Origin of the sequence: Pseudomonas serbica (assembly GCF_028823535.1) — a bacterium.
Lineage (GTDB): Bacteria > Pseudomonadota > Gammaproteobacteria > Pseudomonadales > Pseudomonadaceae > Aquipseudomonas > Aquipseudomonas serbica.
In genome coordinates, this window is record NZ_JAQIYM010000019.1 from 56,349 (window position 1) to 111,458 (window position 55,110).

Below are 55,110 nucleotides of genomic sequence, written 5' to 3' on the forward strand. Positions count from 1 at the left end.
CTCGACCGCACCAACATCGCCCTGGCCAAGCATCACCTGGATATCGACCTGGGCATTTCAGCCGCCGCCTACGGGCTGGGTGCCGGGTTGTTCTTTCTCACCTACGCACTGTCGGAAGTGCCCAGCAACCTGATCATGCACAAGGTTGGCGCGCGGTTCTGGATTGCGCGAATCATGGTCACCTGGGGCTTGATCTCGGCGGCGATGGCATTTGTCCAGGGCGAAACCTCGTTCTACGTGTTGCGCTTGTTGCTGGGCATCGCCGAAGCGGGTCTGTTCCCGGGCGTCATGCTGTACCTGACGTACTGGTTCGGCCGGGAGCAACGAGCCCGGGCGACCGGCTATTTTCTGCTGGGCGTGTGTTTCGCCAACATCATTGGCGGGCCACTGGGTGCCGTGCTCATGCAACTGGACGGTGTCTGGGGCTGGCGTGGCTGGCAGTGGATGTTCATGCTCGAGGGCTTGCCGGCGGTGTTCTTCGCCATGGTGGTGTGGAAAAAACTGCCGGACCGTCCAAGCAAGGCGCCGTGGCTGAGCGCCACTGAAGCCCGGCAGATCGAGCAGCAGTTGGCCGCGGAATCGGAGGAGGGCGCCGGTGCCGGTGGTCACTCGCTCAAACAATGCCTGACCCCGCAGATCCTGTTGGCGATCCTGGTCTACTTCTGCCACCAGATCACGATCTACACGGTGATCTTTTTCCTGCCCGGCATCATCGGCAAATACGGCGACCTGAGTACTCTGCAGATCGGCTTGCTGACCTCCCTGCCTTGGCTGGCGGCAGCGGCGGGCGCCATTGCACTGCCTCGATTCGCCACCACACCGGCGCGTTCCCGGCAAATACTGGTCGCAGGTTTGCTGACCATGGCCGCGGGGCTGGGAATCGCTTCGCTGGCGGGACCGGTGATCAGTCTATTGGGCTTCTGTATCTCGGCGGTGATGTTCTTCGTCGTGCAGTCGATCATCTTTCTCTACCCGGCTTCGCGACTCAAGGGCGCCGCGCTCGCAGGCGGCCTGGGCTTCGTCAACTCGTGCGGCCTGCTGGGCGGTTTCGTCGGCCCCTCGGTGATGGGCTTGATCGAGCAAAGTACCGGCAACGCCATGAATGGCATGAAGGTCGTCGCGATTATCCTGGTGCTTGCGGCGCTTGCGGCCCTGCGGCTGCGCCAGGGGCATGAGCAGAAGGTGGATAAACAAGGGCTGCACGGTCGGCGCCAGGCTGCATGAGGGAGCGCTGAGAAATTGCTGTTCGCCCGGGGTGAGAGTGATGGTTTGCGCGACCTTTCAACCCGGCTCAGCGCCCTGTCTGTTGTAGAGTGTCGAGCAACGACCTGGCCGAACCGGAATGACCAATGTCTCAACGCCGCTCAACATGGATTGCCCTATTGGTAGCCGTCACGTTCTTCATGGAGAACCTCGACGCCACGGTGATCGCTACCGCGTTGCCTGACATGGCCAGGACGTTTGGCGTCGCGCCGGTGGACCTGAACATTGGCATGAGTGCCTACATGCTCGCGGTGGCGGTGTTCATCCCCATCAGCGGCTGGTTGGCCGATCGCTTCGGTACGCGCTGGGTATTCAGTTCGGCGATCGTGTTGTTCACCTTGTCTTCGTTGATGTGCGGGTTAAGTAATAGCCTGGAAACCTTTGTCGCCGCGCGCGTGCTGCAGGGCATCAGCGGCGCGATGATGGTCCCGGTGGGACGCCTGGCAGTGTTGCGCACCACCGAGAAAAAAGACCTGGTGCGCGCCATCTCATTCATTACCTGGCCGGGCCTGGTCGCGCCGGTACTCGGGCCTCCGGTGGGCGGTTTCATCGTCACCCACGCGTCCTGGCCGTGGATTTTCTACCTCAATCTGCCCCTGGGCGTGTTGGCCCTGATGGTCGCACTGGTCTTGCTGCCCAAACGCGACGACGCCAGTGCCAGGGCTTTCGATTTCAGTGGTTTCCTGTTGGTGGGCATCGCCAGCGCTGCCTTGTTGTATGGCGTGGAGATGCTCGGGCAAAGCCAGGACGATCTGGTGCAAGGGCTGGCGCTGAGTGGTGCCGGCGTGGTGCTCGGTGTTTTTGCCTGGCGCCATATGCGTCGGCATGCACACCCACTCCTGGCCTTGGGTGTGACAGGCATTCGTACATTCAACGTCTGCCTGTGCGGGGGCTCGATGTTCCGGATCGCCATCAGCACCTTGCCGTTTCTCCTGCCGCTGATGTTTCAACTGGCGTTCGGTCTTTCGGCGTTCGATGCGGGGCTGCTGGTATTGGCTGTATTTGCCGGCAACCTGGCGATGAAACCCTTCACCACAGGCGTGATGCAGCGCTGGGGATTTCGTCCGGTGCTGATGGTCAACGGCCTTCTGGGCGTACTGGCGATAGCGGCCTGTGCGTTGCTGGACGAGCGCATGAGCCCGGCGCTGATCCTGTTCATCCTGTTCGTCGGTGGCTTGTCACGGTCCATGCAGTTCACCGTGTTCAACACACTGGCCTTTGCCGAAATCCCCAAGGCGCAGATGAGCGACGCTTCAACCTTGTTCAGCATGTTTTTCCAGTTGAGCATGGCGATGGGGGTGGCCATCGGTGCGCTGCTGCTACGGTTGGCCATGAACATCCATGGCACTCCAGGGCACGCCGAGACGGGCGACTTTCAGCTGGCGTTCCTGTGTGTGGCGGTGATCGCGGCCATTGCCTTGCTGGATAACCTGCGACTGCCGGCTCAGGCGGGAGAGGCGGTGTTGCAGCGTGCGCGGGACAAGGATTAGACAGCGCTGGCCCTCCTGTCCAGAACCCTGAATCTCAAGTGCACGGATGTTCCCTGTTTTTTATGGGTTGTCAGACTCGCTTCGCCGCCGAAGCTTTGCATGATCTGCTTGACCATGACAAATCCTATGCCCAGCCTGCCTTGCCGGGTGGTGTAGAAAGACTTGAAGGCCATCATCTCCTGGTGTCGTGCAGATCCACCTCCGGTGTCGTCAATGGTCAGGCTCAGCCACTGACGGGTTTCATCCAGGCTCGCCCGGAGGGTCAGTATTCCGGTTGTCGGCATCGCCTCTATGGCATTGGCGATGACGCTGTTCAAAATCTGCGACAGCAAGAGTGGATGACTGAGTATCGCGGGCGAGGGTTCATGCTTGAACTCGACCTGGATTTTTGAATGACGCAATTGCGCGCTGTAGCTGTCGAGTGTGGCCTGCAGCATCTGTATCGGGTCCACCCGTTCTGCCTCGCCGCGGATCGGGCTCAGGCACAGTAGTAATTCCTGCACCCAGCGCGACATCCGATCCACCTGGCCGACAATATCTTCGATCTGCTTCTTTGCAGGCTGGCCCTCCATGTCGTTAGCCAGCTCTGCGCTTGAACGGATGCAGGCGAGGGGATTACGAAGGCTGTGGGCGACGGCCGTGGACATTTCGCCCAAGCCGACGTAGGTTTTATTGGCGACGACTTGAGCCTCTTCCGAGGCCAATTGAACCGATGTTCGTCGAGCCATCCAGTAGATCCCGAAGTAGAGCAGCAGGCCACCCATCGTGGTCAGCCAGATGATCCAGTGCCCGTGATTCAGGCGTTCGATCAGGTCGAATGGCTCCCGGTAGATTTCAACCACCGCCAGAATGTTCCCCTGGCTATCGGCAAGAGGGATGTAACTCTCGACGAAGAACTTTTGCGGCGAGTGGAGGAATTTCTGCTCGCTGCGGTCCGCATCAACCTGACTGTATCTAGTGGATATCCGTTCTTTGGAGCTGAATGCCTCTTCAAGCTCGTCATTCAAAAAAACCTGCCCCACTAAGTTCCGGTTGGTGGACCAAAGCACGGTTCCACGGGGAGAGTAGATGGAGATCAGGAGGGAATTGGGGAGATGCGCAAGATAATCCAGGAACTCGGAGCTGAAAGGCTGTTTGCGCTGCTTGTTTTCATCTGACGTTGCCTGATGTTGAACGAATGCCCCACCTTCCTCCATCTGCATGGCCGACAGCCCGTGATGACGTATCTCGCCTTTTGCAACGGTCTGGATGAACTGTGCCGACATCAGGGCATCGCGTTCAAGACTTTCCGCGACCAGGAATCTTGTCGACAAAGAACCCAGCCCAAACGCTATCACGCTGATGAGAAGGAAGCTGGTGATCGAAAACCACCGCAGGAGATTGAATTGTTCAGTGGGCGCGATCGAGTCAGCTGTCCTGCGGTGGAAACGTTTATGCAGTACGTCGATTGCCGGCATAGGGAGTACTCCTGGGCATGCTGTGAAGTTCCAGCAACTTCAACCACTCAACCAAGCCCTGCAGTCACAGCATTCTTTATGCCAAAGGTCTATTGCGGCTGACGCACAAGAGGTGTGCAAAGCGGCGCGTGGGGTGGTGCGCCTGGGAACTCATTCGCCGGGAAAACACCAGGCACCGGGCGGGTTTCACAGCCCATATATGGGGGGGATTTCCCCTGGGTGTGGGCGACATGGTCGGTGTCGGCGCGCCGCGCGTGGTGCGTAGGGTTCTGTGTAATGGCTTGTAAGAAATGGACGCGGGGACCATGGTCCCCGCTCCGGTGGCTGCAACTACTTCAATCAATCTCTGCGCCGGTCAAGGCACTCACGGCGCAAGACCAGATTGTTGATCTCCATGCAACGGACCGAGTAATCGTCATCGTAATCTTTGGCTTTAGCTTTGGCCTTGCCGCAATTGCCATTGTCATTGCAATTGCCTTTGCCTTTCTGATCGTTGTTGTTTTTCACACAGTTTCTGACGTCACTTGCACTTCCCGCATCATCACAGTTGGAAGCGGCAAAGGACAGCGCCGGCAATGCCAGGGATAACAGGAATGTGCACACAGTGGCCGTTACGATTCGCATGATCAAGCTCCTGAGTAGAATGCCTTTTGCCCGCAGCCATAACCTTGAGCCGCTCCGGCTGACTATAGCAGGCCCCGCGAAGGCGGCTCGCCAAGCGCCACTGAGGACAGGATCGAACCGGTGGAGCCCTTCGCAGGTCATCGCGTCCAAGCGTTCACGCCTGATCCATGGCCTCTGCCAGCCCCTGGTCCTCACCCAGGAAACCACCACTTTGATGCTGCCAGAGTCGCGCGTAGGTGCCGTTTCTTCCCAGCAACTCAGCGTGGGTACCTTGTTCGATGATGCGTCCCTCATCCATGACAATGAGCCGGTCCATGGCCGCAATCGTCGACAGCCGATGGGCGATGGCGATGACGGTCTTGCCCTGCATCATTTCATCGAGGCTTTCCTGGATGGCGACTTCGACTTCGGAATCCAGGGCACTGGTGGCTTCGTCCAGTAACAGGATCGGGGCGTTCTTGAGCATCACCCGAGCGATGGCGATACGTTGGCGCTGGCCGCCCGAGAGTTTGATGCCGCGCTCACCCACCAGGGTGTCATAGCCGCTATGGCCTTGGCGATCGCTCAGTTGGCTGATGAAACCGTCGGCCTGGGCACTGGCTGCGGCGCTGCGGACCTGCGCGTCGGTCGCGTCCGGGCGGCCGTAGGCGATGTTGTCGCGAATGGAGCGGTGCAACAGGGACGTATCCTGAGTGACCATGCCGATCGCGCTCCGCAGACTGTCCTGTGTCACCTGGGCGATGTTTTGCCCATCGATGCGAATCTCACCGCTGTCGACGTCGTAGAAGCGCAGCAGCAGATTGATCAGCGTCGATTTGCCCGCACCGGAACGGCCCACCAGGCCGATTTTTTCCCCCGGGCGGATGTTCAGGCTCAAGCCGTCGAGCACCTGGCGTTCACCGTTGTAGTTGAAGCACACCTTGTCAAAGGTTACCGCGCCGCCAGAGGGCGCCAGCACGCCGGCGTTCGGCGCATCCTGCACCTTGGGGCCACGGGTCAGGGTGGCCATGCCATCCTGCACGGTGCCGATGTTTTCGAACAGCGAAGTCATCTGCCACATGATCCAATGCGACATGCCATTGATGCGCAACGCCATGGCAGTAATGGCCGCCACGGCCCCCGCGCCAACTTCGCCCTGGTGCCACAGCCACAGGGCATAGCCGCCTGCGCCAAGGATCAGCCCGACCACCAGCGCCTGATTGACGATCTCGAACTGGCTGACCAGGCGCATCTGGCGAAAACCGGTGAGCTTGAAATCCTCCATCGCCGCGCGCGCGAAGTGCGCTTCACGGTTGGAATGCGAGAACAGTTTTACTGTGGTGATGTTGGTATAGGCATCTGAAATACGCCCCGTCATCGACGATCGCGCATGGGCCTGTTCCTGCCCGACTTGCCCCAGGCGTGGCACGAAGTACAGCATGGCCAGCCCGAACAACGCGACCCAGGCAATAAAGGGCAACATGAGCTTCAGGGCGAAGCCGCCAGCCAGGGCGATGATTGCAATGAAGTAAACGCCGATACCGGGCGCGATTTCGATGAGGGTGAACAGGACTTCGCGCACGGCCAATGCAGTCTGCATCACCTTGGTGGTTACCCGACCCGAGAATTCATCGGAAAAGAATGAAAGGCTTTGACGCAGCATCAGCCGATGGAAATCCCAGCGCAGCCGCAGCGGCAGATTGATCGCCAATACCTGGTGCTGGACCATGGTGCGCAGCGCCACCAGCCCGATGCTGGTGAGCAACACGATCGCGATACCCCACAGCACTCGACTTTCCTCGCCGTTGGCATTTCCACCGGCCTGCCATGTCGAGAGCAGGTCCACGACCTGCCCAAGAAAGGAAAACAACCAGGCTTCGTAGATCGACACACTGGCACTGAGCAGCGCAAGCGCCAGGACATAACCGCGGGCTCCGCGGGTGCAGGCCCACAGGAACCGCATCAGGCCGACAGGCGGTGGTGGCGCTTCGTCGGGGGGGAATGGGTCGAGCCTTCGTTCAAACACGCCAAGCATTGTGGTCTCCGAAATGATCAGGGTGAGTGGATTCTGCCATTTATCGGGTGTGTTTAGGGTTGCACGGTGTCACTCGCATTCACTGCATTGGCCAGAACTTCGCTCTGCACCCGAGTGTCCAGACCCTAACACGGTCCAACGCAATGCTTGGTCGGAAATGCTTGATGCACCGGTCGAAGGCGAGGCACGACATGACGACGACAGTTGGGGATTTTCTGATTGGGCGACTCAGCGAATGGGGGGTGACAAGGAACTTTGGTTATCCAGGGGATGGCATCAATGGCGTATTCGGAGCGCTGAGCCGGGCCAAGGGCAAGATTGAATTCGTTCAGGCCAGGCATGAAGAAATGGCAGCGTTCATGGCGTCGGCGCATGCCAAGTTCACCGGTGAATTGGGTGTCTGTATCGCCACCTCCGGCCCGGGCGCGTCGCACCTTATCACCGGCCTGTACGACGCGCGGATGGATCACATGCCCGTGTTGGCCATCGTCGGCCAGCAGGCGCGCACGGCGCTGGGCAGCCATTGATGATCCCGGCGAGAAAGAGGCGCTGGGATTTCTCATGACCCGCGAGATCGCGCACCAGCTGTCGTTCGAAAAAGCCCTGCACTCGATCCAGCCGAATTTCCCGCAAGGCAAGCTGCCCGGCATGCCTGAATTCACCCACGTGTATTTCAACCTATCCCAAGGTGAAGGCAGCACGCGTGGACCGTGGAACCAGGGTGACGACTGGGATTTTGTGGAAGATCCGAAGCCGGCGGTCGATGGCGGTGATGGCAATGCCAGCGTGGCGTTGAGCGCTGACGAAGACGCACTGCTGATGGGCATGAAAGCCCGCACAATGTCTGACCCCGAAAGCAATCCGATCACGGGTGCAGACCTGGGCGCGGGTGTGCAAGGACGTGAAGAAGCCTGATGGATGTCACCGCACGTCTCGATGGCGTGCGGTGTTCTCTTTTAATGGTTCGAAACAGGAGGTCTCATGTCCGAACCGTCCATACCCGTGAGAACATCCCAGGAAATCCTACTGGGTTTCGGGGTCATGATGTTCTCGATACAGCATTGGGCTGAACGCGATCTTCGTATCAACCGATCAGGGTGAATCCATCGTGCCGAAAATTTTGACCTCTCACCTCGACGAAACCGAGCTGAGCGAGCACAACGCAAAGTTGTTTGGATCGCCCAAAGAACGATTGGATTTTTACCGCAGGTAGATTCAATACGAGACCAGTATCCTGGCCAATCGAACGGATGCATATCTGGCCGCACAGTCCTTTTTGGTGGTCGCCTTTGCATCCTGCATGGCCAACCAGAATCCCGAGTGGGGCAAACTGTTCACCCTGGTGGTACCACCGTTTCTGGCCTTGTTTGGGGTACTCAGCTCCCTGAACGCCTGGCCCGGCATACGCGCGGCCTATGACATTATCGATCACTGGTATTTCCAACAGAGCGAGTTGCTGCGCAGTGAGCCGCTGATGGGATTGGCCTACGACGAATCACCTTTGTTTTCGGAACGAGAGTCCACGCACAAAGGCTACCGCAAAGCCTTGTTGTTTTCGGTGCGTACGCCATGGATTTTTACGACGTTCTGGGTACTGCTTGGGGCCTGGGCGATCTTCATTCAGGTTGCAAACCCGGGCGCCTAGGGGAGGGGACAGGCCGCACTTTTACAAACAGCTGCCGCCAAAAATAGAAAACCCCTGAAGCCATCAGCATTCAGGGGTTTGGAAGTCATGGTGCCCAGAGACGGAATCGAACCGCCGACACGGGGATTTTCAATCCCCTGCTCTACCGACTGAGCTATCTGGGCCGCGGCGCAATTAAACGTTTTTACGGCGGAGGCGTCAAGCACGAAATCAAAAAAACCTAATGAATACGTGCGCTTACGGCTGCGATTTCACTCGGGCAAGCCAGGACGGATATTGCGATGAGCTGGATCCTGACTACGATTGCGGTACGCCCGGCACATCCATGTTTATTTTGCGCCAGGCGGCTTCGGAAAAGCTGTAGGCGGAAAAGGCAAGCAGCCCCAAAGCCATCACCATTAAAATCAAGGCGCCGGCGGGCAGGTTCTGCAGGGCATCAAGGGCTTCCTTCATGCCCGGGGGATCCGTGGCTTGATACCGGGAACCGCTGATCGCCAGAAGCACCGCTATCTCGATAAACACTACGCCTCGGGCTATCAGTCCGAATCGAGACACCGGGCGTATGTAGCGCATCACATCTTCGTCAGCCTCGAAGTACTTCTCGAACGACGCCTTCCATCCCTTGATGATGTGAGCAATGCCTACACCGAGTGGGATGAGCGCCAGGAGGTAGACCAACAGGTTTGAGTGATCCCAGGACAAAAGATGGGCCAGTAGGTCCCTGGTCTCCCCCCCTGTGGAATTGCCTGAGCTTCTGACGCCGCTAATGAGCAGGCCCAATGCAAAAAATGCCAGAGCGCCGTTGATCAAGCCGCCGGCCAACAAACCTGCTCGAATCACCCATCCCTTGAGGTTCGTACCGTGATGATCGACATCGCGAATGGCTTGCAATATTCGCCACCCTGCGAAGGCAAGCAGACCCGCGACCACCAGCCCCACCAGGACATAACCAAAAGGCTGGCTCAACAACGCCTCCAGGCTTTTGTGACTGTCCTTGGGCTTCGTCGAGTCTTGAGCCGCCAGCAGAGCAAAGATGCCTATGATCAGATACAGAACGCCCCGAGCGGCATATCCGCCCCGAGCGAGTATGACAAGGGTGTGTTGAGCGGACATTGGCGTATTTCCGAGGAGTCATACAAGTGCAGACACGTCTCTTGCGCAGGGGTTCGATAAAGTCGACGCTCTTCAGGTGCTGATAGACCCGCACGCCAGGGATAGTCAACACCGTCGTTCTCAGCCTCACCTTTGTACCGATAAGTACAGGATGAAAAAATGAACAGCGAACGTCCGCGTACCAACGTCGAGCGGCTTCGTATTCCACGCACCATCTGGGCGCTAGGCTTTGTCAGCCTGTTCATGGATCTATCGTCCGAGTTGGTACACAGCTTATTGCCCGTGTTTCTGGTCACTACATTGGGGGCGAGTGCATTGACCGTCGGGGTGATCGAGGGAATAGCCGAGTCGACCGCGATGCTCGTCAAGGTATTCTCGGGTGCTATCAGCGACTATTTGGGGCGGCGCAAAGGATTGTTGCTGCTTGGATACGGTCTAGCGGCTTTGAGCAAACCACTTTTTCCTCTGGCACACTCGGTGGAAGTGGTCTTCACCGCACGCTTTCTGGATCGAATCGGCAAAGGCATCCGGGGGGCACCGCGAGATGCCCTGGTTGCCGATGTCGCGCCACCAGCCATCCGTGGCGCCTGCTTTGGGCTGCGCCAGTCGATGGATACGGTAGGGGCGGTTCTTGGCCCCGCGCTGGCCATCTTGTTGATGTCATGGCTCGCCGATATCCAGCTTGTGCTGTGGTTCGCAGTGATCCCGGCAATCATGGCGGTGGCGCTCATTTTCGTCGGAGTAAAGGAGCCCACGGCTACCTCTGGCGAGCGCGAATTCCGCTCTCCAATCAACTGGCGAGTCCTTCCCGACTTCTCCACTGGCTATTGGTGGGTCGTCATTATCGGAGGGGTCTTCACACTTGCCCGTTTCAGCGAGGCGTTCCTGGTTTTACGGGCGCAGCAGGCAGGTTTGTCGGTCACCTGGGTCCCGCTGGTGATGGTGGTGATGGCAGTTTTTTATACGCTGTCCGCTTACCCCGCCGGCTGGCTGTCCGATCGCATCAGTCGTACGAAGCTGCTGTGCATGGGGATGGGATTACTCATCCTGGCGGATCTGCTACTCGCAGAATCCAGCTCGGTCATCACGATGATGCTGGGTGTTGGGTTGTGGGGGCTTCATATGGGTTTTAGCCAAGGCATTCTTGCCTCGCTGGTAGCCGACACTGCGCCCATGGAACTGAAGGGAACCGCCTTCGGTATTTTCAACCTGGTCAGTGGCGCATGCATGCTGATCGCCAGCGTTCTGGCGGGCGGGATCTGGCAAACCATGGGGTCAGAGAATACGTTCCTCATGGGAGCATTGTTAGCCGCTACAGCACTGCTCTTGCTGTTTGGATCGCCCCGGATTCTCCAGACACCGAGCAAGGATTGCTGAAACTCAGTCGTTCCGACTGCATTATCAAGCGCAGATCGACGCACGCCGTGGCGCTCCAGCCCGATACAATCACCTCAGCAGCGGCCTGGGGATTCATTCAAAGATGCGCAAACGATCCCGAATTGTTGCACCAGAAAACGTTTGCCGCAGAAACGACAAAGCCCTGAATAATCAGGGCTTTGTCGTATAAAGATGGCGGAGGCGATGGGATTCGAACTCATGGACCTGTTACAGTCGACGGTTTTCAAGACCGTTGCCTTAAACCACTCGGCCACACCTCCGTTTGTGTTGCGGGCGCCATAATACCCGAATGAAACACACTGTCAAACTATCTGCATAGCTTGTTACAGGGCGTCTGTTATGATCTTTGCGACTGAACGTTTCAAACCAACAGGAGTGTCGCCATGCGCGAACAGGATTACGCAGTTAATAACAGCGTGCAGGCTGAGCAGCTAGAGGTTAGCCGCGTCCTGCGCAACACATACGGCTTGCTGGCTCTCACCCTCGCATTCAGCGGCGTGATGGCGTTCGTCGCCCAGCAGATGCGTGTCGGCTACCCGAACATTTTCGTGGTGCTGATCGGTTTCTACGGCCTTTTCTTCCTCACCAACAAGCTTCGTGATTCCGCCTGGGGCCTGGTGTCCGCCTTTGCCCTGACCGGTTTCATGGGCTTCCTGCTCGGCCCGATCCTCAACCGTTACCTGGGCATGCAGGGCGGTGCCGAGGTCGTGAGTTCGGCGTTCGCGATGACGGCCCTGGTGTTCGGCGGTCTTTCGGCCTATGTGCTGATCACCCGCAAGGACATGAGCTTCCTCGGCGGTTTCATCACAGCGGGCTTCTTTGTGCTGCTGGGTGCGACGCTGGCGAGCTTCTTCTTCCAGATCAGCGGCCTGCAACTGGCGATCAGCGCGGGCTTCGTGCTGTTCTCCTCGGTGTGCATCCTGTTCCAGACCAGCGCCATCATCCACGGCGGCGAGCGCAACTACATCATGGCTACCATCAGCCTGTATGTATCGATCTACAACCTGTTCATCAGCTTGTTGCAGCTGTTTGGCATCATGAGCCGCGATGATTGATCGCCAGCCATGATTGAAAAAAACCCGCTTCGGCGGGTTTTTTATGCACGGTCTCTTGACCGACGGGCTACGCCATGGGCGGCAGGCGCCGCTTTACCGGGGTTTTCTTGACGATGGCGGTGTTGGTTTCGGCAAGGGAGTTGAGGCGGTCGAGCAGGGTGTCCAGCTGTTCCATCGAGCGCACATGCAGGCGGGCGATGAAGCAGTCGTCGCCGGTGACCTTATCGCACTCGGTGAACTCGGGAATGGCCATGATCTGCCGTTCCACTTCCTGCAACTGGCCCGGTAGCGGGCGAATGCGCACGATGGCCTGCAACTGATAGCCGAAGCATTTCGGGTCGATTTCCACCGTGTAGCCCTTGAGTACGCCGCGTTCCTCGAGACGGCGCAGGCGTTCGGCGACGCTGGGCGAGGACAGGCCGCTGATCTGCGCCAGGGCCTTGAGCGAACGTCGCGAGTCTTCCATCAAGGCGGTGATCAGCACCTGGTCGATGTCGTCAGTCATGGCGAAAACCTCAATTAGGCAGTTTTGCAAAATTGCCTTCGCAAAAAAGGCAGATTCGAAGTTTAGCCTGTTTTTTGCGCTGGAGCAGCGTCCCGCTCGATTGGCATACTTTGTCCATCAATAACAGGAGCTTGATGATGGACAACTCAATACGTCGCGGCTCGTTCGAAATGACCGCCGCCATGCTGATCTCCGGGACCATCGGCTGGTTCGTGCTGGTGTCCGGGCAACCGGTGCAGGATGTGGTGTTCTGGCGCTGCCTGTTTGGCGCCGGCACTTTGCTGCTGATTTGCGCGGCCTTCGGCTTTTTGCGCCCGGGCATCCTGACTCGCACCACCTTCCTGCTGGCGGTGCTCAGCGGTGTAGCGATCGTCGGCAACTGGGTGCTGTTGTTCGCCTCCTATTCCCGGGCCTCGATTGCCATCGGGACGGCGGTCTACAACGTCCAGCCGTTCATGCTGGTGGGGCTGGCGGCGGTGTTTCTCAACGAGAAAATAACCCTGCAGAAACTGACCTGGCTGGGCGTTTCGTTTCTCGGGATGCTGGCGATCGTCAGCGCCCATGGCGGGCAGGGCGAAAGCGGCAGCCAGTACCTGATCGGGATTGTGCTGGCCTTGGGCGCAGCATTCCTTTATGCGATCGCTGCGTTGATCATCAAGCGCCTGACCGGGACGCCGCCGCATTTGATCGCACTGATTCAGGTCAGCACCGGCGTGCTGTTGCTCGCGCCATTCGCGCATTTTTCGGCGCTGCCGCAAGCGCCGGGCGAGTGGGCCAGCCTGGTGACGCTGGGCATCGTGCACACCGGCGTGATGTATGTGTTGTTGTATGGCGCGATCCAGAAACTGCCGACGGCGTTGACCGGCGCGCTGTCGTTCATCTACCCGATTGCGGCGATTTTCGTCGACTGGTTTGCCTTCGGCCATCGCCTGGAACCGCTGCAATGGATTGGGGTTGCCGCGATACTGCTGGCCGCTGCTGGCATGCAGCAGGGCTGGAGCCTGAAGTTTCGGCGGACAGTCACGCCGTAAGTCCCATCAGATGTTCCAGTGCGGCGCGGTCCTGGCCAGGCGCTGGCGCATCTCGCCGATGTTGGCGGCCAGTTGCTCGGTCAACAAACGGTAACCGTCCAGGGCGTTGTAGACCGGGGCATCGAGACTGACCACCGGCAACGCGGTGGGCCGGTTCAGCCGCTGGGTGACGCCAGACTTCAAAGCCCGGGCCATGCCGATCAGTTGCACGCGAATCAGCCGATGCTGCGCCTTCAAGGCCGTTTGCAAGTCACTGGCGTCCGGCCGCGCGTTGCCCAGTATCTCCAGAGTGCTGACACACAGACGCAGCTGACGCTGGATGGCATCGAGTTCGGTCATGGAAATCTTCACCTCCTTGGACACCGATGGCATGAGCGAACGCAGTTGCACCATGACGGTGTTCAGGCGACCCATCAACTTGAGGTGTTCGTCGGCCGTCACCGACTGGCCGTTGATGATCCGCCCGTAGATCGTCGCGCAATCACGCAGGGCGTCAGCCAGGTTGTAGCGCCAGGAATAGACCGCATAGAGCGGCAGGGCGAACGAAAACGCCAGGGCCAGGGCAATGCCGATCAAGATGTCGACCCCGCGCCACAGCCCGTCGGAGACTGGATTGTCGCCGTGGCCCGCGACGATGAACACGGTAATGCCCGCGAGCAGCGCGGTGTAGCCGCCTTTGCCGATGGCGTGGTACGAGAAAAATCCGCACACCACTGCCATGGCGAAATAGGTCAGCCATGGCAGGCCGAGCCAGGACTGTTGCACCACCAAGGCCAGGCCGACAGCCGCCCCGACCAGGGTGCCGATGGCCCGCTCGGCGGCTTTTTTGCCGATGTTGCCATGGTGCTGCAAGCCGCCGATCACCACCAGCATCGTCACCGACGCCCACTCGCCGTGGGGCAGGTGGATGCCGGTGGTCAGCAGGATCGACGCCAGTAACCCGAGCGATACGCGTACCGCATGGATCATCCGAGCATGGCGATAGCGCCGGTAAGGGTCCAGCAGCGGACGCAGTAACCGGCGCAGGAACGGTGGCAGGCGAAGGGCCCTGGAAGCGCTCAGGTTGACACTCCTCAGAAGATGTAGTCAGTGGTCAGGAAGCTCGAGCTGCGGCCGCTGATGATCTCGCTGATGAGATCCTTGTTGGTCTCCTGGAATTTGGTCGCCACCAGCGTGCGGATCGAAAACACCCGCAGGGCGTCGTGCACCGACAAAGTGCCCTCGGCGGAGTTTTTCCGCCCGTTGAACGGGTAAGTGTCCGGGCCACGCTGGCATTGGGCGTTGAGGTTGATGCGCCCGACCTGGTTGGCGAAGGTGTCGACCAGCCGGCCGACCGCCACCGGGTTGGTGCCGAAGATGCTCAGTTGCTGGCCGAAATCCGATTCGAGGACGTAATCGATTACCGTGTCCAGATGGCGGTAGGGCACGATCGGCACCACCGGGCCAAATTGTTCTTCCTGGTAGACCCGCATCTGCGGCGTCACCGGGTACAGCACGGCGGGATAAAAGAACGACGCGCGGGCCTCGCCGCCATGGGGGTTTACCACCCTGGCGCCCTTGCTCTCGGCGTCAGCCACCAGCGAGTGCAGGTAATCGACCTTGCCCGATTCCGGCAGCGGCGTCAGCGCCACGCCAGTGTCCCAGGGCATGCCGGGCTTGAGCGTGGCGAGTTTGGCGTTGAATTTCTCGATGAAGGACTCGACCACGTCTTCGTGGACAAACAGGATCTTCAACGCGGTGCAACGCTGGCCGTTGAATGACAGGGAACCGGTGACCGCTTCGTTGACCGCGTTGTCCAGGTCCACCTCCGGCAGGACGATGCCGGGGTTCTTCGCATCGAGCCCCAGCGCCGCACGCAGGCGATGCGGCCTTGGATGCAGCTTTTTAAGGTCGCTGGCGGCCTTGTTGGTGCCGATGAACGCAAAGATATCGATCTTGCCGCTGGCCATCAGCGCACTGACGGTCTCGCGCCCGCTGCCATAGATCACGTTGATCACCCCGGCCGGGAAGCTGTCGCGAAAGGCCTCCAGCAGCGGGCGAATCAACAGCACGCCAAGCTTGGCTGGCTTGAATACCACGGTGTTGCCCATGATCAGCGCCGGGATCAGCGTGGTGAAAGTTTCGTTCAGCGGGTAGTTGTAGGGCCCCATGCACAGCGCCACGCCGAGCGGTACGCGGCGGATCTGGCCGAGGGTGTCCTGTTCCAGCTCGAAGCGACTGGAACGACGGTCGAGTTCCTTGAGGGCATTGATGGTGTCGACGATGTAGTCGCAGGTGCGGTCGAATTCCTTCTCCGAGTCCTTGAGGTTCTTGCCGATCTCCCACATCAGCAGCTTGACCACCGCGTCGCGCTGTTGACGCATGTGCCCGAGGAAGGTTTCGACGTGCTGGATGCGCTCGGCCACGCGCATGGTCGGCCACAAACCCTGGCCGCGATCATAGGCGCGCACCGCGGCGTCGAGGGCGGTCAGGGCGGTGGCGGCATCCAGCAGCGGCGTGCTGCCGAGAATGACTTGTTCATCGCCGCCGGGGCCTGCCAAGTACACCGGGCTGCGGACCTGGGCGAGGGGACCGGGCCAGGTTTTCAGGACACCGTCGACCAGGTATTCCCGTTGTTCGGTCTGGCCGTCGAGGCGGTATTTTTCCGGGATGCTGCCGGCGTCGGGAAACAGGTTGCCGAGAATCTGTGTGGTCATGTCGCTACCCCGTGTGTAGTACAGCCGTGCGCTATGGCTAGCCGTTGAAGAATCCGTTTCAAGGGTTATACGCCTTGTTGATGCGGTTTATTAATTGCAATCGAGCGCTGATGGGCAGAATAGAGGGGTGAAGCTGTGGTTGTTGTGCTTCAAGCGTAGACCGCAAACGGCGTTGGGTGAAACGCGATCTTTTGACCTGGGAGCACACAATGGCCGATGTCGCGGTTAAACTTCGCGCTCTTTCATAAGGAGTTCACATGAGTCACTACCAGCCGGGCATCCTCGCCACCCCCGTTCCGCCTCTCGCTCGTCACATGTTTTTCGCCCTGGAATCGGTGGCTGCACTGCCGGCCGCGCTGGACAAGCTGATGCACCTGGTGGACGGCCAATCGGCGGTGGTCGGCTTCGGTGAATCCCTGGTCAAGGCCCTCGACGGGCACATCGAAGGCTTGCGGCCATTTCCGGCGCTGACCGGAGTCGGTGTCGATAACCCGTCCACGCAACAGGCGCTCTGGTGCTGGTTGCACGGTACCGACCGTGGCGAACTGCTTAACCGCAGCCATGCCCTCGAGGCGGCGTTGGCGCCCGCCCTGCGCCTGGTGCAAATGACCGAAGGTTTCCGCCACCGTGACGGCCATGACCTGACCGGCTACGAAGACGGCACCGAAAACCCCCGTGACGAAGCCGCCGCGGCCGCCGCGCTGGTGGGTGAGGGCGTCGAAGGCACGGTAGGCGGCAGCTTCGCCGCGCTCCAGCAGTGGCAGCATGACCTCAAGGGTTTTCGTGCGCTGGCGTCCCACGAGACGGATGACATCATGGGCCGTCGCCTGAGCGACAACGAAGAACTCGACGACGCCCCTCTCTCTGCCCATGTCAAACGCACCGCCCAGGAGAGCTTTGCTCCTGAGGCGTTCATCGTCCGTCGCTCGATGCCGTGGATCGAAGGCGACCGCGCCGGGCTGATGTTCCTGGCCTTCGGCTTCTCCCTCGACGCCTTCGAAGTCCAGCTGCGCCGCATGAGTGGCCTGGAAGACGGTATTACCGACGGTTTGTATCGCATCAGCCGACCGATCACCGGTGGTTATTACTGGTGCCCGCCGCTCAAGGATGGCCACCTCGATCTGCGCGCATTGCGCATCGGCTAAGACACTATCTGTAGGAGCCGGCTTGCCGGCGAAAAGGGCGATGCGGTGAGTCAGGCGGACCGCCTTCGCTGGCAAGCCAGCTCCTACAGTGAATCTATCGTTATGCTCTAACGGTATTTCTCAACCCTGTTCTTAGAACCCTAAGATCACGTCATAACTCGTTATGACAAGTGATCTTCATGGCCGATAACGTTCTATCTCTTGGCAGCGTCCCGCTGCACACCCAGCTACGCGACATCCTGCGTGCGCGCATCCTCGACGGTGAATACCCGCAGGACAGCCAGATGCCGTCCGAAAGCGAGCTCGGCGCGCTGTTCAAGGTCAGCCGCATTACCGTGCGCCAGGCCCTCGGCGATCTGCAGAAGGAAGGGCTGATCTTCAAGATCCACGGCAAGGGCACCTTCGTCGCCAAACCCAAGACCTTCCAGAACGTCAGCACCTTGCAAGGCCTGGCCGAATCCATGACCGGTCGTGGTTATGAGGTGATCAACCGCCTGCGCAGCTTCAAGTTCATCGCCGCCGACAAGCGGGTCGCCGAGCGCTTGCAGGTCGCCGAAGGCGAGGTCGTGGCGCAGATCAAACGCGTTCGCCTGATCAACCGCGAGCCGATTTCGCTGGAAATCACCTACCTGCCCAAAGCCGTCGGCGAGCGTTTGGAGAAGGCCGACCTGGTCACCCGCGACATTTTCCTGATCCTGGAAAACGACTGCGGCCTGGCCCTCGGTCACGCTGACCTCGCCATCGACGCGGTGCTGGCCGACAGCGACCTGACCCAGGCGCTGAACGTCGAGGCCGGCTCGCCGATCATGCGCATCGAGCGCCTGACCCACGACGCCCAAGGCCGGCCCCTGGATTTCGAACACCTTTACTACCGTGGCGATGCCTTCCAGTACCGCCTGCGGATCGATCGGCAAAAAGGGGCGCAGGCATGACCCGAACGACAGTGGAACAGGAATACGACATCGTGGTGATCGGCGGCGGCACTGCCGGACCCATGGCGGCGATCAAGGCCAAGGAGCGCAATCGCAATTTGCGCGTGCTGTTGATCGACAAGGCCAACGTCAAGCGTAGCGGCGCGATCAGCATGGGCATGGACGGCCTGAATAACGCAATCATCCCCGGCCACTCGACGCCGGAGCAGTACACCAAGGAAATCACCATTGCCAACGACGGCATCGTCAACCAGGCGGCGGTCTATGCCTATGCGACCCACAGCTTCGAAACCATCGAGCAACTGGATCGCTGGGGCGTCAAGTTCGAGAAGGACGAGACCGGCGACTATGCAGTGAAAAAGGTCCACCACATGGGCGCCTACGTGCTGCCGATGCCGGAAGGGCATGACATCAAGAAAGTGCTGTACCGGCAGTTGAAACGGGCGCGGGTGAGCATTACCAATCGCCTGGTCTGCACCCGTTTGCTCAAGGATGAAGAGGGCGCGGTCAACGGCGTGATGGGATTCGATTGCCGCACTGCCGACTTCCATGTGATCAAGGCCAAGGCAGTGATCCTCGCCTGCGGTGCCGCCGGGCGCCTGGGCCTGCCATCCTCGGGGTACCTGATGGGTACCTACGAAAACCCGACCAATGCCGGCGACGGTTACGCCATGGCCTATCACGCCGGGGCGGAACTGGCGAACCTGGAGTGCTTCCAGATCAACCCGCTGATCAAGGACTACAACGGCCCGGCCTGCGCCTACGTCACCGGCCCCCTGGGCGGCTACACCGCCAACAACAAGGGCGAGCGCTTCATCGAGTGCGACTACTGGAGCGGGCAAATGATGTGGGAGTTCCACCAGGAGCTGGAAAGCGGCAATGGCCCGGTGTTTCTCAAGCTCGATCACCTGGCCGAGGAAACCATCCAGAACATCGAAGAGATCCTGCACAGCAACGAGCGGCCGAGCCGCGCTCAGTTCCACGCCAACCGCGGCACCGATTACCGCACGCAGATGGTCGAGATGCACATCTCCGAAATCGGTTTTTGCAGCGGGCATTCGGCGTCGGGGGTGTGGGTCAACGAGAAGGCCGAAACGTCGGTCAAGGGCCTGTATTCGGCGGGTGATATGGCCGCGGTGCCGCACAACTACATGCTCGGTGCGTTCACCTATGGCTGGTTTGCCGGCAACAATGCGGCTGACTTTGTCGTCGGCCGCGAGTTTTCCGCACTGGATGCCAAGCAGATTGAAGTCGAAAAACAGCGGGTGTATGCGCCCCTGGACCGCGCACACGGACTGCCACCGGCCCAGGTCGAGTACAAGCTGCGCCGCTTCGTCAACGACTACCTGCAGCCGCCGAAAGTGACCAGGAAGATGCAGATCGGCCTGCAACGCTTCAGCGACATCCAGCGCGACCTCAATCAGATCAAGGCCCATAACGCCCATGAGCTGATGCGCGCCATGGAAGTCAGCATGATCCGCGACTGCGCCGAAATGGCGGCCCGCGCCTCGCTGTTTCGCGCCGAAAGTCGTTGGGGGCTCTACCACTACCGGGTCGATCATCCGCAACGCAACGACAGCGACTGGTTCTGCCACTGCCACCTGAAGAAGGATGAAAACGGCTTGATGAGCAGTTTCAAGAAAGCCGTCGAGCCTTACATCATCCCGCTCGATGCCGATGAAATGCAGGCCTACGACCGGCTGCGGGTCGGTGCCGACGCGGCTTGAAGCCGTCAACAATAGAGAGACCGAAAATGGCCTATCAACCCCAGGAAATCTTTTTCCGCTCCAACGCGCCGGTCACCGTCGATGAGGACCTGTGCATCGCCCACAAAGGCTGCACCGTGTGCGTCGATGTGTGCCCGATGGACTTGCTGGCGATCAATCCGGCCACGCAAAAGGCCTACATGGCCTTCGATGAATGCTGGTACTGCATGCCCTGTGAAAAGGACTGCCCGACGGGGGCGGTGAAAGTGGACATCCCTTATTTGCTGCGTTGAATGACAGGACGCCTTCGCGAGCAGGCTCGCTCCCACCTTTGGAATGCATTCACCTGTGGGAGCGAGCCTGCTCGCGAAGAGGCCCGTACAGACAACTCAAAACGCCATCCGGCCACCCCCGGACGCTTGCTTCAAAGACACCCCTCGTTTCCCACCACGCCCTGATCGTGGCGGAGACGAACATCCTATAAACGATTCGAGGGGATTCACCATGTTATTGCGTGCAGCATTGGCCGGTCTGGTACTGGCTTCGTTCACCTGGTCGGCACAGGCCGAAACCATCCGCATAGCCATCGGCACCCAGGACACCACGATCAACTGCGCCGCCGGCGGCCTGTTGATTCGCGAGCTCGGCCTGCTGGACAAATACCTGCCCCACGACGGCCAGTACAAGGACGCCCAGTACGACATCGAGTGGAAGAACTTCACCAGTGGCGCGCCGCTGACCAACGAGATGGTCGCCGGCAAGCTCGACTTCGGTGCCATGGCCGATTTCCCCGGTTCGTTCAACGGCGTGGCGTTTGAAACCGCCGGCAAGCACAGCCTGTTCATCAGCGTGCTGTCGGGCAGCACCCAGGGCAGTGGCAACGGCATCGTGGTGCCGAGTGCATCGGGCGTGCAGTCGCTGGCCGAGCTCAAGGGCAAGACCATTTCCGTGCCGTTCGCGTCCACCGCCCATGGCATGTTGCTGCGCGCGGTGGCGGCCCAGGGCTGGGACCCGCTCAAGGACGTGAACATCATCGCCCAGCCACCGGAAGTCGCCGGCTCCGCGTTGCAGGCCGGCAAGATCGACGCCCATGCCGACTTCGTGCCGTTCGCCGAACTGTTCCCGAGCCGGGGCTTTGCGCGCAAGATCTACGACGGTTCCCAGGCCGGCGCGCCGACCTTCCACGGTGCGCTCGTCGACCAGGCCTATGCGAAGAAATACCCGGAAATCGTCGTCGCCTACCTGCGCGCCAGTATTGAAGCCAACCAGCTGCTCGCCGCCGAGCCTGAGAAATACAGCGAGCTGATCGCCAAGGTCACCGGCGTCGACGCCGAGGTCAACTACCTGTTCCACGGCCCGCTCGGCGTACAGACCCGCGACCTGAGCTGGAAACCGGAGTATCGCCAGGCCGTCGGCACTGCCATCGACACCCTCAAGCTGCTGAAGAAAGCCGATCGCGGTCTCGACCTGAATACCTTCATCGACGACCAGTACATTCGCGCCGCGTTCAAGGCCTCGAACCTGGACTACAGCGCGCAGCTGGCCAATTACCAGCAGACGCCGCTCAAGGCCGTCGATGCCGCCAGTGGTGAAGCCATCACCGACTTCAGTCATGTGGCCGAGATCTGGGTGCGTGGCGAGCCGAAGGTCCGTCAGTACGCTTCGGCGCAAGCGGCATTCACAGCGTTGGCCGCGCTGCAGCAGGAAGGCAAGAACATTCGCGCGGTGTATGCCCAGGCCAGTGACAGCGGGATCAAGTTGCTGGCCGACCAGGCGTGGTTTGCCAGTGATGCGAAAGGGCGCCTCAGTGCGTTCCTGCTCAAGGGCCAGGCCCAGCAATTCGCCACGGCCCATGGCGGCAAGGTGTTCGATTTCACCGACGCCACCAACCAGGCCGTGGCCAGCCGCTGAGTCAGAGGTGAAACATGTTTGCACGCTGGATTCCAAGGGCTGCCTCACTGCTGCTCTGCCTGTTGTTCTGGCAACTCGCCGCCAGCCACCACTGGAACCTTGGCCTTGTGACCTTCGCCAACGTCCCGACCCCCCTGGCCGTTATTGAAGCGGCCCTAAGCCTCGGCGACTCCGGCAAGCTCGCCCGGCACCTGGGCAGCAGCCTTGGCCGGGTGTTCGCCGGTTACCTCGCCGCGCTGGTCATCGGCGTCGCCTTGGGCTTGGCCATCGGCCGTTCGAAGTGGGCCGAGGACTTGCTGCTGCCACCGCTGGAAGTGCTGCGCCCGATCCCCGCCGTGGCGTGGATTCCCCTGGCGATCCTGATGTTTCCCTCGTCCGAGCTGTCGATGGTCTTCATCACGTTTACAGGCGCCTTGTTCCCGATCCTGCTCAACACCGTGCATGGCGTCGAAGGCGTCGACCCACGCCTGATCGCTTCGGCGAAAAGCCTCGGGGCAGGGCGCCGGGCAATGTTGCTGGAAGTGATCGTGCCGGGCGCCGCCCCGAGCATCATCACCGGCCTTGCCATTGGCATGGGCACGTCTTGGTTTTGCCTGGTGACCGCCGAGATGATCTCCGGCCAATACGGCATCGGCTATTACACCTGGGAGTCCTACACCATCCAGAACTACCCCGACATCGTGGTCGGGATGCTGCTGATCGGCGTACTCGGGATGGGCAGCAGCCTGCTGATCAAACGCCTGGGCGGCCTGTTCACGCCCTGGCATCGACCACGAGGAAAAGCCTGATGAGTGTTTTTCAACAGCCTGAAGGGCGTATCGATATCCGCGGTTTGTCGATCAGCCTGGGCGAAGGCAGCGCCGCTTTTGAAGCCGTGCAGGGCCTCGATTGCCAGATAGAGCCGGGGCAGTTCGTGTGCATCCTCGGGCCGTCCGGTTGCGGCAAGTCCACCTTGCTCGGCGCCCTGGCCGGTCACCTGCAACCGCGCGCTGGCAGCCTCGAGGTCGATGGCGCGTCGGTGTCCGGCCCGTCGCCGCAACGGGGCATGGTGTTCCAGCATCACACGCTGTTCCCCTGGCGAACCGTGCGCGACAACGTGGCTTTCGGCCTGAAAATGCGCGGTGTCGGCAAATCAGAACGGCACCGGGCCGCCGAGGAAATCCTCGCCCTGGTGGGACTGCAAGACTTCGCCGAGCGTTGGCCGGATCAACTCTCCGGTGGCATGCAACAGCGGGTGGAAATCGCCCGAGTGCTGGTCAATCGGCCACGGCTGTTGCTGATGGACGAGCCCTTTGGCGCCCTCGATGCCTTGACCCGCCTGAACATGCAGGAGCTGTTGCTGGACATCTGGACGCGCATCCGCACCACCGTGGTGTTCGTCACCCATGACATCGACGAAGCGCTGTTCCTCGCTGACCGCCTGCTGGTCATGAGTTCGCGTCCCGGGCGGATCATCGAAGACCTGCGCCTGGATTTCCCGCGGCCACGCACCACCGAATTGATGACCAGCCATGAGTTCTCCCGCTTGAAGCGTCACTGCCTCGAATTACTGCGTCACGTAGACGGTCGGCAATTACCCCGCCTGAATCCTCTCGGACTGCCCCCTGAACACAAACTGCCGCGATTTGCCCTATGACCTCACTATTCGATGTAACCGACAACGACGACATCCTCGCCCTGCAACCGCGCCTGACCGATGACGATGCCGGCGTGCGCCGCATCGCCCTGATCGAACTGGCCGACCTGGAAGAACCGGACGGCCTGCTGTGGCTGGTCGATCGACTGGCCGAAGACCCGGCCGAAGAAGTCCGTGCCGAAGCCGCGCGCTTGCTGGAGGCCTGGGAAGATGAACCCGTGGTCGAGGCGCTGTGCCAGGCGCTGACCGATCCATCCGCCGCGGTGCAAGCCGCCGCTGCGCAAAGCCTCAGCCTGCTCAAGAGCGAAGCGGCGGGCCGGCTGATCCTGCCGTGGACCGGGCATGCCGAGATCGGCGTGCGCATCGCCGCGTTCAGGGCCCTGCGCGAATTGCGCTATCCCCAGGCGGCCTCGGCGGCGCTGTTGGCGCTGGGCGATCAGGACGCCAATGTGCGCCGTGAAGCGGTGGGTGTGCTGGGCTGGCTCAAGCAACTCGATGCCTTGCCGGACCTGGCGCGATTGGCCAGTGCCGACCCGGACACCGAGGTGCGCCGCGCCGCCACCGGTGCACTTGGCCTGGCATCCGACGCACAGGTGCTGCCGGCCCTGCGCCAGGCCTTGCAGGACCAGGCCTGGCAAGTGCGCGAAGAGGCCGCCACCACTCTTGGCAAGGTTGGGCACGTCGATGCCGGCCCGGCCCTGGTCGAAGCCTTGAGCGACGATTACTGGCAGGTGCGCCTGCGTGCCACCCGCAGTCTCGGCCGCTTGCGTTACGCCCTGGCCCTCGACGCGCTGATTGATACCCTCGGCCACCGCATCAGCAACCTGCGCAAGGAAGCCGCCCTGGCCTTGGGCGAACTGAACGAAAAAGGCGCCATCGCACCGTTGCTGGCCGCCCAGGATGACGGCGATCCGGAAGTGCGCAAGGCGGTGCGCATTGCCCTGAGTCAGCTGCAATGAACCCGGTGGCGGTGGGTAATTCCCGGAGCAAAAAACAACTGCGCTTGAACTGGCCCGATGGCCGCGAGCAGTGCCTCGATCATGCCGAGTTGCGCCGCCAGTGCCCGTGCTCGCAATGCCGGGCGTTTCGCTTGCGCGGGATGACACCGCTGGTGGACGACCGTGTTCGGCTGATCGAGGTGAATGCCCAGGGGTATGGGTTGCAGTTGGTGTTCAGTGATGGCCACGAACGCGGGATCTACCCGTGGGCCTATCTCGGCGGACTTGATCTGTGAATGGAATACCGCTTTCGCTGGCAAGCCAGCTCCTACAATTGATCGGGGACGACACCAATATTGTGGTCGCCTGGCCCCTGTAGGAGCTGGCTTGCCAGCGATGGCAATCTCAAATTCAGCACAAGATTCAAAGGCCAAATACAGAGTGGGAACTCAGAAGGATTTGCTGATGCTCGCCACAACCGTCGCGCTGCACACGTCGTCGAAGCCCCAGTTGCTGGTGCACTGGCTCTTCGACAAATCGGTGTCGATGTAGCTCAGGCCCAGCATCACACCCGCCAGTTCGTGGGTCAGCTTGACCTCCCATTCGTGATACGAGTCCTCGGCTTCACCCGAGCTCGAATACAGGTACGGATCCTTGAAGTCCATCAAGCCGTAACGCAGTTTCAGGCCGGTGTCGTAAGGCAACTCGGTCTCGTAACCGACATAGCTGTAGAGCGAGTTCTGCTCGCTGTCGATGCCCGGTGCATCGTCGGAATAGTAGGCGCCGAATTTCACCCCGTAGACACTGAGAATCCCGTAGACCTCACTCTGGTTGAACTGGCTTTCCTTCGGATACGAGTATTTGAGGTAGCCCAGGTCGAGGTTGATGGCGTCTGTGGCCTCCCAGAACCAACCGGCGTAGTAGTCGACCTCCTGCCGGGTCTTCAGGCCGCCGCCAAAATCGACGTTGGATGTCCACGCGCCCAGGTACAGGCCGCTGCTGTGCGCCAGGGTTGCACCGGCCTGCAATGCGGGGTCGTTCTGGGTTTGCGAGATGCCGCGGGTTCGGTAGTCGCTGGCCAGGGTGACATCCAGCAGCAAGGAGAAATCATCATTCAAGGGCACGGCCTGGCTGCACAACGGCAGCACACTCAAGGAACCGAGGGCGAGGAGGGTGAAAGCTTTCATGGGGTACGTCCCGCTATTGTGATTGTTATGGGCAGATTTCAAGCAAGGCTGCGCCGGGCCTCGTGCTGTAAAGCACGAGGTCGGGCAGTGGGGGTGTTGCAGTTTTTTGTCAGAGGGTTGCTGCGTAGACCTGCCGACCAGCGAACCAGGTCTGCAGCACTTGGGTGTCGTGCAGGGCTTTTTCGTCGACGCTGAACACATCGCGGTCGACCACGATGAAGTCGGCCTGTTTACCAGCGCTCAGCGAACCGATCTGTTTGTCCAGGCCGATGGTGCGGGCGGCATTGAGGGTGTAGGCGTAGAACATGGTTTCGCGGTCGATCCGCTCTTTGGCGTTGAGCACGCCCAATGGACCGACCCGGGTCATGGCCTGGGCCATGGCGTTGAAGGGGTTGGGCGAGGACACCGGCCAGTCGCTGGCCCCGGAAATGGTCGCGCCCTGTTTGAGCAGCGAGTGCGCCGGGTACTGGTAACGGAACGCGAGGGCACTGACGTAAGGCTTGATCATGTCCGTGGTGTAGTCGTCGGCGCTGGCCCAGAGCAGTTGCATCGAGGCGATGACGTCGAGGGGCTTGAAGCGGGCGAACTCTTTCGGGTTGACGATCTGCAAGTGCGTGATGGAGTGGGTCACGCCGCTCTGCCGGTCCTTGCGCGCCTGGGCGATACCGTTCAGCGATTCACGCACCGCGCGGTCGCCGATGGCGTGGATGTGCACCCGCCAGCCCCGTTGATCGATGGCGCTGACGAGCTCACCAAAGTGCTTCGGATCGATCAGCAATTCCCCCGGTTTGTGCGAGTTGGTGTAGGGGTCGATCATCGCTGCGCTCTGCGCCGGGTACTCGATCACGCCATCGGCGAAAATCTTGATGCCAGGCAACGTCAGGTTGGCAATGCCCTGGAATTGCTGGCGGACCTTGTCCAGGGTGTCGAGGTCGGCGGGAACGCTTTTGCCGTTGGCCACCAGCAGCGCCGCGATGTGGGCGGTCATGCCGCCGCTTTCGGACAGGGCCTTGTACACCGGCAGCACGCCGACGGTTTTCTCCGTGGGCTTGAGGGCGAAGATCGGCTCGCCGGGCGCGGCGTTGGCGGCAGGGTCCATCCATGCGGTGATACCGAGGCTGTTGTTGTAACTCACGGCGGTTTGCGCCGCTTTCAACATGTCGGCGGCACTCGGCGAGGGCATTTTCGACGCCACCCGGTCCCACCCGGCGTCCACCAGGAAGCCGTTGGGGCTGCCATCGGCCAGTGTGCCGATGGTGCCTTTCTCGGCGTCCGGCAGGGTTTTGAGCAGCGCCGAATCGACGCCGGCGCGCTTGAGCATCACGTTGTTGGCCCAGGCCGTGTGGTGGTCGCTGCCGGTAAACACCACCGGTACGTTGGCCCATTCGCCGCTGTTGAATTTCTTCGCCATGGCTTCGGCCTGGGCCCAGTAAGCCGAGCTCATGCCGGCCACGCTGAGGACATCGCCGTGCCTGGCCTTGCCGTCGTCACGCCAGGCGCGCAGGCGTTTTTCCAGTTCGTCGAGTTCGACCACTTCATCTTCCATATTGGCCGAAACCATTTCCAGGCCACCGAAAATCGCGTGGGAGTGGCTGTCGATCAGGCCGGGCATCAGGGTCTTGCCGCCCAGGTCGATAACCTGGGTTCCTGACTCGATCAACGCCTTGATCTGTGCGTCGCTACCTACTTGCAGCACTTTGCCGTCCTGTACCGCCAGCGCCTGGACCTTGGGCTGGTTGCGGTCGGCGGTGAAGATCTTGCCGTTGAACAGCACCAGGTCGGTCGCTGCCATGGCTTCCAGGGAGGCAAAACTGACTGCCACCATCAACAGATTCGGGATGAATCTTTTCATTGAATGTTTCCTTGTTATTGCGTCTGATGGCCAGATTAGTGGCTTGCCGTGCTCGGCAGAACGCCTCGCTGACGAAAAACGTTTTTGCCTGGATGGAAAAAGAATGGACAAGCTGGGTGCACTGAAAATGTTCGTGGTCACGGCGCAGCTGGGCAGTTTCAGCCGCGCCGCCGAGCAATTGGGCAAGACCCCGTCGGCCCTGACCAAAGCGGTCAATCACCTGGAGGCGGAACTCGGTGCGCGCTTGTTCGAGCGCAGTACCCGGCGGATTTCACTCACCGAATCCGGTCGGCTCTACCTGGAAACCGCGCGCCAGGTGTTGCAGCGACTGGACGAGGCCGGCGAGGAAATCGAGCAGCTGCAGCATGGTTTGCGCGGCAGCCTGAAAATCACCGCGCCGCTGGCCTATGGGCAGGCCTTTCTCGATCAGGTGTGTGGCGGTTTTCTTGAGCAGTACCCGCAAATCAACCTGCAGGTGGACTTGTGCGACGAGTTCGTCAATTTGCTGGAGAGCGGCTACGACCTGGCCTTGCGCGAAGGGCATGACGACCTGCCGGGGTTGATCGCACGGGTGGTCGGCAGCAATTGCCTGGCGCTGTGTGCCAGCCCGGCATACCTCGAACGCAAGGGGCGGGCGGTCAACCCGCAAACCCTCGACGAGCATGAATGGTTGCTGTATCGCCATCCGTTGCTCAGCCGCGAATTCTGGTGGGTCGAACGCGACGGCCAACGCCTGAGCCTGCCGCAGCCCCAGGCCCCGCGCCTGCGCAGCGACAACTACGACCTGCTGTTGGCCAATGCCCTGGCCGGGCGTGGTTTGTTGCACACACCGTTGTGGAGCGCGGCGCCGTACATCGCCGATGGGCGCCTGGTGCGGTTGATGGCCGACTACGACATCGACCCTGACAGCTTCGGCCCGCACATCCTGGCGGTGTACCCCAGCCATCGGCGCGCCACGGCCAAGGTGCTGGCGTTCATCGATTACATCGCAGGGTTTCTGGGGGACCGTGGCTTGGGCGATGGTCGTTAACGATAACGCGTGTTTTCTGGCTGAACAGCGGCGCTGTGAAGTACATCGCGAGCCAGCTTGCTCCTACAGGCGCTTGTCAGATAAATCCAACAGGAGTACAAATGTACTCCATGACGACTCTGACTCCCCGCCGTACCGCCATCCTGACCTTTATTCGCGAGCGCATCGCCGAACACGGTCAGTCCCCAAGCCTCGCTGAGATCAGCGAAGCGTTCGGTTTCGCCTCCCGCAGCGTGGCGCGCAAGCATGTGCTGGCGCTGACTGAAGCCGGGTTCATCGAGGTCAACCCGAATCAGGCCCGGGGCATACGCTTGCTCGGCCAGCCGCCGCGTCCCGAGTTGCTGGACATCCCGGTGCTCGGTCGGGTGGCGGCCGGTGCGCCCATTGGTGCCGATGCCGAGGTCCATAGCCGCTTGCTGTTCGATCCGTCGATGTTCTCGCGGGTGCCGGACTACATGCTGCGCGTGCGCGGCGACTCGATGATCGAAGACGGCATTCTCGACGGCGACCTGGTGGGCGTGCACCGCAGCCCCGAGGCCGTTAATGGCCAGATCGTCGTGGCGCGGCTCGACGGCGAAGTCACCATCAAGCGCTTCGAGCGGGTTGGCGACCGGGTTCGCCTGTTGCCACGCAACCCGGCCTATCAGCCGATCATCGTGGAAGCCGATCGGGACCTGGCCATCGAAGGGGTGTTCTGCGGACTGGTGAGGCAAGGCTGATGGGTGCCGTCGTAGCGCTTGATACGCTGTTCAATGGCGGCCAGGTCTGGAGAGGCCGACCTGCGCCGCCGGCGGCCAGCCCGCAACCCACCGGGCATGCCGCGCTGGATGCGGCGCTGCCCACGGGCGGCTGGCCGGAAGCGGCCCTGACGGAAATCCTCCTGGCCGGGCAGGGCGTCGGCGAGTTGCAACTGGTCTGGCCGGCGCTGGCGCGGTTGTCGGCGGCAGGCGAGCGCATCGTCCTGGTGGCGCCGCCCTATGTGCCATATCCCCAGGCCTGGCAGAACGCCGGGGTCGATCTGCGTCAGTTGTCGATCATCCAGGCCAGTGAGCGCGATGCGCTGTGGGCGGCGGAACAATGCCTGCGTTCGGGCAGCTGCGGCGCAGTGCTGTGCTGGCCGCACAAGGCCGACGACCGCGCCTTGCGCCGCCTGCAGGTAGCCGCGGAAACCGGCTCGACCCTGGCGTTCGCCTATCGCTCGCTCAGTGAATCGGTCAACCCGTCGCCCGCGGCCCTGCGCATCGCCATCGATGCCAAGCCTGCCCAATTGCGGGTGCTCAAGTGCCGTGGCGGTTTGGCTCGTTCGGCACCGATTGCCTTCGCCGTGGGGCATTGAGGTTGCCATGCGCTGGGTGTGTATTCTGTTCCCGCAATTGGCGCTGGATGCGGTACTGCGCCAGCGCGCCAACCCTGAAGAGCCGCTGGCGCTGCTGACCGGCCCGGCCCAGCGTCGGGTGCTGCAGGCGGTCAATGGCCCGGCACGGGCGCTGGGCTTGCGTCCCGGCCAGTCCATGAGTGCCGCCCAGGCCTTGAGCAAGGGCTTTGCCACCGCGGAGTACGACGTCGCCGACATCGAACACTGGCAGCAATTCCTCGCCGCCTGGGCCTATCGGTTCAGCTCCCAGGTCAGCGTGCATTACCCGCGGGCGCTAGTCTTCGAAATCGAGTCCAGCCTGGGCCTGTTCGGCGCCTGGCCGCAATTTGAGGCGCGCTTGCGCAGCGAACTCGGCGAGCTGGGGTTTCGTCACCGCATCGTTGCCGCGCCCAACCCAGTGGCGGCGCGGATGCTGGCCAACGCCCACGATGGCCTGGTGGTGCCCGACGAACAAGCCCTGCAGCATCACCTCGGGCAATTGCCGGTCGATCGCATTGGGCTTGCGGCCAGCGTCGCCACGGCGTTGTCGCGCATGGGCCTGCGCACCTTGAGCCAGGTGCAGGCGTTGCCCCGGCATAGCCTGGCCCGGCGTTTCGAGGCCCAGGTGCTCAAGCACCTGGATACCTTGCTGGGGACACGCCGTCTGGCCCTGGCGTTCTACCTGCCGCCGGACCGTTTCGATGTGCGCATCGAGCTCAATTTCGATGTGCATTCCCATCAGGCCTTGCTGTTTCCGCTTCGTCGATTGACCGGTGACCTGTCCGCCTTCCTTTGCGGTCGGGACAGCGGTGTGCAGCGTTTCGACCTGCACCTGGAACACGCCGGGCTGCCAGACACGCTGATCAAAGTTGGCCTGCTCAGCGCCGAACGCGATCCGGCCATGTTGTTCGAGCTGGCCCGGGGACGGCTGGAGCAAGTCCAGGTCGAGGCCCCGGTACGCGGTTTTCGTCTGCGTGCCGAAGACTTGCCAACCTTCGTTCCACAGTTTCAGGAGCTGTTCGACGATCGCCCACAGCAGACCTTGCCCTGGGAGCAACTGCGCGAGCGCCTGCGCGCACGGCTGGGGGATGATGCGGTGCATGGCCTGCGCTTTCAGGCCGATCACCGGCCCGAGTGCGCGTGGCAGGCCAGTGCCGACCACCAGCCCAGTGCGGCCTTGCCAACCGTGCAGCGACCGGGCTGGTTGCTGACCGAGCCGCTGGCGGTGCACGTAGGCTCTGCCCGCATCCTCATGGGCCCGGAACGGATCGAGTCCGGTTGGTGGGACGGCGACGACGTGCGCCGCGACTACTACCTGATCGAAATCCGCGCCGGCCAGCAGGGTTGGGCTTATCGCTCGGTGGGCGAGGATGGACCATTGTGGCTGCAGGGCTGGTTCGCATGAGCATCCAATACGCCGAGCTGCACTGCCTGTCGAACTTCAGTTTCCAGCGCGGTGCTTCCAGTGCCCTCGAGCTGTTCCAGCGGGCGAAAAAACAGGGCTATCAGGCCCTGGCGATTACCGACGAATGCACCCTGGCCGGCATCGTCCGCGCCTGGCAGGCAGCGAAGTCCGTGGAGCTGGCGTTGATCATCGGCAGTGAAATGCGCATCGAAAATGGTCCGAAACTGGTATTGCTGGTGGAAAATCTCGAGGGTTACCAGACGCTGTGCCGGCTGATCACCCGAGCCCGACGCCGTACGAAGAAAGGTCAGTATCAAGTGCTGCGCGAAGACTTCGGCGAACCCTTGCCAGGGCTGTTGGCACTGTGGGTGCCGGACGCGGTCGATGCTGTTGAACAGGGTCACTGGTTGCAGCAAGTCTTCGCCGACCGCCTGTGGCTGGCGGTCCAGTTGCATCGCGGCCAGGACGATGCCCGGCGACTGAACGATCTCCTGGCGTTGGCCAGGGAACTGCGCATCCCGGCGGTGGCCAGCGGCGATGTGCACATGCACGCGCGCGGCCGCCGTGCCCTGCAGGACACCATGACCGCGATTCGTCATCACCTGCCGGTGGCCGATGCCGGGCTGCGCCTGCACCCCAACGGCGAGCGGCACCTGCGCGATCTCGATGCACTGCGCGAGCTCTATCCGCCAGCCTTGCTCGACGAAACCCTGAACATTGCCCGGCGCTGCACCTTTGACCTTGGCCAGTTGCGTTATCAGTATCCGCGCGAGCTGGTACCGGATGGACACAACGCCGCGTCCTGGCTGAGGGAATTGACCGAGCGCGGTATTCGCGAGCGCTGGCCCCAGGGGGCGAGCGAGAAAGTGCGCGGGCTGATCGACAAGGAACTGGGGCTGATCGCCGAGCTGGGTTATGAGAGTTACTTCCTCACCGTCCAGGACATCGTCGCTTTCGCCCGGCGCGAAAAAATTCTCTGCCAGGGCCGCGGTTCGGCGGCCAACTCGGCGGTGTGTTTCGCCTTGGGCATCACCGAGATCGACCCCGACCGGATGAACATGCTGTTTGAACGCTTTCTTTCCAAGGAGCGTGACGAGCCGCCGGACATCGATGTGGACTTCGAGCACGAACGCCGCGAAGAAGTCCTGCAGTATGTGTTCCAGCGTTATGGCCGGACCCGCGCGGCGTTGACCGCCGTGGTCAGCACCTACCACGCGGCCGGCGCCGTGCGCGATGTGGCCAAGGCCTTGGGTCTGCCGCCGGACCAGATCAATGCCCTGGCCGATTGCTGTGGTCACTGGAGTGATGAAACCCCGCCGGTGGAGCGCTTGCGTGAGGGCGGTTTCGATCCCGAAAGTCCGGTGCTGCGCCGGGTATTGAGTTTGACCCAACAGTTGATCGGTTTCCCCCGGCACCTGTCCCAGCACCCCGGCGGCTTTGTGATTTCCGAGCACCCCCTGGACAGCCTGGTGCCGGTGGAAAACGCCGCGATGGCCGAGCGCACCATCATCCAGTGGGACAAGGACGATCTGGACGCGGTCGGCCTGCTCAAGGTCGATATCCTCGCGCTGGGCATGCTCAGCGCGATTCGTCGTTGTCTGGATTTGCTGCGCCGTCATCGCAACCTGGACTTGAGCCTGGCGACGATCCCCTCCGAGGACTCGCTGACCTACGACATGATTGGCCGCGCCGACACCATCGGCGTATTCCAGATCGAGTCCAGGGCACAGATGTCGATGCTGCCCAGGCTCAAACCGCGCAAATTCTATGACCTGGTGATCGAGGTGGCCATCGTCCGTCCCGGGCCGATCCAGGGCGGCATGGTGCACCCGTATCTGCGCCGGCGAAATAAAGAAGAGCTGGAAAGCTACCCCTCCGAAGAGTTGCGCGAGGTGTTGAAACGCACCTTGGGCGTGCCGCTGTTCCAGGAACAGGTGATGCAGATCGCCATCGTTGCCGCCAACTACAGCCCCGGCGAAGCCGATCAGTTGCGCCGATCCATGGCCGCCTGGAAACGCCATGGCGGGCTGGAGCCCCATAAGGATCGCCTGGCCGCCGGGATGAAGAAAAAAGGCTACAGCGCCGAATTCGCCGCGCAGATCTTCGAGCAGATCAAAGGCTTCGGCAGCTACGGTTTTCCCGAATCCCACGCCGCCAGTTTTGCCTTGCTGACGTACGCCAGTTGCTGGTTGAAATGCCACGAACCGGCGGCCTTCGCTTGCGCGCTGATCAACAGTTGGCCCATGGGTTTCTACAGCCCGGACCAGATTCTGCAGGACGCACGCCGTCACCATTTGCAGATTCGCCCGGTTGACGTGCGGGCCAGCGACTGGGATTGCAGCCTGGAACCCATTGCCGGCGCGCAACCGGCGATTCGCATGGGTTTGCGCATGATCAAGGGCTTTCGCGAGGAGGATGCCCGGCGTATCGAGGCGGCACGTTCGAAAGGCGCGTTTTCCGACATTGCCGACCTCGGCGAACGGGCGCGCCTGGATGCCCGCGCCCAGGAGCAACTGGCCGATGCCGGCGCATTGCGTGGGCTTGCCGGTGACCGGCATCGGGCGCGCTGGGCAGTGGCGGGGGTGGAAAAACAGCTCGGCCTGTTTGCCGGCTTGCCCCGTCAGGAGGAAGACATGGTGGCGCTGCCCAAACCCACGGTGGGTGAGGACCTGCAGGCTGATTACAACAGCCTGGGCACTACCCTCGGGCCGCATCCGCTGGCCTTGTTGCGCGGTGAGCTGAAAGCCCGGCGCTGCCGCAGTTCCAGGGAATTGCTTGATCTCGAGCACGGGCGACCGATCAGCGTCGCCGGGCTGGTAACCGGTCGGCAACGGCCCAGCACCGCCAGCGGCGTGACCTTCGTCACCCTGGAAGACGAGTTCGGCAACGTCAACGTGGTGGTCTGGCGCAATCTGGCCGAGCGTCATCGCAAGGTGCTGGTCGGCTCACAGTTGCTCAAGGTCGATGGGCGCTGGGAGAAGGAGGGAGAAGTCCGACACCTGATTGCCGGACGCTTGAGCGACCTGAGCCCACTGCTCGACGGCATCACCGTGCGCAGCCGCGATTTCCACTGACCTGTGGCGAAGTGTTGCCTCCAATGTTTGTCATTTGAAATGGAAAACCTGTGGGAGCGAGCCTGCTCGCGATGGCGGTCTGACATTCAACATCGACGGTGTCTGATCGACCGCTTTCGCGAGCAGGCTCGCTCCCACAGGGTTATGTGTTGGCTGATTACTTGGTGATAGGCCAGAAGCGTTCGCCACCGCCTGGTGCATCGGTCCAGGCCTGCAACGAACGGGTTGGCAGGTCGAAATAATCCCGCGTGCGCGCATACCCATGCCCGCCCATGCGCCCGATCGCATCAAGGCCGAGCTGATCGATGTACAGGGTTTTCGGATCGATCAATTCATCCCGTACATGGGCCATCAATACTTCGCCAAAGATGATCTCCCGTGACTGGCCGATGGACAACGCCATCATCCGTCGGCATTCCAGGGCCACCGGCGCCTCGCCGATTCGTGGGCATTTGACCGTGGTGCCGGGGATGGCGGTGAGGCCAGCGGCGGTCAACTCGTCGAAACCCGGGGCAAAGGGCACGGCACAGACATTCATGGCTTCCACCAGGGCATCGCTGACGATGTTCACGGTGAATTCCTGGTTGAGCTGGATATTGCGCGTGGTGTCCTTGGGGCTCTGGTCGCCGTAGTTTTCCACGCCCAGCGCGAGGATCGGCGGATCGGCCGACAGCGCATTGAAGAAACTGAACGGCGCGGCATTGACGCGGCCTTCAGCGTCGACGGTGGTGACCAGGGCAATCGGCCTTGGCACCACGCTGCCGATCAGGATCTTGTATTTGTCGCGCGCACTCAGCGTGCTGAAATCGAAGCTTTGCATAGGCAGCATTCTCTAAAGGAGTGGATCGATGGCGCAGAGCGGCGCCTGTGCGCTGTAGTCGTCGGCGAACGGGATGGCCGGCTGGAACAGGGTCTTCCAGTCCGGTTGGCCGAAGGCGCGGTCGCTGTGGCTGCGCATCAGTTTTTCGAATTGCCATTGGGCCTGGCGTTGCAGGGCGGTGTAGTCGACACCTTGGACCTGACCGTCCTGCATCACGCAGCGGCCGTCGATGAAGCTGGCGATGCAATCGTCACCGCGCCCTGCCAGGACCAGGTTCTTCAACGGGTCGAACAGCGGCCCCAGGTGCAGGCCGCGCAGGCTGAATACGCTGATGTCGGCCTTGGCCCCCGGCGCCAGGCGCCCGAGATCGTCGCGGCCCAGGGCCTTGGCGCCGCCGAGGGTGGCGGCGTTATACATATCCAGGGTGCTGGTCAGTGCATTGCCGCCTTCCATCAAGCGCGCGATGTTCAAGCCCTGGCGCATGTTGTCCAGCAGGTCCGCCGGCCAGGTGTCGGTGCCCAGGGCGAAGTTGATGCCCTTGGCGCGATAGCGACCAAACGAGTTCAGCGCCTCACCGTCCCGGGCAAAAACTACCGGGCAATGCACCAGGCTGGCGCCGCCCTCGACCACACGCTGCAGATCATCATCGCCACGGGTGTAGATGCCATGGGGCAACAGGCTGCGCGGGGTCAGCAGGCCCAGCTCTGCAAGCCAAGCCAACGGCGAAAGACCGCGCAGGTTTTCAACCATCGCCACCTCGCCGAGCCCCTGGCAGCAATGCAAACGCATCGGCGCGTTGAGTTCGCGGCTCAGCGCGGCGGTGCGTTGCAACAGCGCCGGCGTACACGTCTGGATGCGATCCGGCAGCAGCGCGCCGCGAATCAGGCCGTCATGAGCGCCTTCGAAATCCTTGAAAAACCGCTCGGCCGCCTCGAGCCCCGCCATGCCCCGGGCTTCGTCCCAGTGATGGGCCAGCGTGCCGTCGGCCTGCCAGTAGCTCATGCCGCTCATGTAGCAGGGGCCCAGATAAGTCCGAAGCCCCAACTCGGCTGCCACACCGGCCACCGCGGCAAATTCGTCGTAGGTTTCCGCCCACTCGCGGTAGTACATCGAGGTGATCGGCATGGCCGTGGTGATGCCATTGCGGATCAACTGGGTGAAGGCGTAGCGGTATTTGAAGACTTCCTCGTCGGGGCTGTAGGTTTCCCGTGGGCCGCGCGCCAGATACTGCGCCGACCACATGCGGCCCATGTCCCGCTCTTCGCCGTTGTCCAGGGTCAGCACCGTGGAATCCAGGTCTCCCAGTGCATCCAGATCGATGAAGCCGGGGCCGATCAGCGCGTTGCCGTAGTCGAGCCACTGATCCACCTGCCCGCGGTAATCACGCCCGACAAACACAATGTGCGAGCCCTCGAACACCACTTCGCCATCGCGCCACAGCACATGCTGCGCGCCGTCGAAGCCGACCACGCAGCTGGCCCGCAAGCCGATGCGTTTCACAGGCGGCTTTCCAGCAAACGACCGCTGGAAGCGATCAATTGCCCGCCGCGATAAACCTGGCGAACCGGTCGCGAAACCACGGCTTCGCCCAAGGTTTGCACAGGCATCAACAGGAAGTCCGCTGGCCGGCCAATCTCCAGGCCATAACCTTCACAACCCAACGCCCGGGCACCATTGACCGTTGCCGCTTCAAACGCCGCCGCCAGTTCGTCGTCCTTGTTCAAGTCAAAGCGCAACGCCAGCAGCATTGCCCGTTCCAGCATGTCGCCGTTGCCCATGGGCGACCAGGCGTCGCGAATACCGTCCGAGCCCAGGCAGACGTTGACACCGGCATCGCGCAACGCCAGGAACGGCGGCACCGCGCAATCGGCCGGCGCCGAACTCATCAGCGAAATACCCAGCGCCGCCAGCCGTTCGGCAACAGGCTTGACCTGGCTCCAGGGCACCATGCCCAGGCAATAGGCATGGCTGATCATCACCCGGCCTTGCAGTGCGAAGCGCTCGGTGTAGTCGGCGATCAGCGCGATCTGCCACAGGCCAAGCTCGCCCTTGTCGTGCAGGTGAATGTCGACCCCACGATCGAACTCGCTGGCCAGTTTGAACACAAAGTCGAGTTGCGCGACCGGATCGTTGTCGATGCCACACGGGTCCAGGCCACCGACGTTTTCAACGCCCAGTGCCATGGCTTCGCGCATCAGCTCGGCGGTGCCGGGGCGGCTGATCAGGCCGGTTTGCGGAAACACCACCAGTTGCAGGTCGATCAGGTCGCGGTATGTTTCCCGCAGTTGCTGCATGGCTTCGACATGACGCAGGCCGAATTCCGGATCGATGTCGACGTGGCAGCGCATCGTCAGCGAACCACGGGCGATGCAGTTTTCCAGCAGGGCACCGGCCCGTTGCGCAATAGGGGCGGTGACTTCGCGCAGGATGCGCCGTTCGTTGGCGATGTAGTCCTTGAGGGTGGGGCCTGCACTGTTCGGGCGCCAGGGTTGGCCCCAGAGGGTTTTGTCCAGGTGCACGTGGCTTTCCACCAGGGCGGGGGTGAGCAGGTGGTTCTGGCCGTCGATGTCGGTGACTCGCAACTCGGTGGTCGAGGCGGGGCGACGTTGGGTGAAGCGGCCGTTTTCGATCAGCAGGTCTTCGGCGGGGGCGCCGTAGGGGCGCACGTTGCGTAGCCAGCGGGGTTGGTTCATTGCAAGCCTCAATTTCAAAGGTGTCTGGGCGGGCCTCTTCGCTGGCAAACCAGCTCCTACAGTTGAACGTCGCCGTTCACAAGATCCCTGTAGGAGCTGGCTTGCCAGCGAAGGCCGCACTACGGTTTCAAGTGAGCCGATCAGCCCTTGAGCTTCGCCCAAATGCGGTCCTGCAGCTCCCGCGCCTTGTTGCTGCATTCCTTCTCCGGGCGCAGGCGCGAGGCGAATTCATCGGGCATGTTGATGGCGTCCATCACCCGCCATTTGGCGTCGATCAACGTGTCGCTCTGGATGCCGTTGGCGTAGGCGATGGCGTTGGACACGGCGGCGGCGTTTTCCGGTTTCATCATCCAGTCGATGAAGATCTTTGCGTTACCGGGGTGCGGCGCACTTTTCGGCACGGCGAAGTTGTCCTGGAACATCGCCAGGCCTTCCTTCGGGTACACGTATTTGATCGTGCTCTTCTGCAAGGTGGCCCGCGCTGTAGAACCGTTCCAGTTCTGCATCATGATCACTTCACCGCTGGCCATGCGGTCGACGGTGTTGTCCGAGCTGTACATCTTCAGGAAGGGTTTCTGCTTTTGCAGCAGTTCGAGGATGCGCTTGGCGTCCTGGGGGTTTTCGCTGCATTCATCGACATTCAGGTAGTGACTGGCGGCGTTGATCACGCTGCTGGATGTATCGAGGGCGGCGAGTTGGCCTTGCAGTTCCTTGCGCGGTTCGAAGAACTCTTTCCATGAGTCGTCCAGTTTGCCGCCGGGCACGCGGGCACTGTCATAGGAAAACCCGGTGGTCCCCCACAAGTACGGTGCCGAGAACTTGCGGCCAGGGTCGAAACTCGGGTCGCGGAACGCCGGCTTGACGTGCTGGAAGTTGGGCAGGGCCGAGGCATCGATTTGCAGCAGCAGGTCCTGGTTGATCAGGGTGCGCATGATCGATTGCGACGGCACGATCACGTCGTACGCCGCGCCACCGGCCTGCAACTTGGCCAGCAGGGTTTCGTTGCTGTCGTAGCCGTCCATGGTGACCTTGATCCCGGTCTCTTTTTCGAACTTGGCCAGCAGGTCGACCGGGTAGTAGTCGGTCCAGTTATAGAAGAACAGTTCCTTGGGCTCGGCAGCCTGGGCGCTGAACGCAGTGAAGCAACTCAAGGCCAGGCTGGCAACGGCGAAACGCATGCTTTTCACTTTCATGGGCGAACACTCCAGGCTTATTGTTGTTTGCCGCGCTGTCCCAGCCAGAAGGCCAGCACCACCAGCACGATGGAAATCACCAGCATCAGGGTCGAGATCGCATTGATCTCCGGCGTCACGCCGGCCTTGATCGCGGAGAAGATGTACACCGGCAGGGTGGTCGAACCGGGGCCGGCGACGAAGAAGGTCATGATGAAATCGTCGAGGCTGACCACGAACGCCAGCACTGAACCGGACAGCACCGCCGGCCACAACAGCGGCAGCGTGACCCGGCGGAACACTTGCCACGGGTTGGCGTACAGATCGTTCGCCGCTTCCAGCAGGCTCTTGTCCAGGTCATTGAGCCGTGCGCGAATCGGCAGGTAGGCGAAGGGAATGCAGAAGCCGATGTGCGCGACGATCACCGTCAGCAACCCGAGCTTGATCCCCAGCGCCATGAACAGCAGCAGGGTCGCCACGGCGGTGACGATCTCCGGCAGGATCAGCGGCAGGTTGATTCCGCCTTCGACCATCTTCTGCCCATAGAACGGCCGGTAGGTCGCCAGTGCCGCCAGCAGCGCAATCGCCGTGGCACAGACCGTGGCGATGCTGGCGACGATGATCGAGTTCAGCGCGGCGGTCTGGATCGAGGGGTTGGCCAGGATCCGCCCGTACCAGGCGAACGAGAACTCGGTCCACACCGTCGCCGAACGGTTGGCGTTGAAGCTGTAGGCGATCAGTACGAAGATCGGCAGGTACAGGTAGGCCAGGATCAGCAGGCTGACTTCCCGGGTCACTGGCAATTTTTTCAAGTGCAGGGCGATCATGCGGTCTCACCTCGACGAAGCGTTTTGGCGCAGCTGCGGCTATAGAGGGCGTACAGCACCAGGGACAGCAGTAGAATCCCCAACAGCAGGAACGACAGCGAACTGCCCAGTGGCCAATTGCGCGCGGTGCCGAACTGTTGCTGGATCAGGTTGCCGATCATCAGCGTCTTGCCGCCGCCAAGAATCGCCGGGGTGATGAAGGCACCGAGGCTCGGCACGAACACCAGCAGGGAACCGGCGATCACCCCCGGCATCGACAGCGGCAGAATGATCCGCCGCAGCGCGTGCCAGCGGTTGGCCCCCAGGTCATAGGCGGCTTCCACCAGGCGCCAGTCGAGTTTTTCCAGGGTCGAGTAGATCGGCAGGATCATGAACGGCAGGAAGCTGTAGACCAGCCCGACGCTGACCGCGAAGTCGTTGTAGAGCAGGGTGATGCCGCCGGCCTGGGGGAACAGCGCGTTGAGGCTCTGGGCGACCCAGCCCTGTTCGCGCAGGATGATCAGCCAGGCGTAGTTGCGGATCAAAAGGTTGGTCCAGAACGGGATGGTGATCAGCAGCACCATCAGGTTGCGCCGCCGCGGGGTCAGGCTCGACATCCATAGCGCCACCGGAAAGCCGAACAGGAAACACAACAGCGTGGTGCCACCGGCCTGGAACACCGAGCGGATCAGCGCCTGGGCGTAGACCCAGTTCAGCTCCATTTCACCGTCGAAACCTTCCTGGAAAAACAGCTGCACATAACTTTGCAATTGCCAGTCTGCCTGCCAGTCGACGCCGCCATAGACGTTGCGCGGCAACAGGCTGATGTAGCCCATGATGCCCAACGGAATGGCGATCAGGGCCAGCAGGGTCAGGACCACCGGGCTGAGCAACAGCGCACGGTTGAGGGCTGGGGAAGTGCTGCTGACGCTCATCTCAGGCCTCCATCAACAGGCAGGCGTGGGGTGGCAGGTTGACCGCGACTCGGTCGCCGACCCCGCGATTGCGGTTCAGGCCTTCATTGTTCTCGCGCAGCATGACCTTGATGTCGTTGTTCAAGCGGCATTGATAGAGCGTGGCCGTGCCCACATACAGCACGGCTTCGATCACGCCGCGCAGGTGATGCGGTTGTGTTGGATCGACCAGCTGCGAGCGTTCCGGGCGAAACGCCAGTTGCACCTTGCTGCCGTCGAAGCCTTGGGCCGGGCAGGGGATTTCAACCGGCATGCCGTTGGGCACGAAGAGCTTTTCATTCTGCTGGCCACGTTTGATATGGCCGGGAAGGAAGTTGATGTCGCCGATGAACTGGGCAACAAACTGATGTTGCGGGCGTTCGTAGATATCGTTGGGTGTGCCGATCTGCAGGATCTTGCCGGCGGACATCACGGCGATGCGATCGGACAGGGTCAGGGCTTCTTCCTGGTCGTGGGTGACGAAGATGAAGGTGATGCCGGCTTCTTTTTGCACGCGCTTGAGTTCAACCTGCATTTCCTTGCGCAGCTTGAGGTCCAGCGCCGACAGCGGCTCATCCAGCAACAGCACCTTGGGTTTCGGCGCCAGGGCCCGGGCCAGGGCCACGCGCTGCTGCTGGCCGCCGGACAGTTCGGCGGGTTTGCGCTTGGCCAGGTGTTGCATTTGCACCAGCGCCAGCATCTCATCGACCCGTTGCGGGATCAGCTTGCGATCAAGACCCTGCATCTCGAGGCCGAAGGCGATATTCTGCGCGACAGTCATGTGCGGAAACAGCGCGTAGCTCTGGAACACCGTGTTGACCCGACGCTTGAACGGCGGCAGATCGTTGACCGGTTCGCCCGCCAGGCGAATCTCGCCTTCGCTGACGTGCTCGAAGCCGGCGATGGTGCGCAGCAGGGTGGTCTTGCCGCAGCCGGAGGGGCCGAGCAGGGTAAAGAATTCGTTGTCGGCGATGTCGACGGACACATTGTCCAGGGCTGGCGCCAGCCCGGGATCGTCGGAATATCGCTTGGAGACGTTTCGCACTTCAATTGCAACTGGATGACCCATAATGGTGCATTCCTCTAATTATTGTATGCAAAATCTGGATGCAATTTAGAAATACCCGGATTAACCTGCTTGTGCAACCCCCTTTTTCAAGGCTGTTCATTCGCCTGGGGCGGGTTGCGTAGCGCTCAAGGAGTCATCGAATGGCGGAAAAGAAACTGGAAACCACGGTCGACCGCGTCTACCAAGGGGTTTACGAGGCAATCAGCAAACGCTCGCTGCGTCCGGGCATGAAGCTGGGCGAGGCGTCGTTGGCCGAACTTTTCAATGTCAGCCGCACCTCCGTGCGTGCCGCGCTCAAGCAACTGGAAGCCGATGGACTGGTCACCACCGAGCCCAATAAAGGGGCATCGGTGTCGCTGCCGAGCGACGAAGAGATCCGTTCATTGTTCGAAACCCGGCGCCTGGTCGAGATCGGCATCGTCAGCGAACTGTGTCGCCGGCGCGATACGGCGGTGACCCGGGATCTGCGCGATCACCTGCTGCTGGAGGACGAGGCGCATCGCAACGGTGACCATGAACGCTTGATCCACCTGCTTGGCGAGTTCCACATCAAACTGGCGCGCAGCCTGAACAACCCGGTGTTGCTCGACTGGTTCCAGAAGCTGATCTCCCGTGCCTCGCTGTACGCCGCCGCGCTGGACGACGACAGCCACGAAGCCTGCCGCGACGACGAACATCTGCGGTTGATCGAGTACATCGAGGCGGGCAACCAGAGCGCAGCGATCGAGCTGACCTGTATTCATTTGAACGGGATCGAGAAGGCGATCCTGGATGTGGCGGCCACGTTGAAAACGGGGTATCACCCGCTCAAGCATTTGATTGAGGTGTAATCTTTCCCGGCGGCGTCAATTTCTCGAATCAGCTATACCTCTATGAAACCATTGCCATCCGCGATGCTCGAATCAAACGGGTGCAATTACCGGGACGCAGAGCCAGTCGATGCAGTTTCTAGAAGATAGCCACGGGTGTGCTGGCTGGAACGGCGAAATGGCCGAGCGTATTCGTGCGTTCGACTGGAGCCGGACCGAGCTGGGCAACCTTGATTCCTGGCCCAGAAGCCTGAACAGTTCGGTGCAGTTGATGCTCGCCTCGCCGCTGCCGATGGTGATGCTGTGGGGGCGGCCCGGCTACATGATCTACAACGACGCCTATTCGAAGTTTGCCGGCGGACGCCATCCCTATCTGTTGGGTTCTCCGGTAGAACTGGGCTGGCCGGAAGTGGCTGAGTTCAATCGGCATGTGGTCGATACCTGCCTGGCCGGCGGCACCTTGGCCTACCGTGGTAAAGAGTTGGTGCTGCTCAGGGACGGCGTCCCCGAAGACGTCTGGCTGGACCTTTATTACAGCCCGGTGGCTGACGATGACGGCAAGCCCGCCGGGGTCATGGCGATGGTCGTCGAGACGACGGAGCGTGTGATTTCCGAACGCCGCCGCCAGGCGGCCGAAGATGCCTATCGCGCCGATAACGAGCGAGTACGCCTGGCGCTGAATGCCGGCGCCTTGCTCGGGTCATTTGTCTGGGACGTCAAGGCCAATGTGCTGAGCGGCGATGAGCGTTTCGCCCGGACCTTTTCCTACCCCGCCGAGCAAAACCTCGCCGACCTGCCATCGGAAATCGCCGAAGCGCGGATTCATCCCGATGACCTCGGCTGGATGCAGGAACAGGTCCGGCAATCAGTGGCAACCGGCGAACCTTTCAACGCCGAATACCGGGTGCTGCGCGCCGATGGCAGTTACCGTTGGGTACTCGCCAGTGGCTGCTGCGAGTTTAACGAGCAGGGCGAACCGTTTCGTTTCCCCGGGGTGCTGATCGACATCCATGAACGCAAGACCGCCGAAGAATCCTTGCTCAGGTTCACCCGCAATCTGGAGCAGCGAGTCGCCGACGAAGTCGAAGCGCGCCTGACGGCGGAAGAGCAATTGCGTCAATCACAGAAACTCGAAGCCATTGGTGGCCTGACGGGGGGCGTGGCCCATGACTTCAATAACCTGCTGCAAGTGATCGCCGGCAACCTGCATTTGCTGGCCCGGCATGAGCCGCAGAACGCCAATGTCCAGCGCCGGGTGGCGGCGTCGATTGCCGCCGTCGAGCGCGGGGCAAAATTGTCTTCGCAATTGCTCGCGTTTGCCCGGCGCCAGCCTTTGTCCCCGGCGATCTGCAGGCCTCAACAGATATTCGACGGCCTGGGTGAGCTGTTGCAGCGTGCGCTGGGCGAAACCATCCACGTCCAGATGAGCGCTTCACCGGATTCCTGGCAGGTCTTCGTCGATCGCAATCAACTGGAAAACGCCATTCTCAACCTGGCGATCAATGCCCGTGACGCCATGAAGGGGGAGGGGACCATCGAGCTGAGCGCCGAGAACATCTACCTTGACCAAGGATTTTGCGCTGGCAAGGGCATCGTCGCCGGCGACTATGTGCGGGTGTCGGTGGCGGACAGCGGTGCAGGCATGCCGCCGCAGGTGCTCGCCCAGGCGTTCGAGCCTTTTTTCACCACCAAGCCCGATGGCCAGGGCACGGGGCTGGGCTTGAGCATGGTGTTCGGTTTCGTCAAGCAGAGTGGCGGGCATATCGAGATGTCCAGCATCGTTGGGCAGGGCACTCGGGTGCAGATGTACTTTCCGCGCAGCCTGCGTTCGATGGACGGTGAAACGCCCCGTGCCGATGTGCCGCATAAGGGTGCCAACGAGCGCATCCTGGTGGTCGAGGACAATGAAGCGGTGCGCGTTTCAACGGTAGAGTTGCTGCGCGAAGAAGGTTATCAGGTGCTCACCGCCGCCAATGCCGACGTTGCCATGCAGATGTTGCTGGAGGGCGCGGTGGTGGACCTGATTTTCACTGACGTGGTCATGCCCGGCCTGATAAAAAGCTCGGATCTGGCGGCATGGGCCAAGGTGCAGAATCCCGCGGTGGCGGTGTTGTTCACCTCGGGCCACACCCGGGACATCATCTCGCGCAACCACCAGCTCAGCCCGGATACCCATTTGCTGAGCAAGCCCTATGGGCCGCAAGCGCTGACGCAGATGATTCGTACCGTACTCAACGGCTGAACACAACCTGTAGGAGCTGGCTTGCCAGCGAAGGCGTGGGATCAGCCCATTGGTACATTGACTGCGAAGCCGCTTTCGCTGGCAAGCCAGCTCCTACAGTTTTCAATCCTCTTACCAAGGCTGGGCCATGACTGACGAGCGCACCTCGAATCCAATTTCCGGCATGGTCAGGGTGCGGGGCGCCCGGGAGCACAACCTGAAGAACGTCGATGTCGACATTCCTCGCGATGCCCTGGTGGTGTTCACCGGGGTGTCCGGTTCAGGCAAGTCGTCCCTGGCGTTTTCGACCCTGTATGCCGAGGCACAGCGCCGCTACTTCGAGTCCGTGGCGCCTTATGCGCGACGCTTGATCGATCAGGTGGGCGTGCCGGATGTCGATTCCATCGAGGGCTTGCCGCCCGCGGTGGCCTTGCAGCAACAACGGGGCACGCCGAGCACGCGCTCTTCGGTGGGCAGCGTCACGACCTTGTCGAGCCTGATCCGCATGCTGTATTCGCGTGCCGGCAGTTACCCGGCGGGGCAACCGATGCTCTACGCCGAAGATTTTTCCCCGAACACACCCCAGGGCGCGTGTGCGCAATGCCATGGCCTGGGCCGTGTGTACGAGGTCACCGAAGCGCTGATGGTGCCGGACCCGAGCCTGACCATTCGCCAGCGTGCCATCGCGTCCTGGCCCATGGCCTGGCAAGGCCAGAACCTGCGGGACATCCTGGTGACCCTGGGGTACGACGTCGATGTGCCCTGGCGCGACCTGCCGAAAAAGCAGCGTGACTGGATTCTCTTCACCGAAGAAACCCCGACGGTCCCGGTCTACGCCGGGCTCACACCGCAGGAAACCCGGGTCGCCCTCAAGCGCAAGATGGAACCGAGTTACCAGGGCACCTTCACCGGCGCCCGGCGCTATATCCTGCACACCTTCAGCCATTCGCAAAGTGCGCTGATGAAGAAGCGCGTCTCGCGTTTCATGCTCGGCAGCCCTTGTCCGTTGTGCGAGGGCAAGCGCCTCAAGCACGAGGCACTGTCGGTGACCTTCGCCGGCTACGACATCGGTGAACTGTCGCAGATGTCATTGCTGCAAGTGGCCGAAGTGCTCAAGCCGGTGGCCGCCAGACACTATTTGGAAGAAGGTGAAGAGCGCGATGAGATGGGTGAGGTATTGACCCACCAACAGACCCGTCAGGCCCGTGAAGAGCGCGTGGCCCACGGTGCCAGTGGCCACGCCAACGCCCCCGATGTGCGCCACACGCCGAATCTCTCGGTGGAAAAACGCCTGGCCGCGCAACGCATTGCCCAGGATTTGCTGGAACGGGTCAGCACCTTGACCGACCTTGGCCTCGGTTACCTGGCCCTGGAGCGCAGTACGCCGACGCTGTCGTCCGGCGAGTTACAACGCCTGCGCCTGGCCACACAACTGGGCTCGCAGTTGTTCGGCGTGATCTATGTGCTGGACGAGCCCTCGGCGGGGCTGCACCCGGCTGATGGGGAAGCGCTGTTCGAAGCCCTGCAACGCTTGAAAGCGGCGGGCAATACCCTGTTCGTGGTCGAGCACGACCTGGAAACCATGCGCCGCGCCGACTGGTTGATCGATGTCGGCCCGGCGGCGGGCGAGCATGGCGGCCGGGTGCTGTACAGCGGCGCTCCGGCGGGGTTGGCCGCGGTGCCGGATTCGCAGACCCGCGCCTATCTGTTCGCCGACCACGCCAGCCAACCTCGCCGTGCCCGCAAAGCCAGCGACTGGCTGCGCCTGGAGGGCGTCACGCGCAACAATCTGGATAATCTGAGTGTCGAGTTTCCGCTGGGCTGTTTCACGGCGGTGACGGGTGTGTCGGGTTCGGGCAAATCCAGCCTGGTGAGCCAGGCGTTGCTGGAACTGGTCGGGGCGCATCTGGGGCGTCCGGACGCCGAGAGCGAACCGCAGGAACTGAGCCTGGAAGATGACGCGCCGACCGTCAGTGGCGGACAGGTCACGGCGGGGCTGGCGTCGATCAAGCGCCTGGTGCAGGTCGATCAGAAACCCATTGGCCGCACACCGCGCTCCAACCTCGCGACTTACACCGGGCTGTTCGACAACGTGCGCAAGCTCTACGCCGCCACCCCCGAGGCGCAGGCGGCGGGCTTCGACGCCGGTCAGTTCTCCTTCAATGTCGCCAAGGGCCGCTGCCCGACCTGTGAAGGTGAAGGTTTTGTCAGCGTCGAACTGTTGTTCATGCCCAGCGTCTACGCGCCATGCCCCACCTGCCACGGCGCGCGCTACAACCCCGAGACACTGGCGATTACCTGGCAGGGCCTGACCATCGCCCAAGTGCTGCAACTGACGGTGGACCAGGCCGTGGAGGTGTTCAGCGAACAAGCGGCGGTGCGCCGCTCTCTTGAGGTGCTGCGCGATATCGGCCTGGGCTACCTGCGCCTCGGTCAACCGGCGACCGAGCTGTCCGGTGGTGAGGCCCAGCGCATCAAGCTGGCCACCGAACTGCAACGCAACCAGCGCGGGGCGACGCTCTACGTGCTTGACGAACCCACGACGGGCCTGCACCCACGCGACGTCGATCGCTTGCTCGAGCAATTGAACAACCTGGTGACAGCGGGGCACACGGTGATCGTCGTTGAACATGAGATGCGCGTGGTGGCGCAGAGTGACTGGGTGATCGATATCGGCCCAGGGGCGGGGGACAAGGGTGGCAAAGTCGTCGTGGTGGGGGAGCCCAAGAAAGTCGCTGGCAGCAAAAAGAGCCGGACGGCGCCTTTTCTCGCCCGGGTTCTTGGAGCGTGACACGCATCTGTAGGAGCCGGCTTGCTGGCGATGCGATGGTGGCCGTCATGCCGCTTTCGCTGGCAAGCCAGCTCCTGCAGATACTTGTTCAGGCGTCGTTGATCGTGCGCCGTACCTTGTCCAGCAGTTCATTGATCTGGAACGGCTTGATCAGTATCTCCATGCCATCACCGAGAAACACCTGGCGGTTGATCGCGGTTTCGGCATAGCCGGTCATGAACAGGATCGGCAGGTGTTCGCGCCAGCCTCGCGCGATGTCGGCCAGTTCGCGGCCGCTCATGCGCGGCAGGCCGACATCGGTCAGTAACAGGTCGATGGATTCGTCGTTCTGCAGCCGTTCGAGCGCCTCTTCGATATCGCTCGCCTGGGTGCAGCGGTAGCCGGCATCCGCCAGTACTTCAGCGACGAACATGCGTACCGACGGCGTGTCTTCGACGATCAGTACATGTTCACCACCACCTTCTGCCCGCATCGTCGTCGATTCGACCGGGCTGGCGGTGGGGTCGGCGCTCGCCGGCAACATGATGGTGACTTCGGTACCGCGCCGCGCCACGCTGCGGATGTGCGCATCGCCACCTGACTGGCGAGCGAAACCGTAGATGGTCGACAACCCGAGCCCGGTGCCCTGGCCAAGTGGTTTGGTGGTGAAGAACGGGTCGAAGACCTTGTCGATCACGTTGTGTTCGATACCGGTACCGTCGTCGCGCACCGACAGCGCGACATAGGCGCCATCGGCCAGGTTGGGATCGCCGTGGGAATAGGCGGCATAGGTATTGACCCAGATATTGCCACCCTGGGGCAGGGCGTCGCGGGCGTTGATCACCAGGTTGAGCACGGCACTTTCCAGTTGAATCGGATCGACCAGCGCGATGGCCGGTTTGCTCGTCAGTTCAAGCTTGAGGGCAATGCGCTCGCCGATGGTTCGCACCAGCAACTCCTCGAGCGAACGGATATGGTCGTTGATGTCCACGGGCCGGGTATCGAGTGGCTGCTGACGGGCGAAGGCAAGCAGGCGATGGGTCAGGGAGGCGGCACTCATGGCCGAGTTCAACGCCGCTTCGGCATAAAACTCCACCTTGTCCGTGCGAGACTCGGCGACACGCTTCTGGATCAGTTCCAGGCTGGTGATGATGCCGGTGAGCAGGTTGTTGAAGTCGTGGGCAATGCCCCCGGTCAGTTTGCCCAACGCGTCCATTTTCTGCACCTGCAACAACTGGGCTTCGGTACGCGCGCGTTCGGCGACCTCATTGGCCAACTGGGTCGTGGCGTCGTCCAGGCGCGCCAGGTGCGAGCGTTCACGGTGACGGTGTTCAGTGACATCCTCGACGAACACCAGGCTCAATTCCGGGGTGCGGTACGGCGAAATCTGCCACTCGGTTTCGCGAATTTCACCCTGCACGCGCATGCTCAAGGTGCCTTTCCAGCGTTCGCCATACGCCAGGCGCAGGCGCAGTTCCTCGATGACCGCGCACTGATCGTCGGCGAAGCACTGGCGCAGGGAATCCGGCTCGAGGTTGTCCTGAATCAATTGGGCGAACGCATGGTTGCATTCGTGGACCTTGAGTTGCGCATCCAGCACGGCGATGGGCGCTGACACATTGACGAAAATCTCGCGAAAGCGCGCCTCGCTTTCACGCAGGGCATTCTCGGTTTCGCGCACCCGCAGCAAGGTGCGCAGGGTCGCCAGCAGCACATCCGGGTCCACCGGGTGGATCAGGTAGGCGTCGGCGCCGGCGTCGAGGCCGGTGATGATGTCACCGGTCTGGATTGAAGCCGCGGACACATGGATCACCGGGAGCAGGGCGGTAGCCGGCTCCGAGCGCAGTTTGCGGACGATGTCGAAGCCACTCATGTCCGGCAGGTTGACGTCGAGGATCAAGGCGTCGATCGCCACACTGGCGATCAACTCCAGGCCTTCACTGCCGGTGCCGGACTCCAGCACCTCATAGCCGTGGCGTTCCAGGCGCCGGCGCAAGGCGTAGCGTGTGGCGACGTTGTCGTCGACAATCAGCAAGCGCAGGTCACGTTTCATCGGCAGGCTCCATGGCGATGGCCAGCGGGATGATCACGAAAAAGGTCGAGCCCACGCCCGGCGTGCTCTGTACCCCGACTTCGCCGCCCAGCAGCAGCGCGAAGCGTTTGCACAGCGACAGCCCGAGCCCGGTTCCACGCAGGCGTTTTTGCAGTGGAGAGTCGACTTGGGAGAAGTCTTCAAACAATGCGCCATGTAGCTGCGCAGCGATACCAATTCCGCTGTCGCTGACGGCGAAACGTACGTAGTCATTGTTTTCCAGGCGCGCCGAAACCCGGATTTCCCCGCGGGTGGTGAACTTCAACGAGTTGGAAATGAAGTTGCGCAGGATCTGCGCCAGCTTCTTGTCATCGGTGTACAGCCGGGGCAGGCCTATCGGTTCCTCGAAGATCAGGTCCACGGCGCTGGTATCGACAATGGGGCGAAACATGCCCCGCAGGGCGGCGAACAGGTCGAACATGTCGAACCAGGCCGGTGAAATGGTGATGCGCCCGGCTTCGATCTTCGCCAGGTCAAGCAGGTCGTCGACCATGTCGCTCAGCTCCCGCGCGGCATTGCTGACGAAGGCTACTTGCTTGTGCTGCTCGCTACTGAGCGGCCCGTCGAGTTCATCAGTCAGCAGGCTGGCAATGCTCAGGATCGAGCCCAATGGCGTGCGAAACTCATGGCTCATATAGGACAGGAAGCGGCTTTTGAGGTCCGAGGCCTGGCGCAGTTGCTCGGCCTGGTTGTCGAGTTCGGCATACAGCGCCAGGACGCCCTGGTTGGTTTCATCCAGTTCGGCACGCAAGGCAATGGCTTCACCTTGCAAACGCGCGATCATGGCGGCTTGTTCGTCGATTTGACTCATGGGTGTTTCAGCCATGGGCTGCCTCCAGGGCAATGACCAGCACCGTGACATCGTCTCGTCCACGACAGAAATCGCGGTGCAGGATGGCGGCAATCACGGCAGGATGGCGGTGCACCAGGCCGGGGTAATCCGCAAGGTTCCAGCGCGATTGCAGGCCATCGCTGTACATGATCAACAGTTGTCCGCTTACTTGAGCATAGTCAAAGGGCTGCGCCTTTCGAAACTGCCCTCCGACGATGCCGGGGTGGGAAGCCAGGCCGCGGGATTTGTCCGGTGCGACCAGACACGCGCCGATGTTGCCGATGCCGACAAATTTCAACGTGTCGCTGCCAGCATCGAACTGGGCAATGGCCAACGCACCGCCACGGGTACCGGTCATGGCTTGATGAATGTCTTCCAGCACCAGCAGCGGTGATGCGAAGGGCCGCAGCGCATAGGCTTTCTCGCCGGCGCGGGCGGCAAGTTCGGCTTCTTCACCGTGGCCCAGGCCATCGATCACCAGGGCGCTGATGCGTGGCCCGTCCAAGGCCAGGTGCCAGGTATCGCCGCAGGCGGGATCGTTGCGCAGCGAATGCTGGCTGACACCGAAGCGATGATCCGCGGCCTTGTCCGAGCGTGGGTACAAGCGCGTGAGCAGCACGGCACCCCGTGCATCGGCATACACATCGAACACCTCGGTCTGGCGCGACACGGCGCCCAGGCCGATGCCCTGGGTGCCACCGGTGGAAAAACCGTCGGCCAGGCATGCCTGCAGATCAAAGCCCTGGGCGCGATCGATGGCGACCATCTCGATGCCGGCGCCGCTGGCCCGGGGCAAGACCCTCAGGTGCAGTTCGCCACGGGCGGCGTGCTTGAGAATGTTACTGGCGAGCTCGGTGGCGACCAGGGCTACCCGTCCTGCATCCGTGGTGTCGAAGCCATGCTGCTGCGCGAGTTTCTGCGCGGTGCGGCGTGCATGACCGATCTGGCTGATGTCCTCGATGACCAGCGCTTGTGTCATCGAACCACCGAAATTCATGTCCATCGGGTAATCGTTACGCGAGTACCCTTTCCCGGTGCAGTGTCGAGTTCGAATTCATTGACCAGGCGCTTGGCACCGGTCAGGCCCAGGCCCAGGCCGGAACCTGAGGTCCAGCCATCGGTCATGGCCAGTTTGACGTCGGGAATACCCGGTCCTTCGTCACGAAAGACCAGGCGCAGGCCTACGCGCGGGCTCTCGTCGAGGATTTGCCAGTCCATGTCGCCACCGCCGCCGTACACCATGGTATTGCGCGCCAACTCGCTGACCGCGGTCACCAGCTTGGTCAGGTCGATCAGGCGCATGCCGCATTCCTGGGCGAGTTTGCGCGCCAGTTGGCGGGCCAGGACGACGTCCTGCTCGATATGAATGGGATGAGTGCCGCTGCTGCGCACTGTCATTGCTCGCGTACTCGTTCGTGAAGCAGTTTCATCCCGCGCTCGACATTCAGCGCGGTACTGACCCCGGGCAAGGTCAGGCCAAGTTCCACCAGGGTGATGGCCACCGCTGGCTGCATGCCGACCAGCACGGTCTGGGCATCCATGATGCTCGACAGCCCGGAGATGGTGCCGATCATCCGGCCGATGAACGAATCCACCATGTCCAGGGCGGAGATATCGATCAACACGCCGCGGGCGGAGGTCCTGCTGATGCGCTCGGACAGGTCGTCTTGCAGGGTCAGGGCCAACTGGTCATGCATGTCCACCTGGATGGTCACCAGTAGGAAGTCGCCCATTTGCAGAATCGGAATGCGCTCCATCGGCTCAGTCCGCCTTGCTGACGGTCAGTCCCAGCCGGGTAAGGGCCAGTTTCAGGGCGTCGGCCAGGTTGGCCTTGGTCACCACGCCTTGCAGGTCCAGGCCCAGGTGCACGATGGTCTGGGCGATCTGTGGGCGCACGCCGCTGATGATGCAGTCGGCACCCATCAGGCGGATGGCGGTAACGGTCTTGAGCAGGTGCTGGGCCACCAGGGTATCGACGGTCGGCACACCGGTGATGTCGATGATGGCGATCTCCGAGCCGGTGTCGACGATCCGCTGCAGCAGTGACTCCATCACCACCTGGGTGCGTTGCGAGTCCAGCGTGCCGATCATGGGCAGGGCCAGGACGCCATCCCACAGCTTGACCACTGGGGTCGACAGCTCCAGCAGCTCTTCTTGCTGGCGCTTGATCACCGCTTCACGGGATTTCTGGAAGGTGCGCAGGGTGTGCATGCCCAGGGCGTCGAGCAATTCGGAGATTTCCCAGAGTTGCTCGGCCAACAGTGCGGGGCTGTCCTGGTAATGGTTCTGCAACAGGGCAAACAGCGGACCTTTGAGCGAGAAGATAAAGCTGGCGGTCTGGTGTGAATCCTGGCCGAGTTGCGCGCGGCTATTGGAGAGTTTGTCGAGGAACTGGCGGATTTCGTCCCAGCTGGCGGCGGCAATGTTCTGGCCATTGCCATTTTGCAGACCCGAGATGACCAGTTGCAGGAATTCAGAGGTCTGCTGTTGCAGATCCTGCTCTTTGATATTACGCGTGGCGCCGTTGGAATCGAGGCTGTTTTTCCATTCGGCAAGCAGTTGTGCCTGGTTTTTCTTCATCATATCGAGTGTGCTGGTTTGCAGTGCCGCCATGTGACTGGACTCCTTGAAAGTATGCGGCCGATTCCCCAAAAAATGACCGGCGCAAAGCAGTGACATTTGGCGGATGAAATAGTTGTTCGCGTTCGACAGCTATTTTCATCCGATACCCAAGGACTGTAGGACAAAGACGAAGGGAACGTTGGTCGCGTGGTGGATTCGAACGGTTATGGCCCGGCTGTGTCGGTTGGGCAATGACGAACGAGGTCCTTATGAAAGATGAAAATGAAGCAGACGAAAACGCCAAGACCCCCGAGCCGGAAAGTGCCGACAAAGCGGTCGATCAGAAAAATGTACACAGCGACAACGACAACGAATTCAGCCCGGGCTTCAAACCCACTCCCGATCGCCCAAAAGCTGGCGATGACACGGATGCCGACATCGATACCGATGGCGGCTAGGCCGGCCACAAACAAAAAGACCGCATCGATGGATGCGGTCTTTTTGTTTGATAAGTGGACTATTTGTCCGGATGGGCGGCTTGGAGCTTTTTCGCCATATCCAGGTGTTTTTCCAGCCCCGGCAACATTTTTTGCGCAAAGCCCTTGAGCTCCATTGCGCCTTTGGTTTTGTCGTCGGTCACGGTATTGGCTTGTTTCTTGAACAGCTCGATGGTGTCTTCGTGAGCCTTGACCTGATTGTTCGCATAGGCCGAATCGAAAGATTCATCACGCATATCGAGGATTTTTTCCTTGGCCTGTTTCACCAGTGTCGTGGTGTCCGGCACTTCAATGTCATTTTTTTTCGCGATGGCCGCCAGTTCATCATTGGCCTTCGAATGATCGGTGATCATCATGTTGGCGAACGCCTTGACATCGGCTGACTGGCTTTTTTCCAGTGCCAACCGGCTGGTTTCGATTTCGGCGATCCCGCCTGCGGCGGCCTTGTCGACAAAATCGTTATCGGTTGCTGCGAATGCCGCGCCCATGGTGGTGCTCAAGGCGATGGCCAGAGTGAGGTGGCGCAGGTTAAATCCTTCCATTGGTTCTTCTCCACACAGTTATTCATGGGCGATCGAGTTGATCGTTACTCTGTGGAGGTGGCGAGCGGTGCAAAGGTTTTATCGCATTTGCGACAGGACGACGAACGGGCACCGCTGGTCTGACAGGTGGTCGACAGAACCGACTAACCAAGGCCATTCTGATAGTTGGCGAACGCAATCAATCGCGTTTGCTACCGATTAACAAACGGAGGTGTTCCATGCCGGTGCCCCATGACCTTTATCAGGATTTGAGTTGCACAAAGGAAGAAATCCAGCAGAAACGCACCAAGGATCCGTTACTGGATTCACTGATCAACAAATATTCGCAGGCGGATGCCGAAGTCGTGAAGGCCGAGCAAGCCAAATCCAGCGATGATGCAGTGACAAAGCTCAAGGCCAAGCGCCTGGAGGTCAAGGACAAGATCGTCAGGCAACTCCAGGCGCCGTAAGCCACCGACAATCGGTGGCTGAATAATTGGAACGGCGAAATCAACCGGCACCTCGAATGCTCAGAGCCCGATAACGCGGCTTCATGCGAGGTGCCTCATGTCCGATGCAAAATTCCCCAGCGAAGAACAAGGTGGCTACGACCCCATCCCCACCCATCCAGAACCCTTGAGTCCCGGCCGTACTGCCGTCAATCCGGAGGATGAGCCGGGCATTGATGAGCTGCCGAACAATGAAGGTGCCATCCCCATGGATCAGGACGACGGCACTGACATCGATTGGGAGCGGGTGCGCGAAGAAACCGATAATGCAGAGTCCGATCCGCGGTAGTCCTTGTGGGAGCGAGCCGGCGCGCGCACGCGGG

At 61.4% G+C, this 55,110-nt stretch carries 48 protein-coding genes, 2 tRNA genes and 3 pseudogenes (1 of these 53 cut by a window edge); 28 read left to right on the forward strand and 25 right to left on the reverse strand.

Annotated features, from left to right (window positions below):
* Together NQL71_RS26330 and NQL71_RS26335 are read left to right on the forward strand one after the other, a co-directional pair.
* A protein-coding gene (locus tag NQL71_RS26330) for an MFS transporter (RefSeq protein ID WP_274643598.1) crosses the window boundary here: on the forward strand, positions 1-1,224 show its 3' portion. Its footprint begins 117 nt before the window's first position; the window shows 1,224 of its 1,341 coding nt (coding positions 118-1,341); its start codon lies off the left edge, out of view; the stop codon is at positions 1,222-1,224.
* A 125-nt stretch (positions 1,225-1,349) separates the two neighbouring features.
* Complete coding sequence (locus tag NQL71_RS26335) at positions 1,350-2,753, forward strand: DHA2 family efflux MFS transporter permease subunit (RefSeq protein ID WP_274643599.1); 1,404 nt, start codon at positions 1,350-1,352, stop codon at positions 2,751-2,753.
* Here NQL71_RS26335 and NQL71_RS26340 read toward each other — a convergent pair.
* The 3 genes from NQL71_RS26340 to NQL71_RS26350 all read right to left on the reverse strand — a co-directional run bounded on the left by NQL71_RS26340 (position 2,750) and on the right by NQL71_RS26350 (position 6,848).
* Positions 2,750-4,210 carry a sensor histidine kinase gene (locus NQL71_RS26340; protein ID WP_274643600.1) on the reverse strand — a complete coding sequence of 487 codons (1,461 nt, stop codon included), beginning with the start codon at positions 4,208-4,210 and terminating at the stop codon, positions 2,750-2,752. The two genes, NQL71_RS26335 and NQL71_RS26340, sit on opposite strands and share 4 nt — an antisense overlap.
* A gap of 339 nt (positions 4,211-4,549) precedes the next feature.
* Positions 4,550-4,834: a hypothetical protein gene (locus NQL71_RS26345; protein ID WP_274643601.1), complete on the reverse strand. Its 285-nt coding sequence runs from the start codon at positions 4,832-4,834 to the stop codon at positions 4,550-4,552.
* A gap of 154 nt (positions 4,835-4,988) precedes the next feature.
* Entirely contained in the window at positions 4,989-6,848 is a 1,860-nt protein-coding gene (locus NQL71_RS26350) for an ABC transporter ATP-binding protein (protein WP_274643602.1), read from the reverse strand.
* A 191-nt stretch (positions 6,849-7,039) separates the two neighbouring features.
* On the opposite strand from NQL71_RS26350, the pseudogene NQL71_RS26355 reads away from it, so the two are divergent.
* The 3 pseudogenes from NQL71_RS26355 to NQL71_RS26365 form a co-directional block, all read left to right on the forward strand.
* Positions 7,040-7,372: pseudogene (locus tag NQL71_RS26355) on the forward strand (thiamine pyrophosphate-binding protein); the annotation flags it as partial.
* A 1-nt stretch (position 7,373) separates the two neighbouring features.
* Positions 7,374-7,763 (forward strand): annotated as a pseudogene (locus tag NQL71_RS26360) (manganese catalase family protein); the annotation flags it as partial.
* A 193-nt stretch (positions 7,764-7,956) separates the two neighbouring features.
* A pseudogene (locus tag NQL71_RS26365) lies at positions 7,957-8,493 on the forward strand (hypothetical protein).
* Positions 8,494-8,581: 88 nt separating this feature from the next.
* Here NQL71_RS26365 and NQL71_RS26370 read toward each other — a convergent pair.
* Together NQL71_RS26370 and NQL71_RS26375 are read right to left on the reverse strand one after the other, a co-directional pair.
* A tRNA-Phe gene (locus NQL71_RS26370) sits at positions 8,582-8,657 on the reverse strand.
* A gap of 133 nt (positions 8,658-8,790) precedes the next feature.
* Positions 8,791-9,606: a DUF1206 domain-containing protein gene (locus NQL71_RS26375; RefSeq protein WP_274643603.1), complete on the reverse strand. Its 816-nt coding sequence runs from the start codon at positions 9,604-9,606 to the stop codon at positions 8,791-8,793.
* Between the two features lie 159 nt (positions 9,607-9,765).
* On the opposite strand from NQL71_RS26375, the gene NQL71_RS26380 reads away from it, so the two are divergent.
* Positions 9,766-10,983 (forward strand): MFS transporter, encoded by a 1,218-nt coding sequence (locus NQL71_RS26380; protein WP_274643604.1) that lies wholly within the window; start codon positions 9,766-9,768, stop codon positions 10,981-10,983.
* 193 nt (positions 10,984-11,176) lie between these two features.
* Here the strand turns inward: NQL71_RS26380 and NQL71_RS26385 are convergent.
* Positions 11,177-11,264, reverse strand: a tRNA-Ser gene (locus tag NQL71_RS26385).
* A gap of 123 nt (positions 11,265-11,387) precedes the next feature.
* Between NQL71_RS26385 and NQL71_RS26390 the strand changes: the two genes are divergently transcribed.
* Positions 11,388-12,059: a Bax inhibitor-1/YccA family protein gene (locus NQL71_RS26390; RefSeq protein ID WP_034147218.1), complete on the forward strand. Its 672-nt coding sequence runs from the start codon at positions 11,388-11,390 to the stop codon at positions 12,057-12,059.
* A 67-nt stretch (positions 12,060-12,126) separates the two neighbouring features.
* On the opposite strand, the gene NQL71_RS26395 is transcribed toward NQL71_RS26390, so the two are convergent.
* On the reverse strand, positions 12,127-12,564 hold the full coding sequence (locus tag NQL71_RS26395; RefSeq protein ID WP_046820203.1) for an Lrp/AsnC family transcriptional regulator: 438 nt from the start codon (positions 12,562-12,564) through the stop codon (positions 12,127-12,129).
* Positions 12,565-12,701: 137 nt separating this feature from the next.
* On the opposite strand from NQL71_RS26395, the gene NQL71_RS26400 reads away from it, so the two are divergent.
* Positions 12,702-13,595 (forward strand): DMT family transporter, encoded by an 894-nt coding sequence (locus NQL71_RS26400; protein ID WP_046820202.1) that lies wholly within the window; start codon positions 12,702-12,704, stop codon positions 13,593-13,595.
* Positions 13,596-13,601: 6 nt separating this feature from the next.
* Here NQL71_RS26400 and NQL71_RS26405 read toward each other — a convergent pair whose 3' ends face one another.
* Both NQL71_RS26405 and NQL71_RS26410 read right to left on the reverse strand, forming a co-directional pair.
* Positions 13,602-14,564, reverse strand: a complete 963-nt coding sequence (locus NQL71_RS26405; RefSeq protein WP_077183209.1) for an FUSC family protein — start codon at positions 14,562-14,564, stop codon at positions 13,602-13,604.
* 104 nt (positions 14,565-14,668) lie between these two features.
* The gene (locus NQL71_RS26410) at positions 14,669-16,291 is read right to left on the reverse strand and encodes an NADP-dependent glyceraldehyde-3-phosphate dehydrogenase (RefSeq protein WP_046820200.1); all 1,623 of its coding nucleotides are present in this window, start codon (positions 16,289-16,291) and stop codon (positions 14,669-14,671) included.
* A gap of 257 nt (positions 16,292-16,548) precedes the next feature.
* Here NQL71_RS26410 and NQL71_RS26415 point away from each other — a divergent pair, with 257 nt between their 5' ends.
* The 9 genes from NQL71_RS26415 (at position 16,549) to NQL71_RS26455 (ending at position 24,855) form a co-directional block, all read left to right on the forward strand.
* A complete protein-coding gene (locus tag NQL71_RS26415; RefSeq protein ID WP_046820199.1) occupies positions 16,549-17,436 on the forward strand; it encodes a Dyp-type peroxidase in 888 nt (295 codons plus the stop codon).
* A gap of 179 nt (positions 17,437-17,615) precedes the next feature.
* A complete protein-coding gene (locus NQL71_RS26420) occupies positions 17,616-18,368 on the forward strand; it encodes a GntR family transcriptional regulator (protein ID WP_046820198.1) in 753 nt (250 codons plus the stop codon).
* Positions 18,365-20,095 (forward strand): fumarate reductase/succinate dehydrogenase flavoprotein subunit, encoded by a 1,731-nt coding sequence (locus tag NQL71_RS26425; protein ID WP_274643605.1) that lies wholly within the window; start codon positions 18,365-18,367, stop codon positions 20,093-20,095. Before NQL71_RS26420 ends, NQL71_RS26425 begins: the two co-directional genes overlap by 4 nt.
* 26 nt (positions 20,096-20,121) lie before the next feature.
* Positions 20,122-20,367, forward strand: a complete 246-nt coding sequence (locus NQL71_RS26430) for a 4Fe-4S dicluster domain-containing protein (RefSeq protein ID WP_008060065.1) — start codon at positions 20,122-20,124, stop codon at positions 20,365-20,367.
* A 211-nt stretch (positions 20,368-20,578) separates the two neighbouring features.
* On the forward strand, positions 20,579-21,985 hold the full coding sequence (locus NQL71_RS26435) for an ABC transporter substrate-binding protein (protein WP_274643606.1): 1,407 nt from the start codon (positions 20,579-20,581) through the stop codon (positions 21,983-21,985).
* A 14-nt stretch (positions 21,986-21,999) separates the two neighbouring features.
* Positions 22,000-22,773 (forward strand): ABC transporter permease, encoded by a 774-nt coding sequence (locus NQL71_RS26440; protein ID WP_166619077.1) that lies wholly within the window; start codon positions 22,000-22,002, stop codon positions 22,771-22,773.
* Positions 22,773-23,621, forward strand: a complete 849-nt coding sequence (locus tag NQL71_RS26445) for an ABC transporter ATP-binding protein (RefSeq protein ID WP_077183214.1) — start codon at positions 22,773-22,775, stop codon at positions 23,619-23,621. Before NQL71_RS26440 ends, NQL71_RS26445 begins: the two co-directional genes overlap by 1 nt.
* A complete protein-coding gene (locus NQL71_RS26450; RefSeq protein WP_274643607.1) occupies positions 23,618-24,580 on the forward strand; it encodes a HEAT repeat domain-containing protein in 963 nt (320 codons plus the stop codon). Before NQL71_RS26445 ends, NQL71_RS26450 begins: the two co-directional genes overlap by 4 nt.
* A complete protein-coding gene (locus NQL71_RS26455; protein ID WP_077183215.1) occupies positions 24,577-24,855 on the forward strand; it encodes a DUF971 domain-containing protein in 279 nt (92 codons plus the stop codon). The genes NQL71_RS26450 and NQL71_RS26455 overlap by 4 nt, the downstream gene beginning before the upstream one ends.
* A 153-nt stretch (positions 24,856-25,008) precedes the next feature.
* Here the strand turns inward: NQL71_RS26455 and NQL71_RS26460 are convergent, their stop codons facing one another.
* Together NQL71_RS26460 and NQL71_RS26465 are read right to left on the reverse strand one after the other, a co-directional pair.
* Positions 25,009-25,746 carry a TorF family putative porin gene (locus NQL71_RS26460; RefSeq protein ID WP_046820191.1) on the reverse strand — a complete coding sequence of 246 codons (738 nt, stop codon included), beginning with the start codon at positions 25,744-25,746 and terminating at the stop codon, positions 25,009-25,011.
* 109 nt (positions 25,747-25,855) lie between these two features.
* Positions 25,856-27,598 (reverse strand): amidohydrolase, encoded by a 1,743-nt coding sequence (locus NQL71_RS26465; RefSeq protein WP_166619075.1) that lies wholly within the window; start codon positions 27,596-27,598, stop codon positions 25,856-25,858.
* Between the two features lie 103 nt (positions 27,599-27,701).
* Here NQL71_RS26465 and NQL71_RS26470 point away from each other — a divergent pair, with 103 nt between their 5' ends.
* From NQL71_RS26470 to NQL71_RS26490, 5 genes are all read left to right on the forward strand, one after another.
* Positions 27,702-28,628: a LysR family transcriptional regulator gene (locus NQL71_RS26470; RefSeq protein WP_046820189.1), complete on the forward strand. Its 927-nt coding sequence runs from the start codon at positions 27,702-27,704 to the stop codon at positions 28,626-28,628.
* Positions 28,629-28,729: 101 nt separating this feature from the next.
* Entirely contained in the window at positions 28,730-29,347 is a 618-nt protein-coding gene (lexA, locus tag NQL71_RS26475; protein WP_046820188.1) for a transcriptional repressor LexA, read from the forward strand.
* Positions 29,347-29,964, forward strand: a complete 618-nt coding sequence (imuA, locus tag NQL71_RS26480) for a translesion DNA synthesis-associated protein ImuA (protein WP_077183218.1) — start codon at positions 29,347-29,349, stop codon at positions 29,962-29,964. Before lexA ends, imuA begins: the two co-directional genes overlap by 1 nt.
* 7 nt (positions 29,965-29,971) lie before the next feature.
* Positions 29,972-31,387: a Y-family DNA polymerase gene (locus NQL71_RS26485; protein WP_274643608.1), complete on the forward strand. Its 1,416-nt coding sequence runs from the start codon at positions 29,972-29,974 to the stop codon at positions 31,385-31,387.
* Entirely contained in the window at positions 31,363-34,461 is a 3,099-nt protein-coding gene (locus tag NQL71_RS26490; protein ID WP_274643609.1) for an error-prone DNA polymerase, read from the forward strand. Before NQL71_RS26485 ends, NQL71_RS26490 begins: the two co-directional genes overlap by 25 nt.
* 157 nt (positions 34,462-34,618) lie before the next feature.
* Here NQL71_RS26490 and NQL71_RS26495 read toward each other — a convergent pair whose 3' ends face one another.
* The 7 genes from NQL71_RS26495 to NQL71_RS26525 form a co-directional block, all read right to left on the reverse strand.
* Positions 34,619-35,281: a flavin reductase family protein gene (locus NQL71_RS26495; protein ID WP_046820184.1), complete on the reverse strand. Its 663-nt coding sequence runs from the start codon at positions 35,279-35,281 to the stop codon at positions 34,619-34,621.
* Between the two features lie 12 nt (positions 35,282-35,293).
* A complete protein-coding gene (locus tag NQL71_RS26500) occupies positions 35,294-36,781 on the reverse strand; it encodes an amidohydrolase family protein (RefSeq protein ID WP_274643610.1) in 1,488 nt (495 codons plus the stop codon).
* A complete protein-coding gene (locus NQL71_RS26505; protein ID WP_274643611.1) occupies positions 36,778-37,974 on the reverse strand; it encodes an amidohydrolase family protein in 1,197 nt (398 codons plus the stop codon). Before NQL71_RS26505 ends, NQL71_RS26500 begins: the two co-directional genes overlap by 4 nt.
* 140 nt (positions 37,975-38,114) lie before the next feature.
* Positions 38,115-39,167, reverse strand: coding sequence for an extracellular solute-binding protein (locus NQL71_RS26510; protein ID WP_274643612.1), 1,053 nt, complete (start codon positions 39,165-39,167; stop codon positions 38,115-38,117).
* A 17-nt stretch (positions 39,168-39,184) separates the two neighbouring features.
* Positions 39,185-39,973, reverse strand: coding sequence for an ABC transporter permease (locus NQL71_RS26515; RefSeq protein WP_046820180.1), 789 nt, complete (start codon positions 39,971-39,973; stop codon positions 39,185-39,187).
* Complete coding sequence (locus NQL71_RS26520; RefSeq protein WP_248686532.1) at positions 39,970-40,887, reverse strand: ABC transporter permease; 918 nt, start codon at positions 40,885-40,887, stop codon at positions 39,970-39,972. The genes NQL71_RS26515 and NQL71_RS26520 overlap by 4 nt, the downstream gene beginning before the upstream one ends.
* Position 40,888: 1 nt before the next feature.
* A complete protein-coding gene (locus tag NQL71_RS26525; protein ID WP_274643613.1) occupies positions 40,889-41,974 on the reverse strand; it encodes an ABC transporter ATP-binding protein in 1,086 nt (361 codons plus the stop codon).
* 140 nt (positions 41,975-42,114) lie between these two features.
* Between NQL71_RS26525 and NQL71_RS26530 the strand changes: the two genes are divergently transcribed.
* The 3 genes from NQL71_RS26530 to NQL71_RS26540 all read left to right on the forward strand — a co-directional run bounded on the left by NQL71_RS26530 (position 42,115) and on the right by NQL71_RS26540 (position 47,795).
* The gene (locus NQL71_RS26530) at positions 42,115-42,804 is read left to right on the forward strand and encodes a GntR family transcriptional regulator (RefSeq protein ID WP_046820177.1); all 690 of its coding nucleotides are present in this window, start codon (positions 42,115-42,117) and stop codon (positions 42,802-42,804) included.
* A 109-nt stretch (positions 42,805-42,913) separates the two neighbouring features.
* Entirely contained in the window at positions 42,914-45,025 is a 2,112-nt protein-coding gene (locus NQL71_RS26535) for a hybrid sensor histidine kinase/response regulator (RefSeq protein ID WP_274643614.1), read from the forward strand.
* A gap of 127 nt (positions 45,026-45,152) precedes the next feature.
* Positions 45,153-47,795 carry an excinuclease ABC subunit UvrA gene (locus NQL71_RS26540; protein WP_274643615.1) on the forward strand — a complete coding sequence of 881 codons (2,643 nt, stop codon included), beginning with the start codon at positions 45,153-45,155 and terminating at the stop codon, positions 47,793-47,795.
* A gap of 88 nt (positions 47,796-47,883) precedes the next feature.
* Here NQL71_RS26540 and NQL71_RS26545 read toward each other — a convergent pair whose 3' ends face one another.
* From NQL71_RS26545 to NQL71_RS26570, 6 genes are read right to left on the reverse strand one after another with little or no spacing between them, the layout of a single operon-like run.
* Positions 47,884-49,827 (reverse strand): PAS domain-containing hybrid sensor histidine kinase/response regulator, encoded by a 1,944-nt coding sequence (locus tag NQL71_RS26545; protein ID WP_077183227.1) that lies wholly within the window; start codon positions 49,825-49,827, stop codon positions 47,884-47,886.
* Positions 49,817-50,692 (reverse strand): sensor histidine kinase, encoded by an 876-nt coding sequence (locus tag NQL71_RS26550; RefSeq protein WP_046820173.1) that lies wholly within the window; start codon positions 50,690-50,692, stop codon positions 49,817-49,819. The genes NQL71_RS26545 and NQL71_RS26550 overlap by 11 nt, the downstream gene beginning before the upstream one ends.
* A complete protein-coding gene (locus NQL71_RS26555; protein WP_046820274.1) occupies positions 50,685-51,695 on the reverse strand; it encodes an ATP-binding protein in 1,011 nt (336 codons plus the stop codon). The genes NQL71_RS26550 and NQL71_RS26555 overlap by 8 nt, the downstream gene beginning before the upstream one ends.
* The gene (locus NQL71_RS26560) at positions 51,692-52,096 is read right to left on the reverse strand and encodes an anti-sigma regulatory factor (RefSeq protein WP_046820172.1); all 405 of its coding nucleotides are present in this window, start codon (positions 52,094-52,096) and stop codon (positions 51,692-51,694) included. Before NQL71_RS26560 ends, NQL71_RS26555 begins: the two co-directional genes overlap by 4 nt.
* Positions 52,093-52,455: an STAS domain-containing protein gene (locus NQL71_RS26565; RefSeq protein WP_046820171.1), complete on the reverse strand. Its 363-nt coding sequence runs from the start codon at positions 52,453-52,455 to the stop codon at positions 52,093-52,095. Before NQL71_RS26565 ends, NQL71_RS26560 begins: the two co-directional genes overlap by 4 nt.
* A gap of 4 nt (positions 52,456-52,459) precedes the next feature.
* Positions 52,460-53,311, reverse strand: coding sequence for an STAS domain-containing protein (locus NQL71_RS26570; RefSeq protein WP_046820170.1), 852 nt, complete (start codon positions 53,309-53,311; stop codon positions 52,460-52,462).
* 218 nt (positions 53,312-53,529) lie between these two features.
* On the opposite strand from NQL71_RS26570, the gene NQL71_RS26575 reads away from it, so the two are divergent.
* Complete coding sequence (locus tag NQL71_RS26575; RefSeq protein WP_248686536.1) at positions 53,530-53,718, forward strand: hypothetical protein; 189 nt, start codon at positions 53,530-53,532, stop codon at positions 53,716-53,718.
* Positions 53,719-53,777: 59 nt separating this feature from the next.
* Here the strand turns inward: NQL71_RS26575 and NQL71_RS26580 are convergent, their stop codons facing one another.
* Complete coding sequence (locus tag NQL71_RS26580; protein WP_046820168.1) at positions 53,778-54,299, reverse strand: DUF4142 domain-containing protein; 522 nt, start codon at positions 54,297-54,299, stop codon at positions 53,778-53,780.
* Between the two features lie 218 nt (positions 54,300-54,517).
* On the opposite strand from NQL71_RS26580, the gene NQL71_RS26585 reads away from it, so the two are divergent.
* Together NQL71_RS26585 and NQL71_RS26590 are read left to right on the forward strand one after the other, a co-directional pair.
* Positions 54,518-54,748, forward strand: a complete 231-nt coding sequence (locus tag NQL71_RS26585) for a DUF465 domain-containing protein (RefSeq protein ID WP_046820167.1) — start codon at positions 54,518-54,520, stop codon at positions 54,746-54,748.
* 97 nt (positions 54,749-54,845) lie between these two features.
* Positions 54,846-55,076 carry a hypothetical protein gene (locus NQL71_RS26590; protein ID WP_274643616.1) on the forward strand — a complete coding sequence of 77 codons (231 nt, stop codon included), beginning with the start codon at positions 54,846-54,848 and terminating at the stop codon, positions 55,074-55,076.
* Positions 55,077-55,110 lie beyond the last annotated feature (34 nt).

Excerpts from the sequence above, each read along its gene's own strand:
- NQL71_RS26515 (WP_046820180.1), bottom strand. The coding sequence starts at position 39,973 with ATGATCGCCCTGCACTTGAAAAAATTGCCAGTGACCCGGGAAGTCAGC.
- NQL71_RS26560 (WP_046820172.1), bottom strand. The coding sequence starts at position 52,096 with ATGACAGTGCGCAGCAGCGGCACTCATCCCATTCATATCGAGCAGGAC.
- NQL71_RS26465 (WP_166619075.1), bottom strand. The coding sequence starts at position 27,598 with ATGAAAAGATTCATCCCGAATCTGTTGATGGTGGCAGTCAGTTTTGCC.
- NQL71_RS26450 (WP_274643607.1), top strand. The coding sequence starts at position 23,618 with ATGACCTCACTATTCGATGTAACCGACAACGACGACATCCTCGCCCTG.
- NQL71_RS26520 (WP_248686532.1), bottom strand. The coding sequence starts at position 40,887 with ATGAGCGTCAGCAGCACTTCCCCAGCCCTCAACCGTGCGCTGTTGCTC.
- NQL71_RS26550 (WP_046820173.1), bottom strand. The coding sequence starts at position 50,692 with ATGGCTGAAACACCCATGAGTCAAATCGACGAACAAGCCGCCATGATC.
- NQL71_RS26485 (WP_274643608.1), top strand. The coding sequence starts at position 29,972 with ATGCGCTGGGTGTGTATTCTGTTCCCGCAATTGGCGCTGGATGCGGTA.
- NQL71_RS26405 (WP_077183209.1), bottom strand. The coding sequence starts at position 14,564 with ATGATCCATGCGGTACGCGTATCGCTCGGGTTACTGGCGTCGATCCTG.
- NQL71_RS26575 (WP_248686536.1), top strand. The coding sequence starts at position 53,530 with ATGAAAGATGAAAATGAAGCAGACGAAAACGCCAAGACCCCCGAGCCG.
- NQL71_RS26555 (WP_046820274.1), bottom strand. The coding sequence starts at position 51,695 with ATGAATTTCGGTGGTTCGATGACACAAGCGCTGGTCATCGAGGACATC.
- NQL71_RS26400 (WP_046820202.1), top strand. The coding sequence starts at position 12,702 with ATGGACAACTCAATACGTCGCGGCTCGTTCGAAATGACCGCCGCCATG.
- NQL71_RS26565 (WP_046820171.1), bottom strand. The coding sequence starts at position 52,455 with ATGGAGCGCATTCCGATTCTGCAAATGGGCGACTTCCTACTGGTGACC.
- NQL71_RS26390 (WP_034147218.1), top strand. The coding sequence starts at position 11,388 with ATGCGCGAACAGGATTACGCAGTTAATAACAGCGTGCAGGCTGAGCAG.
- NQL71_RS26415 (WP_046820199.1), top strand. The coding sequence starts at position 16,549 with ATGAGTCACTACCAGCCGGGCATCCTCGCCACCCCCGTTCCGCCTCTC.
- NQL71_RS26430 (WP_008060065.1), top strand. The coding sequence starts at position 20,122 with ATGGCCTATCAACCCCAGGAAATCTTTTTCCGCTCCAACGCGCCGGTC.
- NQL71_RS26380 (WP_274643604.1), top strand. The coding sequence starts at position 9,766 with ATGAACAGCGAACGTCCGCGTACCAACGTCGAGCGGCTTCGTATTCCA.
- lexA (WP_046820188.1), top strand. The coding sequence starts at position 28,730 with ATGTACTCCATGACGACTCTGACTCCCCGCCGTACCGCCATCCTGACC.
- NQL71_RS26540 (WP_274643615.1), top strand. The coding sequence starts at position 45,153 with ATGACTGACGAGCGCACCTCGAATCCAATTTCCGGCATGGTCAGGGTG.
- NQL71_RS26545 (WP_077183227.1), bottom strand. The coding sequence starts at position 49,827 with ATGAAACGTGACCTGCGCTTGCTGATTGTCGACGACAACGTCGCCACA.
- NQL71_RS26420 (WP_046820198.1), top strand. The coding sequence starts at position 17,616 with ATGGCCGATAACGTTCTATCTCTTGGCAGCGTCCCGCTGCACACCCAG.
- NQL71_RS26585 (WP_046820167.1), top strand. The coding sequence starts at position 54,518 with ATGCCGGTGCCCCATGACCTTTATCAGGATTTGAGTTGCACAAAGGAA.
- NQL71_RS26350 (WP_274643602.1), bottom strand. The coding sequence starts at position 6,848 with ATGCTTGGCGTGTTTGAACGAAGGCTCGACCCATTCCCCCCCGACGAA.
- NQL71_RS26445 (WP_077183214.1), top strand. The coding sequence starts at position 22,773 with ATGAGTGTTTTTCAACAGCCTGAAGGGCGTATCGATATCCGCGGTTTG.
- NQL71_RS26525 (WP_274643613.1), bottom strand. The coding sequence starts at position 41,974 with ATGGGTCATCCAGTTGCAATTGAAGTGCGAAACGTCTCCAAGCGATAT.
- NQL71_RS26455 (WP_077183215.1), top strand. The coding sequence starts at position 24,577 with ATGAACCCGGTGGCGGTGGGTAATTCCCGGAGCAAAAAACAACTGCGC.
- NQL71_RS26530 (WP_046820177.1), top strand. The coding sequence starts at position 42,115 with ATGGCGGAAAAGAAACTGGAAACCACGGTCGACCGCGTCTACCAAGGG.
- NQL71_RS26495 (WP_046820184.1), bottom strand. The coding sequence starts at position 35,281 with ATGCAAAGCTTCGATTTCAGCACGCTGAGTGCGCGCGACAAATACAAG.
- NQL71_RS26570 (WP_046820170.1), bottom strand. The coding sequence starts at position 53,311 with ATGGCGGCACTGCAAACCAGCACACTCGATATGATGAAGAAAAACCAG.
- NQL71_RS26410 (WP_046820200.1), bottom strand. The coding sequence starts at position 16,291 with ATGACCACACAGATTCTCGGCAACCTGTTTCCCGACGCCGGCAGCATC.
- NQL71_RS26505 (WP_274643611.1), bottom strand. The coding sequence starts at position 37,974 with ATGAACCAACCCCGCTGGCTACGCAACGTGCGCCCCTACGGCGCCCCC.
- NQL71_RS26460 (WP_046820191.1), bottom strand. The coding sequence starts at position 25,746 with ATGAAAGCTTTCACCCTCCTCGCCCTCGGTTCCTTGAGTGTGCTGCCG.
- NQL71_RS26395 (WP_046820203.1), bottom strand. The coding sequence starts at position 12,564 with ATGACTGACGACATCGACCAGGTGCTGATCACCGCCTTGATGGAAGAC.
- NQL71_RS26590 (WP_274643616.1), top strand. The coding sequence starts at position 54,846 with ATGTCCGATGCAAAATTCCCCAGCGAAGAACAAGGTGGCTACGACCCC.
- NQL71_RS26425 (WP_274643605.1), top strand. The coding sequence starts at position 18,365 with ATGACCCGAACGACAGTGGAACAGGAATACGACATCGTGGTGATCGGC.
- NQL71_RS26470 (WP_046820189.1), top strand. The coding sequence starts at position 27,702 with ATGGACAAGCTGGGTGCACTGAAAATGTTCGTGGTCACGGCGCAGCTG.
- NQL71_RS26340 (WP_274643600.1), bottom strand. The coding sequence starts at position 4,210 with ATGCCGGCAATCGACGTACTGCATAAACGTTTCCACCGCAGGACAGCT.
- NQL71_RS26375 (WP_274643603.1), bottom strand. The coding sequence starts at position 9,606 with ATGTCCGCTCAACACACCCTTGTCATACTCGCTCGGGGCGGATATGCC.
- NQL71_RS26435 (WP_274643606.1), top strand. The coding sequence starts at position 20,579 with ATGTTATTGCGTGCAGCATTGGCCGGTCTGGTACTGGCTTCGTTCACC.
- imuA (WP_077183218.1), top strand. The coding sequence starts at position 29,347 with ATGGGTGCCGTCGTAGCGCTTGATACGCTGTTCAATGGCGGCCAGGTC.
- NQL71_RS26510 (WP_274643612.1), bottom strand. The coding sequence starts at position 39,167 with ATGAAAGTGAAAAGCATGCGTTTCGCCGTTGCCAGCCTGGCCTTGAGT.
- NQL71_RS26580 (WP_046820168.1), bottom strand. The coding sequence starts at position 54,299 with ATGGAAGGATTTAACCTGCGCCACCTCACTCTGGCCATCGCCTTGAGC.
- NQL71_RS26440 (WP_166619077.1), top strand. The coding sequence starts at position 22,000 with ATGTTTGCACGCTGGATTCCAAGGGCTGCCTCACTGCTGCTCTGCCTG.
- NQL71_RS26535 (WP_274643614.1), top strand. The coding sequence starts at position 42,914 with ATGCAGTTTCTAGAAGATAGCCACGGGTGTGCTGGCTGGAACGGCGAA.
- NQL71_RS26345 (WP_274643601.1), bottom strand. The coding sequence starts at position 4,834 with ATGCGAATCGTAACGGCCACTGTGTGCACATTCCTGTTATCCCTGGCA.
- NQL71_RS26335 (WP_274643599.1), top strand. The coding sequence starts at position 1,350 with ATGTCTCAACGCCGCTCAACATGGATTGCCCTATTGGTAGCCGTCACG.